At 61.9% G+C, this 57,232-nt stretch carries 54 protein-coding genes (2 of these 54 only partly in view); 23 read left to right on the forward strand and 31 right to left on the reverse strand.

Features of this window, described 5'->3' with window-relative positions; translation table 11 throughout:
• The 7 genes from Q0844_RS10580 to uraH all read right to left on the reverse strand — a co-directional run.
• A protein-coding gene (locus Q0844_RS10580) for an adenylate/guanylate cyclase domain-containing protein (RefSeq protein ID WP_299044565.1) crosses the window boundary here: on the reverse strand, positions 1-830 show its 5' portion. It extends 445 nt beyond the left edge of the window; only the first 830 of its 1,275 coding nucleotides appear in the window; the start codon lies at positions 828-830; its stop codon lies beyond the left edge, outside the window.
• Positions 827-2,065: a DNA recombination protein RmuC gene (gene rmuC, locus Q0844_RS10585; protein ID WP_299044567.1), complete on the reverse strand. Its 1,239-nt coding sequence runs from the start codon at positions 2,063-2,065 to the stop codon at positions 827-829. Before rmuC ends, Q0844_RS10580 begins: the two co-directional genes overlap by 4 nt.
• Entirely contained in the window at positions 2,062-3,867 is a 1,806-nt protein-coding gene (gene mutL / locus Q0844_RS10590) for a DNA mismatch repair endonuclease MutL (RefSeq protein WP_299044568.1), read from the reverse strand. Before mutL ends, rmuC begins: the two co-directional genes overlap by 4 nt.
• A gap of 66 nt (positions 3,868-3,933) precedes the next feature.
• On the reverse strand, positions 3,934-5,142 hold the full coding sequence (locus Q0844_RS10595) for a urate hydroxylase PuuD (protein WP_299044570.1): 1,209 nt from the start codon (positions 5,140-5,142) through the stop codon (positions 3,934-3,936).
• Positions 5,143-5,261: 119 nt separating this feature from the next.
• The gene (locus tag Q0844_RS10600) at positions 5,262-6,272 is read right to left on the reverse strand and encodes a cytochrome d ubiquinol oxidase subunit II (RefSeq protein WP_299044572.1); all 1,011 of its coding nucleotides are present in this window, start codon (positions 6,270-6,272) and stop codon (positions 5,262-5,264) included.
• 5 nt (positions 6,273-6,277) lie between these two features.
• On the reverse strand, positions 6,278-7,666 hold the full coding sequence (locus Q0844_RS10605) for a cytochrome ubiquinol oxidase subunit I (RefSeq protein WP_299044574.1): 1,389 nt from the start codon (positions 7,664-7,666) through the stop codon (positions 6,278-6,280).
• A gap of 321 nt (positions 7,667-7,987) precedes the next feature.
• Positions 7,988-8,347: a hydroxyisourate hydrolase gene (gene uraH / locus Q0844_RS10610; protein WP_299044575.1), complete on the reverse strand. Its 360-nt coding sequence runs from the start codon at positions 8,345-8,347 to the stop codon at positions 7,988-7,990.
• A 62-nt stretch (positions 8,348-8,409) separates the two neighbouring features.
• Between uraH and puuE the strand changes: the two genes are divergently transcribed.
• From puuE to Q0844_RS10625, 3 genes are read left to right on the forward strand one after another with little or no spacing between them, the layout of a single operon-like run.
• Positions 8,410-9,831 (forward strand): allantoinase PuuE, encoded by a 1,422-nt coding sequence (gene puuE, locus Q0844_RS10615; protein WP_299044577.1) that lies wholly within the window; start codon positions 8,410-8,412, stop codon positions 9,829-9,831.
• Positions 9,828-10,637 carry a bifunctional allantoicase/(S)-ureidoglycine aminohydrolase gene (locus Q0844_RS10620; protein WP_299044579.1) on the forward strand — a complete coding sequence of 270 codons (810 nt, stop codon included), beginning with the start codon at positions 9,828-9,830 and terminating at the stop codon, positions 10,635-10,637. The genes puuE and Q0844_RS10620 overlap by 4 nt, the downstream gene beginning before the upstream one ends.
• Entirely contained in the window at positions 10,624-11,115 is a 492-nt protein-coding gene (locus Q0844_RS10625; protein WP_299044581.1) for an ureidoglycolate lyase, read from the forward strand. The genes Q0844_RS10620 and Q0844_RS10625 overlap by 14 nt, the downstream gene beginning before the upstream one ends.
• A gap of 75 nt (positions 11,116-11,190) precedes the next feature.
• Here Q0844_RS10625 and Q0844_RS10630 read toward each other — a convergent pair whose 3' ends face one another.
• Genes Q0844_RS10630 through Q0844_RS10640 form a run of 3 tightly spaced genes read right to left on the reverse strand, consistent with a single transcriptional unit; the run spans position 11,191 to position 13,768 of the window.
• Positions 11,191-11,952, reverse strand: coding sequence for an ABC transporter permease (locus Q0844_RS10630; protein ID WP_299044583.1), 762 nt, complete (start codon positions 11,950-11,952; stop codon positions 11,191-11,193).
• Complete coding sequence (locus tag Q0844_RS10635) at positions 11,949-12,731, reverse strand: ABC transporter ATP-binding protein (protein WP_299044584.1); 783 nt, start codon at positions 12,729-12,731, stop codon at positions 11,949-11,951. The genes Q0844_RS10630 and Q0844_RS10635 overlap by 4 nt, the downstream gene beginning before the upstream one ends.
• A gap of 29 nt (positions 12,732-12,760) precedes the next feature.
• Positions 12,761-13,768: an ABC transporter substrate-binding protein gene (locus tag Q0844_RS10640; protein WP_299044586.1), complete on the reverse strand. Its 1,008-nt coding sequence runs from the start codon at positions 13,766-13,768 to the stop codon at positions 12,761-12,763.
• Between the two features lie 184 nt (positions 13,769-13,952).
• On the opposite strand from Q0844_RS10640, the gene Q0844_RS10645 reads away from it, so the two are divergent.
• Together Q0844_RS10645 and Q0844_RS10650 are read left to right on the forward strand one after the other, a co-directional pair.
• On the forward strand, positions 13,953-15,302 hold the full coding sequence (locus tag Q0844_RS10645) for an aminotransferase class III-fold pyridoxal phosphate-dependent enzyme (protein ID WP_299044588.1): 1,350 nt from the start codon (positions 13,953-13,955) through the stop codon (positions 15,300-15,302).
• Positions 15,303-15,572: 270 nt separating this feature from the next.
• Positions 15,573-16,286 (forward strand): DNA helicase, encoded by a 714-nt coding sequence (locus Q0844_RS10650; RefSeq protein ID WP_299044589.1) that lies wholly within the window; start codon positions 15,573-15,575, stop codon positions 16,284-16,286.
• Between the two features lie 239 nt (positions 16,287-16,525).
• Here the strand turns inward: Q0844_RS10650 and Q0844_RS10655 are convergent, their stop codons facing one another.
• The 4 genes from Q0844_RS10655 to Q0844_RS10670 are packed head-to-tail and all read right to left on the reverse strand — an operon-like array spanning position 16,526 to position 20,411.
• A complete protein-coding gene (locus Q0844_RS10655; RefSeq protein WP_299044591.1) occupies positions 16,526-17,440 on the reverse strand; it encodes a metal ABC transporter permease in 915 nt (304 codons plus the stop codon).
• Positions 17,437-18,639 carry a metal ABC transporter permease gene (locus Q0844_RS10660; protein WP_299044592.1) on the reverse strand — a complete coding sequence of 401 codons (1,203 nt, stop codon included), beginning with the start codon at positions 18,637-18,639 and terminating at the stop codon, positions 17,437-17,439. Before Q0844_RS10660 ends, Q0844_RS10655 begins: the two co-directional genes overlap by 4 nt.
• Before the next feature lie 3 nt (positions 18,640-18,642).
• Positions 18,643-19,440, reverse strand: a complete 798-nt coding sequence (locus tag Q0844_RS10665; RefSeq protein WP_299044594.1) for a metal ABC transporter ATP-binding protein — start codon at positions 19,438-19,440, stop codon at positions 18,643-18,645.
• Positions 19,437-20,411, reverse strand: a complete 975-nt coding sequence (locus tag Q0844_RS10670) for a zinc ABC transporter substrate-binding protein (protein ID WP_299044596.1) — start codon at positions 20,409-20,411, stop codon at positions 19,437-19,439. Before Q0844_RS10670 ends, Q0844_RS10665 begins: the two co-directional genes overlap by 4 nt.
• A gap of 235 nt (positions 20,412-20,646) precedes the next feature.
• Between Q0844_RS10670 and deoC the strand changes: the two genes are divergently transcribed.
• Positions 20,647-21,645, forward strand: coding sequence for a deoxyribose-phosphate aldolase (deoC, locus tag Q0844_RS10675; protein WP_299044598.1), 999 nt, complete (start codon positions 20,647-20,649; stop codon positions 21,643-21,645).
• A gap of 64 nt (positions 21,646-21,709) precedes the next feature.
• The gene (locus Q0844_RS10680) at positions 21,710-24,052 is read left to right on the forward strand and encodes an aldehyde dehydrogenase family protein (RefSeq protein WP_299044599.1); all 2,343 of its coding nucleotides are present in this window, start codon (positions 21,710-21,712) and stop codon (positions 24,050-24,052) included.
• A gap of 90 nt (positions 24,053-24,142) precedes the next feature.
• On the opposite strand, the gene Q0844_RS10685 is transcribed toward Q0844_RS10680, so the two are convergent.
• The 7 genes from Q0844_RS10685 to Q0844_RS10715 all read right to left on the reverse strand — a co-directional run bounded on the left by Q0844_RS10685 (position 24,143) and on the right by Q0844_RS10715 (position 32,649).
• Positions 24,143-25,462, reverse strand: a complete 1,320-nt coding sequence (locus Q0844_RS10685) for a pitrilysin family protein (RefSeq protein WP_299044601.1) — start codon at positions 25,460-25,462, stop codon at positions 24,143-24,145.
• Positions 25,462-26,811: a pitrilysin family protein gene (locus Q0844_RS10690; protein WP_299044602.1), complete on the reverse strand. Its 1,350-nt coding sequence runs from the start codon at positions 26,809-26,811 to the stop codon at positions 25,462-25,464. The genes Q0844_RS10685 and Q0844_RS10690 overlap by 1 nt, the downstream gene beginning before the upstream one ends.
• A gap of 94 nt (positions 26,812-26,905) precedes the next feature.
• Complete coding sequence (locus tag Q0844_RS10695; RefSeq protein WP_299044604.1) at positions 26,906-27,427, reverse strand: DUF3035 domain-containing protein; 522 nt, start codon at positions 27,425-27,427, stop codon at positions 26,906-26,908.
• A gap of 49 nt (positions 27,428-27,476) precedes the next feature.
• Positions 27,477-27,953, reverse strand: coding sequence for a signal peptidase II (gene lspA / locus Q0844_RS10700; RefSeq protein ID WP_299044606.1), 477 nt, complete (start codon positions 27,951-27,953; stop codon positions 27,477-27,479).
• A gap of 6 nt (positions 27,954-27,959) precedes the next feature.
• Complete coding sequence (gene purH, locus Q0844_RS10705) at positions 27,960-29,543, reverse strand: bifunctional phosphoribosylaminoimidazolecarboxamide formyltransferase/IMP cyclohydrolase (RefSeq protein ID WP_299044608.1); 1,584 nt, start codon at positions 29,541-29,543, stop codon at positions 27,960-27,962.
• A gap of 15 nt (positions 29,544-29,558) precedes the next feature.
• Positions 29,559-31,304: a heparinase II/III family protein gene (locus Q0844_RS10710; protein WP_299044610.1), complete on the reverse strand. Its 1,746-nt coding sequence runs from the start codon at positions 31,302-31,304 to the stop codon at positions 29,559-29,561.
• Between the two features lie 73 nt (positions 31,305-31,377).
• Positions 31,378-32,649, reverse strand: coding sequence for an RsmB/NOP family class I SAM-dependent RNA methyltransferase (locus Q0844_RS10715; RefSeq protein ID WP_299044611.1), 1,272 nt, complete (start codon positions 32,647-32,649; stop codon positions 31,378-31,380).
• An 86-nt stretch (positions 32,650-32,735) separates the two neighbouring features.
• On the opposite strand from Q0844_RS10715, the gene Q0844_RS10720 reads away from it, so the two are divergent.
• Entirely contained in the window at positions 32,736-32,915 is a 180-nt protein-coding gene (locus Q0844_RS10720) for a DUF1674 domain-containing protein (RefSeq protein WP_299044613.1), read from the forward strand.
• A 3-nt stretch (positions 32,916-32,918) separates the two neighbouring features.
• Here Q0844_RS10720 and Q0844_RS10725 read toward each other — a convergent pair whose 3' ends face one another.
• The gene (locus Q0844_RS10725; protein ID WP_299044615.1) at positions 32,919-33,272 is read right to left on the reverse strand and encodes a dihydrodipicolinate reductase; all 354 of its coding nucleotides are present in this window, start codon (positions 33,270-33,272) and stop codon (positions 32,919-32,921) included.
• A gap of 101 nt (positions 33,273-33,373) precedes the next feature.
• Positions 33,374-34,189, reverse strand: coding sequence for a 4-hydroxy-tetrahydrodipicolinate reductase (gene dapB / locus Q0844_RS10730; protein ID WP_299044617.1), 816 nt, complete (start codon positions 34,187-34,189; stop codon positions 33,374-33,376).
• Positions 34,190-34,276: 87 nt separating this feature from the next.
• Between dapB and rbfA the strand changes: the two genes are divergently transcribed.
• From rbfA to rpsO, 8 genes are all read left to right on the forward strand, one after another.
• On the forward strand, positions 34,277-34,672 hold the full coding sequence (rbfA, locus tag Q0844_RS10735; RefSeq protein ID WP_299044618.1) for a 30S ribosome-binding factor RbfA: 396 nt from the start codon (positions 34,277-34,279) through the stop codon (positions 34,670-34,672).
• On the forward strand, positions 34,669-35,409 hold the full coding sequence (locus Q0844_RS10740; RefSeq protein WP_299044619.1) for a phosphodiester glycosidase family protein: 741 nt from the start codon (positions 34,669-34,671) through the stop codon (positions 35,407-35,409). The genes rbfA and Q0844_RS10740 overlap by 4 nt, the downstream gene beginning before the upstream one ends.
• Positions 35,410-35,450: 41 nt before the next feature.
• Positions 35,451-36,842, forward strand: coding sequence for an MATE family efflux transporter (locus Q0844_RS10745; RefSeq protein WP_299044621.1), 1,392 nt, complete (start codon positions 35,451-35,453; stop codon positions 36,840-36,842).
• Between the two features lie 55 nt (positions 36,843-36,897).
• Complete coding sequence (gene truB / locus Q0844_RS10750; RefSeq protein WP_299044623.1) at positions 36,898-37,803, forward strand: tRNA pseudouridine(55) synthase TruB; 906 nt, start codon at positions 36,898-36,900, stop codon at positions 37,801-37,803.
• 176 nt (positions 37,804-37,979) lie between these two features.
• The gene (locus tag Q0844_RS10755; RefSeq protein WP_299044625.1) at positions 37,980-38,483 is read left to right on the forward strand and encodes a hypothetical protein; all 504 of its coding nucleotides are present in this window, start codon (positions 37,980-37,982) and stop codon (positions 38,481-38,483) included.
• A gap of 54 nt (positions 38,484-38,537) precedes the next feature.
• Entirely contained in the window at positions 38,538-39,068 is a 531-nt protein-coding gene (locus Q0844_RS10760) for a DUF1643 domain-containing protein (RefSeq protein ID WP_299044626.1), read from the forward strand.
• Between the two features lie 86 nt (positions 39,069-39,154).
• The gene (locus Q0844_RS10765; protein WP_299044628.1) at positions 39,155-40,111 is read left to right on the forward strand and encodes a calcium-binding protein; all 957 of its coding nucleotides are present in this window, start codon (positions 39,155-39,157) and stop codon (positions 40,109-40,111) included.
• A 148-nt stretch (positions 40,112-40,259) separates the two neighbouring features.
• Entirely contained in the window at positions 40,260-40,529 is a 270-nt protein-coding gene (rpsO, locus tag Q0844_RS10770) for a 30S ribosomal protein S15 (RefSeq protein ID WP_039685405.1), read from the forward strand.
• 161 nt (positions 40,530-40,690) lie between these two features.
• On the opposite strand, the gene Q0844_RS10775 is transcribed toward rpsO, so the two are convergent.
• Positions 40,691-41,236, reverse strand: a complete 546-nt coding sequence (locus Q0844_RS10775; RefSeq protein WP_299044630.1) for a hypothetical protein — start codon at positions 41,234-41,236, stop codon at positions 40,691-40,693.
• Here Q0844_RS10775 and Q0844_RS10780 point away from each other — a divergent pair.
• From Q0844_RS10780 to Q0844_RS10795, 4 genes are all read left to right on the forward strand, one after another.
• Positions 41,235-41,756 (forward strand): hypothetical protein, encoded by a 522-nt coding sequence (locus Q0844_RS10780; RefSeq protein ID WP_299044631.1) that lies wholly within the window; start codon positions 41,235-41,237, stop codon positions 41,754-41,756. The genes Q0844_RS10775 and Q0844_RS10780 overlap by 2 nt on opposite strands.
• A 101-nt stretch (positions 41,757-41,857) precedes the next feature.
• On the forward strand, positions 41,858-42,667 hold the full coding sequence (locus Q0844_RS10785; RefSeq protein ID WP_299044633.1) for a PHB depolymerase family esterase: 810 nt from the start codon (positions 41,858-41,860) through the stop codon (positions 42,665-42,667).
• Between the two features lie 168 nt (positions 42,668-42,835).
• Positions 42,836-44,971, forward strand: a complete 2,136-nt coding sequence (gene pnp, locus Q0844_RS10790; RefSeq protein ID WP_299044634.1) for a polyribonucleotide nucleotidyltransferase — start codon at positions 42,836-42,838, stop codon at positions 44,969-44,971.
• A gap of 163 nt (positions 44,972-45,134) precedes the next feature.
• The gene (locus Q0844_RS10795; protein ID WP_299044637.1) at positions 45,135-46,391 is read left to right on the forward strand and encodes a glycosyltransferase family 1 protein; all 1,257 of its coding nucleotides are present in this window, start codon (positions 45,135-45,137) and stop codon (positions 46,389-46,391) included.
• Positions 46,392-46,448: 57 nt separating this feature from the next.
• Here the strand turns inward: Q0844_RS10795 and Q0844_RS10800 are convergent, their stop codons facing one another.
• Positions 46,449-47,099, reverse strand: a complete 651-nt coding sequence (locus tag Q0844_RS10800; RefSeq protein WP_299044639.1) for a peroxiredoxin — start codon at positions 47,097-47,099, stop codon at positions 46,449-46,451.
• 124 nt (positions 47,100-47,223) lie between these two features.
• Here Q0844_RS10800 and Q0844_RS10805 point away from each other — a divergent pair, with 124 nt between their 5' ends.
• Positions 47,224-48,663, forward strand: coding sequence for an aldehyde dehydrogenase family protein (locus Q0844_RS10805; RefSeq protein ID WP_299044640.1), 1,440 nt, complete (start codon positions 47,224-47,226; stop codon positions 48,661-48,663).
• Positions 48,664-48,750: 87 nt separating this feature from the next.
• Here the strand turns inward: Q0844_RS10805 and Q0844_RS10810 are convergent, their stop codons facing one another.
• Complete coding sequence (locus tag Q0844_RS10810) at positions 48,751-49,089, reverse strand: GFA family protein (protein ID WP_299044642.1); 339 nt, start codon at positions 49,087-49,089, stop codon at positions 48,751-48,753.
• Between the two features lie 128 nt (positions 49,090-49,217).
• Between Q0844_RS10810 and Q0844_RS10815 the strand changes: the two genes are divergently transcribed.
• Positions 49,218-49,913, forward strand: a complete 696-nt coding sequence (locus Q0844_RS10815) for a YafY family protein (RefSeq protein WP_299044644.1) — start codon at positions 49,218-49,220, stop codon at positions 49,911-49,913.
• 230 nt (positions 49,914-50,143) lie between these two features.
• Here Q0844_RS10815 and Q0844_RS10820 read toward each other — a convergent pair whose 3' ends face one another.
• Positions 50,144-50,791 (reverse strand): pseudouridine synthase, encoded by a 648-nt coding sequence (locus Q0844_RS10820; RefSeq protein ID WP_299044645.1) that lies wholly within the window; start codon positions 50,789-50,791, stop codon positions 50,144-50,146.
• A 106-nt stretch (positions 50,792-50,897) separates the two neighbouring features.
• Between Q0844_RS10820 and Q0844_RS10825 the strand changes: the two genes are divergently transcribed.
• Positions 50,898-51,695 (forward strand): alpha/beta fold hydrolase, encoded by a 798-nt coding sequence (locus tag Q0844_RS10825; RefSeq protein ID WP_299044647.1) that lies wholly within the window; start codon positions 50,898-50,900, stop codon positions 51,693-51,695.
• On the opposite strand, the gene rarD is transcribed toward Q0844_RS10825, so the two are convergent.
• The 4 genes from rarD to Q0844_RS10845 form a co-directional block, all read right to left on the reverse strand.
• A complete protein-coding gene (rarD, locus tag Q0844_RS10830; protein ID WP_299044648.1) occupies positions 51,692-52,582 on the reverse strand; it encodes an EamA family transporter RarD in 891 nt (296 codons plus the stop codon). The genes Q0844_RS10825 and rarD overlap by 4 nt on opposite strands.
• A 46-nt stretch (positions 52,583-52,628) precedes the next feature.
• Positions 52,629-55,076, reverse strand: coding sequence for an FAD-dependent oxidoreductase (locus tag Q0844_RS10835; protein WP_299044650.1), 2,448 nt, complete (start codon positions 55,074-55,076; stop codon positions 52,629-52,631).
• Positions 55,077-55,085: 9 nt separating this feature from the next.
• Positions 55,086-55,982 carry a homocysteine S-methyltransferase family protein gene (locus Q0844_RS10840; protein WP_299044652.1) on the reverse strand — a complete coding sequence of 299 codons (897 nt, stop codon included), beginning with the start codon at positions 55,980-55,982 and terminating at the stop codon, positions 55,086-55,088.
• A 66-nt stretch (positions 55,983-56,048) separates the two neighbouring features.
• Positions 56,049-57,232, reverse strand: the end of a protein-coding gene (locus Q0844_RS10845) for an FAD-dependent oxidoreductase (RefSeq protein ID WP_299044654.1). The gene runs 1,261 nt beyond the window's last position; the window shows 1,184 of its 2,445 coding nt (coding positions 1,262-2,445); its start codon lies off the right edge, out of view; it ends in the stop codon at positions 56,049-56,051.

Consider the following 57,232-nt stretch of genomic DNA (forward strand, 5'->3'; position numbering starts at 1 on the left):
CAGCCCCGGTACCGGGCCAGGAAGGCCGACAGGTCCGGGACGGCCATCGTTTCCGCCAGCGCGGTAAAGCCCCGAATGTCCACGAACAGAACGGCCATGCGCTGCTGCCGCCCCGCGCGCATCGCATCAATCCCACGTGCGGAAAGCTGGTCATCCAGTTCAGACGGCAAGAACCGGGTCAACTGGCCCCGCGCCTCCGCCTCGTCAATCGATCGACGCAAAAGGGCACGGATACGCGTGGACGCGGCAACCAGTACAACCGCAGCCAACGCAATCATCACGATCCGCACGATGTTGGGCGGCCAACCGAAAAGGAAAACCAACCCCGCGCGCGCCTCGGCTTCGGACGCGATGAAGGGAATGGTCAGGATCGCCGCAAAACCGGCAATCAACACAAGCGACATGCAGGCTAAAAGCGCGGGGTTGAACCGCAGCGCACCGCAGGCCAGCACCACCGGGATCAGCCAGATCGTGGGAAAGGCGGAAATGAACTGACCGGACAGACCCATGTTCGACAGGCTCAGCCACGATCCCAACAGGATGAACACGCAGTCGATAAGCGCCGAGGGCCAGGCCATCCACGCCTGAAAACGTCTGGCCCGGATCAGAAGGATGATGCCCAGCCCCAGCACGAAATAGCTGCCCATGGTCATCGCGGCATAGATCAGTTGCAGTTCCAGAACGGCCGAGTCCGGCAAGCCCGTCAACGAGACCGTCACAAACAGAACAACAGCCAGCGATGACGAGATAATCAGACGCAGGACGCCGATGAACCACTCGGCCTGTGCTTCGGCCTCGAAAAAGATGCGTTGCGCCTGCGGCGTCGTCATTCCGCCGCCGGGGGTCGGCTGTTCAGGGCAAGGGTTGCCTCATCCTCAATTTCTTCGAAGTCGAAGTTATCAAGCCTGTTTGCGCGTTTGCCTGCCTTCTCTGCGCTGATCTTGATGTCTTCGATATCCTTGGACGCCTGGCTGAAATGTCGGTCCAGATTGCCCACACGGGTGCCCAAGCGATCCACATCTGCGACCAGCATCGACAATTCCTTGCGAATGGCCCCCGCCTGTTCGCGCATGCGCGCATCCTTGAGGATCGCGCGCATCGTATTCAGCGTCGCCATGCAGGTGGTGGGCGACACGATCCACACCCGCTTGTCGAACCCTTCGCGTACCAGATCGGGAAAGTTGGCGTGCAATTCGGCATACACGGCCTCGGACGGCAGGAACATCAATGCGCCATCTGCCGTCTCGCCCTCGATGATGTACTTGTCCGAGATGTCGGCGATATGTTTCTTCACCGCCGTTTTCATCGCGGCCACGGCCAGTTTCAAATCGTGGTCCGTGTCGGCCTGTCGCAGCGCTTCGTAGGCTTCCAGCGGAAACTTGGAATCGATGACAATCGGACCCGGCGGGTTTGGCAGATGTACCATGCAGTCCGCCCGCTTGCCGTTCGACAAGGTTGGCTGCCAGGCATAACTGTCCCTGGGCAGCGCCTTGCCCACGATATCACGCAACTGGATCTCGCCGAACGCGCCACGGGTCTGCTTGTTGGACAGGATATCCTGAAGGCTCAGGACATCGCCCGACAGCTTGGTGATGTTGTCCTGTGCCTTGTCGATGGCGGCCAGCCGCTCTTGCAACTGCGTCAAGCTGGTCGTGGTCTGCTTGGATGACCCGTGCAGGGTCTCTTTCATGCGTTCCTGCATCTCGGTCAGGCTGCGCTGGGACCGCATCGCGTTGTCGGCCAGCCGGTCCTGCATCTGCTGCTGGACCGAAGCCAGGCGCATCTCGACCGTTTGGGCCAGTTGGGCTTGGCCGTTGGTGGCGGTGTCGGACACCGTCTGGATCGACGCGCGCAGCCCTTCCTGACCTTGTGCCAGACCTTGAACATGCTGGCCCAGATATCCCAGTTGCTGGGCCAGCGGCTCTGCCGCGCGTGCCGACCGGCCCGCAGCCCGCAGGGCAAAGATCAACAGGACAACGATCAAAAGCAAAACGCCGGCGGCGATAAGCGCCGCCAAAACCAGCGGATCGCTGGTGTCCAAGGTGGTGTCGCCAATCTGGATCATGTGCGCCCGAACAGCCGTTCGATATCGGCCAGTTTAAGTTCAACGTAGGTTGGTCGCCCGTGGTTGCATTGACCGGAATGGGGCGTCGCCTCCATCTCGCGCAGGAGCGCGTTCATTTCTTCGGCCCGCATCCACCGACCCGAACGGATCGACCCATGGCAGGCCACACGGGACAGGATGGCCTCGACCCGCGCCTGTACGGAGTGCGAGGACCCGAGATCGGCCAGTTCATCCAGAATGTCATGGATCATCGCCTTGGCATCGACCTCGCCCAAGATGGCCGGGGTTTCACGCACGGCGATGGCATCGCCGCCAAAGGCTTCGATCCCAAGGCCGAACCGCGCCAGATCATCGGCGATCTCAAGCAAACGCGCGCAATCGCCCGAAGACAGGCTGACAATCTCGGGGATCAAAAGCGCCTGCGCGGCCACGCCATTCTCGGCCATCTGGCGCTTCAGCTTTTCATAGACCAGCCGCTCGTGCGCCGCGTGCTGATCCACGATGACCATCCCCGTGGCCGTTTGCGCAACGATGTAATTCTCGTGCACCTGCCCGCGCGCCACACCCAGTGGCAGGTCCCGAGGGTCTTCGACAACCGCAGGCGTTTCGACAACCTGCGCGCTGAAATCCTGGGCCATCTCTGCAAAACCGGACGCTACGGGATCACGCGGCCCAAGGCTGGGCCGGTCCATCTGGTACACCCGCGGCGCCGTCGGTTCGGGCCGCATGGCATCCAGTGTCGCGCCTGCCACCGTGGTAGAGGCGCGGTGCCCCGCGTCGGCCAAGGCGTGGCGCAGGCCTGATACGATCAGGCCACGGGCGATCGCCGGGTCACGGAACCGCACCTCGGATTTGGCAGGATGCACGTTCACATCGACAAGCTGCGGATCGCAATCGATGAAAAGGGCGGCCACCGGATGGCGGTCACGGCTCAGAAAGTCGAAATAGGCGGCGCGCAAGGCACCGGTCAGCACCTTGTCCTTGACCGGGCGACCATTCACATACAGGAACTGCGCCACCGCAGCCCCCCGGGAATAGGTCGGCAACGCGGCAAAGCCTGTCAGGTGCAGACCGTCCCGTTCGGCATCAATGGCAATGGCGTTGTCGGTAAAATCCTGTCCCAGAACATCCCGCAAGCGCCCCTTGAGCGCGGACAGGATGTCGCCGCTCTGGGCTTCAACCTTGAAGACGGTCCGCGGGTCGTTTGACACCTCGCGCAGTTCGAACCGGATAAACGGCTCTGCCATGGCAAGACGCTTGATCACATCCGTGATCGCCTGGGCTTCGGCCCGGTCGGTGCGCAGGAACTTCAGGCGGGCCGGCGTGGCGTAGAAGAGGTCGCGCAGCGTGATGACCGTCCCGCCGTTCAACGCGGCGGGTTTGACCGTACTGACTGTGCCGCCCGACACGCTGATTTCAGCGGCGGTTTGGCCGCTGACGCGGCTGCTGATCGTCAGTCGCCCAACGGCCCCAAGGCTTGGCAGTGCCTCGCCCCGGAAACCGAAGGTATGAATGTTCAACAGGTCCGTGCCGTCGATCTTGGACGTGGCGTGGCGCGCGAGGGCCAACGGCAAATCATCCGGTGCGATGCCACAGCCATCATCTGTGACCCGGATCAGGGTCTTGCCCCCGTCAGCCACATCAATCGCGACGCGCGTGGCACCTGCATCAATCGCGTTCTCGACCAGTTCCTTGACGGCCGATGCGGGCCGTTCGACCACCTCGCCCGCCGCGATGCGGTTGATCGCAGCCTCGTCCAACTGCCGAATGACAGGACGTATGTTGGGGGCATGGGAGTTCATGCCACAACACTTAGCATGGACACCTGCGATTCGACCATGCCGGTTTTGGCGGACGACACGTCCGACCTACGATTTGGTCGCCGCCCGATACCACGCGATGATCGCAGCCCGTTCATCATCTTCCATGTAGCTGAGATTGGCCGGAGGCATGGCGTGGCTGACCCCTGATTGCAGGTACACGGCGCGGGCCTGTCGGGTCAGATCGGCCTTTGTTTCCAGCACGACCCCTTTTGGCGCCCAGTGCAGCCCGGGCCAGACCGGTTCAACCGCATGGCACATGCTGCACCGACCCAGCACGATGTCATGGACGCGGTTGAATCCATCGGCTTGGGCGAACCGGGTTGCCACCGCCGCCTCGCGATCCGTGGACGGCGCGGTACTGAGCCAGGCAATCAGGATGAAGAGGATCACCGTCACCCCCCATGTCCAATGCGGGTTGCCCTTGCGCGCATGATGCGTGTTGAACCAGTGCCGGATCGTGACCCCCATCAGAAAGACAAGGGACGCGATGACCCAGTTCCAGTCGCTCGCAAACGCCAGCGGATAATGGTTGCTGAGCATCAAGAAGATCACAGGCAAGGTCAGGTAGTTGTTATGTGTCGACCGTTGTTTCGCGATCTTGCCATAGAGTGCATCAGGCGCACGTCCCGCCATCAGGTCTGCCACCACGATCTTCTGGTTCGGAATGATGATGAAGAACACGTTGCCGGACATCAGTGTCGCCGTGAACGCCCCCAGATGCAGAAGCGCGGCGCGGCCTGTAAACAGTTGCGCATAAAACCACGCCATAGCGACCAGGATCGCAAAAAGCGCCACCATCAACACGGTCTGGTCCGCCTCGACGAACAGCTTGCACAGCGTGTTGTAGATCACCCACCCTGCCGCCAGCGACAGCACCGAAATGCCAACTGCCTGCCACACGGCAAGGTCCATCACATTGGGATCAATCAGATAGAATTCGGCGCCCAGATAATAGACCAGAACCAGCAGGATAAACCCGCTGATCCAGGTCCAATAGCTTTGCCATTTGTGCCAGATCAGCCCGTCGGGCATCCCCGCAGGCGCCACCAGGTACTTCTGGATGTGATAGAACCCGCCGCCATGGACCTGCCATTCTTCTCCGTCCGCGCCGCTTTTCAGGTTGCGGTCCCGGTGCAGACCCAGGTCAAGCGCAATGAAGTAAAACGACGACCCGATCCATGCGATGGCCGTGATCACATGCAGCCAGCGCACCGCGAATTCCAGCCACGCGCCCATGACGGCAAGGTCGTACATATCGGCTTCCTTTCGTTCCCGCGCGCCACGTTAGATGCGGCACGCGGGATGCGAAAGGGGTTTGGGGCGCTGCCCCCGGCCTGCGGCCTCCCCCGTCGTATTTTCAGTCGGAAGAAGCCCTAGTCGTAGCGCAATTCAGCGGCCTTGCCCTTGAACACCCAGTAGGCCAGCGCGGTGTAGCCGCCAATCATCGGGATAACCACGACTGCCCCCACAAGGATGATCATCAGGCTCTCTGGCGCACTGGCCGCCTCGTAGATGGTCAGCTTTTCCGGCACCACATAGGGGTAGAAGGAGTAGGCAAGCCCGCCAAAGGCCAGAATGAAGAGCACAATGGCAAAGGAGAACGGCCCGCGCGCACCCGCATCTGTCGGATTGGGCAACCGTTGCAGCGACCGCCACAGCAACAGCACCATCACGCCCGACAGGATCGGCAACGGTGCCAGATAGATGATTTCGGGAAAGGTGAACCACTTGTCAAAGATGCGGGGGCTGACCAGAGGCGTCGCAAGTGACACCGCCCCGAGCCCCAGCACCAAGCCCCAGATGCCACCCTTGGCCCATCTGACAGCCTTGAACTGCAACTGTTCCTCGGTCTTGAGGATCAGCCAGCACGCCCCGATCATCGAATAGGCCACGGTCAGGAAGACGGCCGTGATCATGGCAAAGGCCCAGGTCCCCAGCGTGCTTTCCAGCCCCATCACGTATTTCCCCAGCATGAACCCCTGGCTGAGCGAGGTCATGAGCGAGCCCGCGAAAAACAGCCAGTTCCATGTGGCCTTGTGCGGAGTGGGCGCCTTGACCCGAAACTCGAACGCGACGCCGCGCAGGATCAGACCGATCAGCATGATGGCGACCGGCAGGTACAGCGCTGTCAGGATCGTGCCATGGGCCGACGGGAAGGCCACCAGCAACAAGCCAATGGCCAGCACCAGCCAGGTCTCGTTCGCATCCCAGAACGGGCCGATGGACGCGACCATCGTGTCCTTTTCCGCGTCTGTGGCGAAAGGGAACAGAACCCCCACGCCCAGGTCAAATCCATCAAGAACGACATAGACCAGGATCGACACGCCCATCAGCGCCGCGAAGGTGAAGGGCAGCCATTGTGCCGGATCGCCAAACAAGTCCATTCACTTCACTCCGCCGGCACTTCGCGTGCGATGGCCTGGCCCGAAAGCGGTGTGCGGGGCCGCGGCACATCACCATCTACCGCCTTGCGTGCGAGGAAAAAGAGCACACCGATATAGGCGGCCAGCAGCAGGACGTAAATCGACAGATACGCGCCCAAGGTTGTGCCCACAAATGGCGCGGGCACATCGGCCACCGCCTGTTTCGTGGTCAGCACACCCTGCACAAGCCACGGCTGGCGCCCGATCTCGGTCGTGTACCATCCAGCCAGCGTTGCAACCCAGCCCGAGAAGGCCATTGGCACCATGGCGTAGTACATGACGGTCGGGATGCCTTCGGGCCCACGCGTCTTGCGCAGCATCAGGATCGCGCCCGCCCAGCTCAGGAACAGCATAGCAAAGCCCGTGCCGACCATGATGCGGAAGGACCAGAAAACGGGGGCAACGGGCGGGTGCAGCACCTCGCCATCTTCGGTCACGAAGTCATTCAGCCCCGGCACCACACCGTCAGCTTTGTGCTTGAGGATGATCGATGCCATGTTCGGAATGCCCACTTCCATCCGGTTCTCGCGCGCCGCTTCATCCGGGATCGCAAACAACAGCAACGGCACGTTGGATTGCGTTTCCCAGTTGCCTTCCATCGCCGCGACTTTCTGCGGCTGGTATTCCAGCGTGTTCAGGCCGTGCAAATCCCCCATCAGGATCTGCACGGGGATCAGCATCGCCCCCATGAACACACCAGTTTTCAGCGTAACGCGCACCCCTTGGCTGCGGTCCCCCAGCAGCCAGCGGAACGCGCTGAGGCCCGCAATCAGGAAGGCCACCGTCAGGCCCGACGCCAACATCATGTGGGCAAAGCGGTAGGGCATGGACGGGTTGAATATGATTTCGAACCAGCTTGTGGCAAACGCCACGCCTTCACGCATCTCGAACCCTTGGGGCGTGTGCATCCAGCTGTTCAGAACGATGATCCAGAAGGCCGACATGGTCGTGCCAAAGGCCACAAGAAACGTGGCAAGCGTGTGCAACCAACCGGGAACACGGGAAAACCCGAACAACATGATGCCAAGGAACACCGCCTCAAGGAAGAAGGCTGTCATGATCTCGTAAGCCAGCAAGGGGCCCGCGATATTGCCGACCGTCTCCATGAACCCGGGCCAGTTTGTGCCGAATTGGAAGGACATCGTGATGCCCGACACAACGCCCATGGCGAAGGACAGGGCAAACACCTTCACCCAGAAGCGGTATGCATCCATCCAGCGCACATTGCCTGTCGCGTTGAAACGCAGCTTGAAGAACAGCAGCACCCAGCCCAAGGCGATCGTGATCGTCGGAAACAGGATGTGAAACGATATGTTGGCCCCGAACTGGATACGGGACAGCATGAGGGTGTCCATAAAAGGTCTCCGCCCAAGAAATATGTTACGTGGCGTGTCTTGCGATCGATATAGAACTTGGTCAGCCCGGATCAGCAGGGGTGCGACAGGGTGCACATGCGCGTTTTGTCACAGAAGGTTGCGCGGAAATTCAGAGCCGACGACGCGCCAGGTGCAGTGCGATCAAATGAGTTGGCACATGCGGACGATGTTGGCTGTGAGGGACGATTGAACCGCTCACCGCAGCAGTGTCGATGGCCGCCATAAACCAGAAGTCGACGCGGCCTGTTCCAACACTGTGCTCGATCGCCTCAAAGACAATCCGATCACGGGCCGTTCCAATCAACTCCCCCGATATGTCGAATACCCATAGGGCGAGAGCAGCAAAGGCACGTGGTAATGCGCCTCTTCGTCGGTGATGCCGAAACGGATCGGAACCTGGTCGAGGAACTTGACCTCGTCCGTCGTCAGCTTGTGCCGGTCCAGATATTCCCCACAGAAAAAGATCAACTCGTACTGCCCCTGCTTCATCTTGCCTTCCGGCAAAATCGGCGCGTCGGTGCGGCCATCGACGTTCGTTTCGGCCTCGGCGATCTTTGAGTGGCTGTTGCCTGAGACGCGGTAGAGCGCAATTCTGATCCCGGCCGCCGGCACCCCGCGCGCGGTGTCGAGAACGTGGGTCGTGAGGTATCCGGCTGCCATTGCATCCCACCTTGTTTGGTCGCAGATTGGCGGCATCTCACCTTGATTGTCTGGGGAAGTCCATGGCCGAGTTGCCACCACGGTATCCGCGCGATTTTTACGGGCACGGCCCGGACCGGCCCGATGCGGCGTGGCCGGGCGGCGCGCGCGTGGCCGTGTCCTTTGTTCTGAACTACGAGGAAGGGGGCGAGAATTGCCTCTTGCATGGCGATGCGGCGTCAGAGGCGTTCCTGTCCGAGATCGTGGGCGCAGCACCGTGGCCCGGGCAGCGGCACTGGAACATGGAAAGCATCTATGACTACGGCGCGCGCGCCGGGTTCTGGCGGCTGCACCGGCTCTTCACCGATGCCGGCATTCCCGTGACGGTCTATGGCGTGGCGACGGCCCTCGCCCGGTCGCCCGCGCAGGTCGAGGCGATGCAGAGCGCCAAGTGGGAGATCGCGTCGCACGGGCTGAAATGGATCGACTACAAGGATCACTCAGAGGCGGATGAAGCGGCAGATATGGATGCGGCCATTGCCTTGCACACAGAAGTGACCGGAGAGGCACCGCGCGGCTGGTATACGGGGCGCTGTTCTGTGAACACCGTGCGTTTGGCGGCGGCGCGCGGTTTTGACTGGATCAGTGACACCTACGACGATGACCTGCCCTATTGGGCGCGCCTTGGTGACCGCGATCAGCTGATCTTGCCCTATACGCTGGATTGCAACGACATGCGCTTTGCCACGCCGCAGGGGTTCAACGCGGGCGATCAGTTCTTTGCCTATCTGCGCGACACCTTCGATGCGCTGTATGCCGAAGGCGCGGCGGGGCGGCCCGCGATGATGTCCGTGGGCCTGCACTGTCGGCTGATCGGGCGGCCCGGCCGGGTGCAGGCGCTGCGCCGGTTCATCGACTACGTACAGGGGTTCGAGGGCGTGTGGTGCGCGCGTCGGCAGGACATTGCGGCGCATTGGGCTGAAACGCATCCGCCGGTTCCGGCGCGCGGGTGGCACATGTTGGATCGCGCGGCTTTTGTCGAAACCTTTGGCGGTATCTTTGAACACTCGCCGTGGATTGCAGAAGGCGCGCACGCACTGGAACTGGGCCCGGCCCACGACACGGCCCAGGGTTTGCACAACGCCCTGTGTCGGGTGTTCCGCGCGGCGTCTGACGAACAGCGGTTGGATGTTTTGCGCGCCCACCCGGACCTCGCGGGCAAGCTCGCCGCAGCCAGGCGATTGACGGCTGAAAGCACGGAAGAACAGGCAAGCGCCGGTCTCGATGCCTTGACAGACGAAGAGCGCCACCAGTTCGATGTGATGAACAGCACCTACGTGGCCAAGCACGGCTTTCCCTTCATCATCGCCGTCAAGGATCACGACAAGGCGGGCATTCTCCGCGCATTCGAGCGGCGCATCGGCAATGACAGCCAGACCGAGATGGCAGAGGCCTGTCGTCAGGTCGAGCGTATTGCAAGGCTGCGGCTGGAGGCACTGCAATGACCTATGCCTTCCCCCCCGGCGGGCTGCCAAGCCAGAATGAACACCCCGAAAGCACAGCGGTGTTCACCGAAAGCTATGCCGTCATCCCCGCATCCGTGCAGCGCGACATCGTGACATCCTTCCTGCCCGGATGGGACGGCACACGCGCATGGATCCTGGCCCGCCCAATGAGCGGCTTTGCCGAAACCTTCGCCCAATACGCGGTCGAACTTGCGCCCGAAGGGGGCAGCAACGACCCGGAACCGGATATTGATGCGCAGGCGATCCTGTTTGTTGCACACGGCACGGCCCACCTGACGCTTGGGGCCGATCTGCATGAATTACAGGCTGGCAGCTTTGCCTACATTCCACCCGGCGCCCGCTGGACCCTTTGGAACCGGTCCGATCAATCCTGTGGCGTGCACTGGATCCGCAAGAAATACGTGCCCGGTCTGGGGCTAAGCCTGCCGGACGCGGTGGTGACCCACGATGCAGATGTCGCGCCAGCAGCGATGCCGGACTGCGGCAACCTGTGGGCGACACAACGGTTTCTGGACCCGCTGGACCTGCGCTATGATTGCCATGTGAACATCGTGAATTTCCAACCGGGCGGGCGCATCCCCTTTGCCGAAACGCATGTGATGGAACATGGGCTTTACGTGCTGGAGGGGACCGCCGAATACCTGCTGAACAAGGATTGGGTGACGGTGGGGCCGGGTGATTTCATGTGGCTGAGGGCCTTCTGCCCACAGGCCTGCATCGCAACGGGCGACGGGCCTTTCCGCTACCTGCTCTACAAGGATGTGAACCGGCATGTCGCGCTTTGACATCACCGCGCAACCTTTGACGGCCCACGCTTTTGCGCCCTTTGGCGATGTGCTCGATTGCGCGGGCGATCCCGACAAGATCATCAATGCCGGCCTGTGCGGGCGATACCATGACCGGGCCCGGCTGGATTTCAGCGATGGACGGGCCGGGATAAGCCTGTTCAAGGCACAGCCACGCAGCCTGCCCTACACGCTGGATCTGCTGGAACGACACCCGGACGGATCACAGTGCTTTGTCCCCATGTCGGAACATCCGTTCCTGATCACGGTGGCCCCGGATCAGAACGGCAAACCGGGGCACCCGCAGGCATTCCTCACCGCCCCGGGCCAAGCGGTCAATATCCACCGCAATACGTGGCATGGCGTGCTGACGCCGCTGCACGCGCCGGGTCTGTTCGCCGTGATCGACCGCATCGGCGATGGCGCAAACCTCGAAGAGGCCCACCTCGATACATCTTTTGCCGTTTCTCTTGGCTAGAAATATCCCGGGGGAGTCCGAAGGACGGGGGCAGAGCCCCCTAAAACATGTCGTGCGCGTATGCGCTCCGCAGGATTAACCGGGATTGCGTTCGGCCCAGCCCGCGAACGCCTTCTCCAGCGCCACGACGACATAATACAAAACAATCCCCATCAACGCCAAGGCGATCAGCACCGCGAACATCAGCGGGTAATCCGCGCTGATCTTGCCGCTGTCAAAAAGATGCCCCAGACCGCGCCCATGCGGCTCGACAATCTCCATCAGGTTGGTGCCGATGAAGGCCAAGGTCACGGCCACTTTCAGGGCGCCAAAGAATTCGGGCAACGTCTTGGGCAGCGCGATCTTCCAGAAAATCGTGAACTTCGACGCACCAAGCGAGGCGAGGATGTCGCGGTACTCCGGCTCAAGCGTCGACAGGCCAATACTGACGGACACGGCAATCGGGAAGAAACTGATCAGAAAGGCGATCAGGATCGTGTTCATGTCGTGCTGTCCCACGAACATCAATGCGATGATCGGCACCACGGTGGCCTTGGGAATGGCGTTGAACCCCACCAGCAGCGGATACAGCGCGTCGCGCATTGTCTTCGACAGGCCCATGACCATGCCAAGGAAGACGCCGAACACGACGGACAGCAAAAGCCCCACGACCGTGCGCCACAACGTGTCCCATCCATATTCAAAAAACAGGCCGCGGAACTTCCAGAAGGCGGGCCAGATATCGCTGGGGGACGCCATCTTGTAATTCGGCCAGCCATTGACCCAGACAAGCCATTCCCAGAACACGCCAAAGATAACGAGGGCGGCGAGCGGTACGCCGACTTGGCGAAGCGTCATGCGGCGTCCCTTCCCTGGGCGATGCGGATCTGCTGGCGCAGCACGTTCAGCGCCTCCGCGCTTTCGGGGGTGTAGAGCATTTCGATGTCGCGGGGCCCTTCAAGGTGCACATCCATCACGTATTGCGTGCGCGCCGGCCGGCCCGACAGCACGATGACCTGGTCGGCCAGGAAGATCGACTCGCGCAGGTCGTGGGTGATCAGCACGCCGGTAAAGGGTTCCTCGGCCTTGACCTTGTGCATGGTCTGCCAGAGGTCTTCCCGCGTGAAGGCATCAAGCGCGCCGAAGGGTTCGTCGAGGATCAGCACCTCGGGCTTGTGCACAATGGAGCGGCAGAGCGAGGCGCGTTGGCGCATGCCGCCGGACAGTTCCGAAGGGCGTTTGTCCTCGAAGCCGCTGAGGCCCACGAGGTCGAGCAGGTGCCGTGCGCGCTCTTCCTGTTCACGCTTGCTCATGCCCGTCGACACGATTTCGAGCGGCAGCATGACGTTTTGCAGGATCGTCCGCCATTCAAGCAGCACCGGGTTCTGAAACGCCATGCCGACGGTGGACTTGGGGCCCTTGACCAGATCGCCATGCAGCCAGACTTCGCCCGCGTCCGGTTTCATCAGGCCCGCCACAAGGCGTGTGAGCGTGGACTTGCCGCACCCCGAAGGGCCGACAACAGCGGCGAACCCGCCTTCGGGCACGGACAGCTCCAGCCCGTCCAGAACAGGCAGCGGGCCCGAGGGGGTCTTGTAGGCGTGGCGCACGCCCTTGATGTCGATGAGATTGCTCATGTTCGTCCTTGGGGCGTGCGCGTTTTTGATTACTTCAACTTCCGCGCGTCTGCGGCGGGCAGGTACGCGTCGGTGAAGTACAGGCTCGCGTCCGGCGCGTTCTGGAACTCGTAGGTTTCCGCCAGTTGCCCGAGGGCGGTTTCCATGCGCGCGGCATCCACGCCGCCCATGCCGTTGGCGGCGACATTTTCGGTCAGCACGTTGGCATCGATGGCCAGTTGCAGGCGGCGCTGTTCCAGCGCGGCGTCAGCCGCCGGGTTCCGCTCGATCAGGCTGGCGATGGCGGCCTCGGGGTTCGCAATGGCGTCTTTCCACCCTGCCGCGATGGCGGTCAGGAAACCCGTGACGATCTCCGGGTTTGCTTCGGCGAAATCGGTGTTGACGATGATCGCGTTGCCATAGAGCTCAAGCCCGTGATCGGCCATCAGGATGGTCGAGATGTCGTCCTCCGGCACGCCCAGACGCACGAGGTTCAGAAAGGACGAGAACGAAAAGCCGGTGACAGCGGCCACGTTGCCTTCGGCCAGCATCGGCTCGCGCGTTGGGAAGCCCACGGGTTCCACCGTGATCTTGTCCACGTCAAGGTTGTTTGCGGTCGCGAAGGCCGGGAATTGCGCCCATGCGCCATCCGGGGGCGGGGCGCCCAGAACGCGGCCCTCAAGGTCCTTGGGCTCGGACACGCCAAGCGACTTGCGGCCCACAATGGCAAAGGGTGGCTTGTCATAGACCATCATCACCGCCGTCACGGGTGCACCGGGGTTCTGGTCAAGGAATTTCACAAGGCTGTTGATGTCGGCAAATCCCATGGGGAACGCGCCCGAGGCCACCTTCGGGATCGCGTCGAGCGAGCCCTGGCCCGCAGAGATTTCCACGTTGAGGTCGGCGGCACCAAAATGGCCGTTGTCGATGGCGGTGAAATAGGGGGCCGCGGGTCCTTCGAATTTCCAGTCGAGTGCAAAGGGCACATCGGTTTCCGCCATGGCTGCCGAGGCAAGCGTGGCAGTGGCCGCAAAGGCGGCGAGGGTGCGTTTGAGCATTGGTGTCTCCCGGTTTTTATCTGCGCGACGTTAGTGTGCCGTTCGCGTGGACGGAACGGGTCGCGTCGTTTTCTCTGGGCGGGGACTGTGCGGTGTGCTGAAAAATTATGCAATCGCTTTCAATGTGGATTGTGTGAGGGCCGTGTTCGTGGCCTTGTTGCAAGACAGCCGAGGGAGTCCCGAGATGAAAGACGACAATTTCCTGCGCGCCAACAACGCCCGCCACATGTGGCATCCGATGGGCCACCCCGGCGAGGCGATGGCCCATGCCCCGACCATCATCACCGGGGCCGAAGGGTCCGTGATCGAGGACATCGACGGGCACAAGACCGTGGATGCCGTCGGTGGCCTGTGGTGCGTGAACCTTGGCTATTCGAACAACGCGGTAAAGGACGCGATCGCCAAGCAGCTTTATGATCTGCCCTACTACTCGGCCTTTTTCGGCACGTCCAACCCGACGGCGATCGAGGCGTCCTATGCCGTGCGCGCGTTCTTTGAGGCCGATGGCATGGCGCGGGTGTTCTTTACGTCCGGCGGCTCGGATTCGGTCGAAACATGTCTGCGACTGGCCCGGCAATATCACCGCATCAAGGGCGCGCCGGGGCGCACCAAGTTCCTGTCGCTGAAAAAGGGCTATCACGGGACCCATTTTGGCGGCGCATCCGTGAACGGCAACAACCGCTTCCGCATCGCCTATGAGCCGCTGATGCCCGGCTGTTTTCACCTGCCGTCGCCCTACCCCTATCGCAATCCGTTCCATGAAACAGACCCGGCGGTGCTGGCCCAGAACATCGCCGCCGCCATGGAAGATGAGATCCAGTTTCAGGGACCCGGCAGCATTGCCGCCTTCATCATGGAACCCATTCAGGGGGCAGGCGGGGTGATTGTCCCGCACGAGACCTTCATGCCGCTGATGCGCGAGATCTGTGACCGGCATGGGATCCTGATGATCGCGGATGAGGTGATCACGGGGTTTGGCCGGACCGGCGACTGGTCGGGGTCTCGGCACTGGGGCGTGCAACCCGACATGATGAGCTGTGCCAAGGGCATCACCTCGGGCTATTTTCCTGTGGGTGCGGCGCTGATGAGCGAGGCGGTGGCCGACGTGTTCGAGAAGGCGGACGCCGATGGCGCGATTTTCCATGGCTACACCTATTCCGCCCATCCCGTGGGCGCGGCGGCGGTGACGGCCTGTCTGGACGAAACCTTGCGGCTGGACACCAGGGCCAATGCGGGGCCGCGCGGCGCGCAGCTTTATGACGGGTGCGTGGCGCTGATGGAGAAACACAGCGTTGTGGGCGATGTGCGGGGTGGGCATGGGTTGATGACCGGGGTGGAACTGGTCGCGGACCGGGCGACCAAGACGCCGCTGGATGCCGAGACGCTCAAGCGCATTCACAAGGCGACGTACGAAGCGGGCGCGATGGTGCGGATCGGGGGCAACAACATCATGATGTCGCCGCCGCTGGTCGTGACCGAGGACGAGATCGCGCAGGTTGTGCGCGCCTTGGATGCCGGGTTGGCAGCAATTTGAGCGACGGATGGTTCAAGCTGGGGCAGTTCGCCGCGCGGTGAATGGCTGGTTTCGAGGCCAACTTGAGCATTCGTCAGTGTGCAGCGAATGACCGAAATCCAATTGAGTATTCCCAACGATCCGGGTAGAGTTTACAGGTGGCCTTGCTCGGGCCTCCTCCCTCCACTGGGGCAGCATTTGACATGCGGAGCGACACCATTTCGAACCTATCCTGTTCGAGCACGCGCATAAGGAGGGATTGCGGAGACCGCTCGCAAACGGAGGTTCAAGATGAGACTATCTTCGCCAATTTACACACTTAAGCGTCAAGCAAAACTGCTGGCACGCGACAATGAAATCAAGCTCCACGAGGCACTCAACCAGCTTGCAACCAAAGAGGGCTTCAGGGATTGGAGCCACTTGGCGTCCAGCTATTCCAAAGCAACTCCAGCCAAAGAAATCATGAGCCAGCTCAAATCAGGCGATATGGTGCTGATCGGTGCGCGCCCTGGTCATGGCAAAACCCTTCTTGGGCTGGAGTTGGTTGCATTGGCCAAAAAAAGCAATCGGACAGGTTATGTTTTCTCTTTGGACTACAATGATACGGATGTGTGGGATCGGTTTGAAAAACTAGGTTTCGACCCAAAGCAACAAGACGGTCCAATCGTCGTTGATACCTCGGATGATATCTGCGCTGATCATATCATTGAACGCCTCGGCGATACGTCGGGTGATGCATTCGTTGTCGTCGATTACTTGCAGCTTTTGGATCAACGGCGCAGCATTCCACCGCTCGAAGAACAGGTGCGTGCGCTTAAGGAATCTGCCGTCGAATTTGGAGCGATTGTTGTAATGATCTCACAGATCGATCGCTCTTTTGAGCTGTCAACTAGTGACATGCCGAGCATTGAGGACATTCGATTGCCAAATCCAGTCGACTTGGCGCTTTTTGATAGAACGTGCTTCTTACATGACGGCCAAATACAGATAGAGTTGGCAGCATAACCTCACTCAAATTTGCTTTGCGGACGTTCGTGGAAGGTCCGCAAAGTCCCGCACAGCCGGCCAACAACACTTCCTTAACGAATAGGGCCGTACGCGCCGTTAACCCGCTGAATTCCCCTAATCGTATGCCGCGCTGTGCACAGGGTGTGCACAGGGGGTGTACGGGTTGTGACCAGGCCCAAAGCCAACAAACAAAAGGGTTAACGCGCGGTCAGGCGACGTCGCGTCCTCTTGGTTGGTTAACCGTTGCGCGTACGGTGCGGTCCCGCCAGTGCCGCAACACCCAGGATGACGCCCGAAACGGTCGCGATCATCCCCGCCGCGCTGACAGAGGCCGACGCCCCGATCCACAATGGTCCATAGCCCGCCAGCACATATCCCGACACCGCCGCCAGCGCCGCGAACACAACCGACCACGCCACCTGATGGCCCAGCCGGTTCGTCATCATCCGCGCCGCAGCCGGGGGGCAGATGAACATCGCAATCACAATGATGGACCCCACCGCGTCAAAGGCCGCAACCGCTGCGATCGCGGACATGATCACCAATGCAAGACCCAAGGGCCCGGTGCGAATACCCACGCCACGGGCAAACCCCTCGTCAAAGGTGGACAGGGCCAGTGGGCGCCAGAAAAGCCCTAAAAACAATACGATGACCACCAGCGCAAGCGCCATCCTCGGCAGTTCGACCGGCAGTCCCGACAGCGAGACGGGGTCCAGCAACGACGCCCAGCCTGTCGCGTCCAACCAGATCAGGCTCTCCAGATTTCCGTAAAGCGCATGTTCCACATCCAGATGAACCGACGAGGTGTCCGACTGCTCCAAGAGCAGCACACCGCCTGCAAACATCGCGGTGAAGATCACCCCCATCGCGGCCCCGGCCTCGATCCTGCCCAGGCGTCGCACGGCCTCAATCGCGACCACTGCAAGCACCGCAGCCCCCGCGGCCCCCAGCAGCATCGGGCCCGTCGCCACCAGCCCCGTCAGCAGGAAGGCGACAACGATCCCCGGCAACACCACATGGCTGATTGCATCCCCAATCAACGCTTGCCCCCGCAGCAGCAAGAAATTCCCCGGCAGCGCGCATGCGACGGCAACCAGCACGCCAATGACGATGGGCGGCAATGACAGGGAGACGAATTCGGCGGTCATCACGCAACCACCTGCGGAGCTGCAATTTTCCCATCAATTTCCGACAGTTGATCGGGCGTCAGAACGTCCTCGATCGGCGTCAGGCCGTCATAGCGCATGGCGGCCAAAGCATAGGCCTGATCCCCCCGCACAATCGCCCAGCGCGTCTCGTCCAACAGCGCCTTCGACGCGGCCGCCTGCCCCTCTGCCGTGGGTACGCCATCGGGCAGGATCAGTCCCGAACGCGCCAGCAAGCGCCGCGTTAGGGCCTCGTAGATCGGCTGACCGTTGGCAAGCGCCAACAGGCCCTGCCGAACGTGCACGCGGCGCTGGTACCGAAGATGCACCAGCACCGATGCCAGCACCCCTCGGCGCGGGGAAAAGAGCAGCGAAACCAGAAAGATGGCAAAGCCCACCAGCACAACAATCGGTCCTGTCGGAAGGGCAGGTGCCACAGCGGATACCGCCGCACCGACATATCCGGAAACACCGCCGACACCGCCCGCGATAACCACCACATGGTCGGCCCGTTCCGTCCAGAACCGCGCCGTCACCGCAGGCACGATCAGCAACGCGACGATCAGGATGAGCCCCACGACCTTTAGGCCCACCACGGTGACCACCAGAACGATCCCCATCATCGCCAGATCGATCCGCGGCAGCGACCACCCCGTCGCCTCGGCATAGCCTGGATCAAACGCTGCCAGGCCCAGGGGGCGCCGCAGGATCAGCACCAGCACCAGCACCAACGCCGCAGAGACGGCCAGCAGAATTGCGTCGCTACGCAGCATCCCGGCGGTCGAGCCCAGCAAGAAACCTTCCAACCCCGCCTGGCGGCCCGCATTCATCGCCTGAATCACTGTCAGCACAACAATCCCAAAGCCAAAGAATACAGACAGAACTGCACCAATCGCTGCGTCTTCGCCCAGGCGCGTTCGTTGGCTCAGCCACTGGACACAAAGCAGGCCAAGGGCCGCCGACCCGCCCGCGCCCAACAGCAACCCGACAAGCGACCGACCCTCACCGCCCAGTGCGACCATGACGACAAAGGCAAGGCCGATACCTGGCAAGGTGGCATGGGAAATCGCGTCACTCACCAACGCCCGCTTGCGCAAGAACAGGAAGGTCCCGGCCACGCCGGCAGCAATGCCCAGCAGGGCCGCGCCAAGGGTCACAAGGGTTGCGTTATACCCCAGCTGCAACAGCAGCGCATCGGCCAGCACGGCCTAGCCCGCCACGCTTTCCGGATCGACACGCGCGGTTGCCAGACGACCACCATAGGCGGCTTGCAGGTTCTCCTCGGTGAACACGTCCGCAACCGGTCCAGCGGCAACAACCTGCGTGTTCAACAGAACCACGTCATCAAAATACTCAGGCACGGTAGAAAGATCATGGTGCACAGCCAAAACCGTCTTTCCCTCGCTTCGAAGGCCCTGAAGCACGGCTATGATCGCCTTTTCGGTGGCCGCATCCACACCGGCAAAGGGTTCGTCCAAAACGTAGATATCCGCCTGTTGTGCCAGCGCACGGGCAAGAAACACACGCTGCTGCTGCCCACCCGAGAGTTGCCCGATTTGACGCTGCGCGAAATCCGCCATCCCGACACGGGTCAGACAGTCCTGTGCCAACGCCTTGTGCCGGCCCCGCACGCGGCCCAACAGGCCAAGCTTGCGGTACATCCCCATCATGACCACGTCGATGACACGCACCGGAAAATCCCAGTCTACACTGGCACGCTGCGGCACATATGCAATCTGGTCCCGCATCCGCGCCATGGTCTGACCAAACACCGTGACTGATCCGGCCAGCGGCGTGATGACGCCAAGCGCGGCCTTGAGCAGCGTGGACTTGCCTGCCCCGTTTGGTCCGACAATCGCGGTCATGGTGCCCTGGCGCAGGGTCAAATCAACAGAGAAGATGGCGGGCGTTTGCCCATAGGACACTGTCATGCCGCGCACGGCCATTGGGCTGGCCGCCCGTGTGGCTTGATCCGTGTCCCGAGATGAAACGAGTGATATGGTCATGCTGCCGCTTTCAATCTGCCCAGACGCCCACCCACGGGTGTATCTGCACCCAAGGCGCGGGCAATGGTCGTGACGTTGTGATCGATCATGCCCAACCACGTGCCCTCATAGGTCCCGTCGGGCCCCATCGCGTCGCTGAACAGCGATCCGCCGATGCGCACCTGGTGACCTTGCGCAGCCGCACCTTCGATCAACGCACGGATGTTGCGATCAGAGACCGAGGTTTCCACAAACACTGCAGGCAACTGACGTTCGACCAGAAAATCGACAAGCGTGCCGATACGGTTCAGGCCTGCTTCGCTTTCGGTCGAAATTCCCTGGATGCCCATCACGTCGAACCCATAGGCTGTGCCGAAATAGCCGAAAGCATCATGCGCCGTCAGCAAGATACGCCGTTCCGCCGGGACCCCGGCCAGCACATCCTGGGCGTAGGCGGACAGCGCTTTGGCCTCCGCGACAAAAGTTGATCCATTGGTCGCAAATACGTCATGCGCCTCGGGCCGCAAGTTGGTCAACGCGTCCACGACCGCGGGCACGCAGTCAATCCAGAGGTCCGGGGCCATCCACACATGCGGGTCAAAACGGCCATCATAATCCTCGTGCGCAACCAGCCTGGCCGGATCAAGCGTGTCCGCCACGGCAAGCACGGGACGTTTGCGGGCCAGATCAAGAAGGAAATCCTCCATCTGTGCTTCGAGGTACAGACCGTGCCACATCACGGCATCGGCACGGGTCATGGCGACAATATCGCTGCGGGTCTGGCGGTATGCATGCGGATCAACCCCTGCGCCCATCAGGCCTGCAACGGCGACCTGGTCACCGCCGACGGACCGCACCAGATCGGTAATCATACCTGTCGTTGCGACAATGTTCAGGCGTGCGCGGGCCGCAAAGGACGGCGATGCCGCCAGCGCACCCAGCCCAGCAAGCAACGCCCGGCGGGAAAGTCGGATTGATGTGTTAGGTGTCATGCAATTGAATATGAGAACCATTCGCAAGAAGTCAATGGAATGAGAATGACTCGCAATAACATTTGCGTGGATTCGGTATCAAACAGGCAAACAGTGATGAAAATCTGGTCGTTTCGGCACCTGCAAACGGCCCCGGGCCGCATCACGCGCGCAGGACGACCCGGCGGCAATGGTTGCCAAAGCCGGAGCATCATGCCAGTTCGGGACTCTGTCGCAATCCGGTAGGATCACGAACATGCAAACCACGACCACAGCCGCCACATCGACGCAAACCCAACTGCCGCAGGTAACAGAGCCGCGCAATCCGGGCACCAAACTGGACCTCGATTGGGTCGCGCGCGTCCAGGCCAACACGTCCGCAATCGAGCGGCGGTGCGCCACTTTACCCGGTCGCCGATCCATCAAGAAGGATCATCAGGCAGCTTGGTTGCTGAAAGCCATCAGTTGTATCGACCTGACAACCCTGTCGGGCGACGACACGGAACGCCGCGTGCACCGGTTGTGTGCAAAGGCACGGCAACCCGTGCGGGCCGAGATGCTGGACGCGTTAGGCATGCCCGGCCTGACAACCGGAGCAGTCTGCGTCTACCACGAGATGATCCCGGCCGCAGTCAAAGCCCTGGAAGGGTCCGGCATACCTGTCGCAGCGGTCTCGACCGGGTTTCCAGCCGGCCTGTCCCCGTTCCACCTGCGCATCCAGGAAATCCGCGAAAGCGTGGCCGCCGGGGCCGAAGAAATTGATATCGTCATTTCGCGCCGCCACGTGCTCGAGGGCAACTGGCAAGCGCTGTATGACGAAATGGCAGAGATGCGCGAAGCCTGTGGCGATGCCCACGTCAAAGCGATCCTTGCAACCGGTGAACTGGGCAGCCTGCGCAACGTCGCACGCGCATCTCTGATCTGCATGATGGCGGGTGCGGATTTCATCAAGACGTCAACCGGCAAGGAAAGCGTGAACGCGACCCTGCCCGTAACGCTTGTGATGATCCGGGCCATCCGCGACTACTTCGACCACACCGGCTACCGTGTCGGCTACAAGCCCGCAGGCGGTATATCCAAGGCGAAGGATGCCCTTGTCTACCTGTCACTGATCAAGGAAGAACTGGGCAACCGGTGGCTGCAACCGGACCTGTTCCGCTTTGGTGCCTCATCGCTTTTGGGCGACATCGAGCGGCAGTTGGAACACCACCTGACCGGCGCCTATTCGGCGGGACACCGCCATGCGATCGGGTGAGGTTACCCATGGGTAACCACCTGATCGAAAACATTAAAATACGGTTAACAAAAGGGCAAAGCCAATGACCGTCAAGGAGATTTTCGAAACCATGGACTACGGCCCCGCCCCCGAAGCGGCGGGCGATGCGCTGGCATGGATCGTCGACCAGGGCGCGCGCTTCGGCCATTTCATCAACGGCCAATTCACCGATCATGCAGACGGCTTCGACAGCAGGAACCCCGCCACGGGCGAAGTGCTTGCCACCCTGTCCCAGGCCACGCAGGCAGACGTCGATGCCGCGGTCAAAGCGGCCCGCGCCGCCCAGCCCAAATGGGCCAAGTCCGGCGGCCACGCCCGCGCCCGCGTGCTCTATGCCATTGCCCGGCTCCTGCAGAAACACAACCGCCTCTTTGCCGTGCTCGAAACCCTCGATAACGGCAAACCCATCCGCGAAAGCCGCGACATCGACATCCCCCTTGCCCAAAGGCACTTCTACTACCACGCGGGCATGGCCCAGTTGATGGAGGCCGAACTGCCCGACCGCGAAGCGCTTGGCGTATGCGGTCAGATCATCCCGTGGAATTTTCCGCTGTTGATGCTGGCCTGGAAAATCGCGCCAGCGATTGCGATGGGCAACACGGTGGTGCTGAAACCGGCGGAATACACATCTTTGACGGCGCTGCTTTTTGCCGACATTTGCCGTCAGGCGGGCGTGCCCAAGGGTGTGGTCAACATCGTCACCGGGGACGGGGCCGTGGGCGAGATGATTGTCAATGCGGACGTCGACAAGATCGCCTTCACAGGCTCCACCGCGGTGGGTCGCCGCATCCGAGAAGCGACAGCAGGCACGGGCAAGGCGCTCACACTCGAACTGGGCGGCAAGTCCCCCTACATCGTCTTTGACGACGCGGACCTCGATTCAGCCGTCGAAGGACTGGTCGACGCCATCTGGTTCAATCAGGGACAGGTCTGTTGCGCCGGATCACGCCTGCTCGTCCACGAACCGGTGGCCGACGCATTCTACGCCAAACTGCGCGCCCGCATGGACAAGCTGCGCATCGGGGACCCACTGGACAAATCCATTGATGTGGGCGCGGTCGTGGACCCGGTCCAGCTGGACACAATCACGAAAATGGTCAGCGACAACACAGCTGGCGAAGTCTACCAGACCCAAACCGCCCTGCCCGCGCAGAGCTGCTACTATCCCCCCACCCTGATCACAGGATTGCACACGGCCGACCCGCTGATGCAGGAAGAGATCTTTGGTCCCGTCCTCGTCTCGACCACTTTCCGCACCCCATCCGAAGCAGTCGAACTGGCCAACAATACGCGGTACGGCCTGGCCGCAACGCTGTGGACGGAAAACGTGAACCTTGCCCTTGATGTCGCGCCCAAGCTGGCTGCCGGTGTCGTTTGGGTGAATGCCACGAACCTGTTCGATGCGGCCGCCGGGTTCGGCGGTGTACGCGAAAGCGGGTTCGGACGCGAGGGCGGATGGGAAGGGCTGCGCGCCTACACTAAGTCCAAAGGCGCCACGAAACCCGCCAAGTCCATTGCCGCCCACACGGGCGACGACACGCCGACCGATCCGCTGGATCGCACGGCCAAACTCTATATCGGCGGCAAACAGGCCCGCCCGGACGGCGGCTATTCACGGAACGTCTACGGCAAGAACGGCGCGCTTCTGGGCCAGGCCAGCCTTGCCAACCGCAAGGACGTGCGCAATGCCGTCGAAGCCGCCGCATCGGCCAAAGGCTGGGCCAAGACAACGGGTCATCTGCGCGCGCAAATCCTGTATTACATCGCTGAAAACCTTGCCGCGCGCGCGGACGAGGTCGCCGCGCGCCTGAACGCACTACAAGGTGGCCGGTCCGGTGAAAAAGAGGTCGAAGCGACGATCCGGCGCCTGTTCACCTATGCCGCGTGGGCCGACAAGCTGGACGGCGCCGCCAAAGGTGTGCCCCTGCGCGGCGTCGCGCTTGCCATGAACGAACCCACCGGGATCATCGCGGCGCTTTGCCCGGACGAGGTGCCGCTTCTCGGTCTTGTGTCTTGCATGGCCCCGGCCATTGCCATGGGCAACCGCGTGGTGCTGGCGGCCTCGCAGCCCTTTCCATTGGCCGCAACGGATTTCTACCAGATTCTGGAAACGTCGGACGTGCCTGCAGGTGTCGTGAACATCCTGACGGGCGACCACACTGACCTGGCCCCTCACATGGCCAAACACCTCAATGTGGACGCAGTCTGGTCCTTCTCCGGCTCCGACCTGTCAGCCACCATCGAATATGCCGCGGCAGGCAACCTGAAACGCACCTGGGTCAACCATGGCATCGCGCGCGACTGGATGGGCACCGAAGGCGAAGGCAAGGCATTCCTGCACGCCGCAACCGAAGTCAAAACCATCTGGGTGCCCTACGGCGAATAGCCCTTCTTCTGGCTGCAAATACTTTTGGGGGAGCGCGAGGGGGCAGACAGCCCCCTCGTCAACAAGGATAAGTCGCGTGTGCGCCAGCACTCAATTTGCGACAGTCGTATCCAGGCCGTCCGGCTGACCGACGACCACAAAATGCAAACCATCAGGGTCCAGCAATTCACCCGCCACGCGCTTGACATCCTCAAGGGTCACCGCTTCGACCTTTTCGTTGCGGGTGGCGATGTAGTCGATGGGCAGGCCCAGCATCTGCATGCCAACCATGATCCGCGCGATGGGCGCATTGCCATCGAACCGCAGGGGGTAAGCGCCCGTCACAAAGAGCTTCGCGGCATCCAGTTCTTCCTGGGTGACACCTTCGGCTGCAGCACGTTCCCACTCATCCCGGATCACAGACACAGCTTCTGCCACACGATCATTGGCCGAAGCCACTTGCCCCTGATATGTCGCGGCAAGATCCTGTGGCACGAGGAATGAATAGACCCCATAGGTCAACCCGCGCTTCACCCTTACCTCGGTGGTCAGACGGCTCTCGAAACCGCCTGCGCCAATGACCTGGTTCAGCAGGCGGGCCGCAAAAAAGTCGGGGTCGTCCTGCTCGATCCCCGCCTGACCGAAGATCGCCACCGATTGCGGCGTGTCAAACGGGACAACCGTAGTGCCGCCTTCGATCAGGATGTCCGCCGGGCCCGGTTGCGGCGCACCAGCATCGGGCAAACCCCCCAACAAGGTGTCCAGCAGGGGCCCGAGTTCTTCCGGTGTGATGTCACCCGCCACACCGACATACAGCCGGTCCTTGGCAAACACGGCGGCATGGGCGTTGACGATGTCCTCGCGGGTCAGCGCCGTGACGCTTTCAATCGTTCCGCGATGATTTGAACCGTAGGGGTGGTCGCCATAAGCCATCTTGTCGAACGCGGCGCGCGCAATCTCGTCCGGGTCGGTCGCATCCGACCGCAAACCGATCAGCACCTGCCCCCGCACGCGGTCCAACGCATCCTGCGCGAAGGTTGGTTCAATGATGGACTTGCGCAGCAACTCCACTGCCGCGTCGCGGTTCTCGGTCAGAAAACGGGCCGACACGGACAGCGCATCGTCGCCAACGTCATAGCCGAAGGACGCGGCCAACGCCTCCTGCGCGCGGGCAAAGGCGCGCGCATCCAGATCGGCGGCCCCTTCCTCGAGCAAGCCGGACATCAGATTGATGGCCCCGCGTTTTTTCGGATCATCCAAGGACGCACCGCCGCGGAACCGCAGCTCGAGCGCCAGGAACGGGATCGACGGTTCCTGCACCAGCCAGGCCGTGATGCCGCCCGGGCTCGTGACTTCGGTGATGTTAACCTCGGCCCGCGCAGGCAGGCTGGCAAACAGGACAACGGTCAGGACAGCAAGGAAACGGATCATCAGTTCACCTCCTCGGCCAGCGGACGGGTCAGCCAGCCGGTCACCGATGCGTTGCGATTCAGAACCATGCGGGCTGCCTCCATAATATCTTCTTCGGTCACGGCCTGCAGGATGTCCGGCCAGGCCTGCACGTCTTCGACGGTCAGGCCAACGGACAGCGCCGCGCCATAGCGACGGGCAATGCCGTCCACATTGTCACGTTGATAGATCTGGCTGGCGCGCAACTGATACTTGATCCGTTCCAACTGTTCGGGATCAACGCCGTCTTCAAGGAACTGGGCCAGGGTCACATCCACGGCCTCTTCGGCCTCTTCCAGACTGACGCCAGGCACCGGCACGATCACCACGTCAAAGGTGGCGTCATCCAAGGACGTCCCGCGATAGAACGCACCCGTGAACACCGCCTTTTGCTGCTCGAATTGCAGCTTTTCTGTCAGGTAACTGGTCTGACCACCCCCCAGCACTTCGGCCAGCAGCGTCAGAGCCGCCGCATCTGCCTGATCGCCCGGATCGCGTTCCGGTGCGATGTAGGATCGGCTGACATATTCCTGCGCCACCCGCGCATCCCGGAAAATCAGGCGCCGCTCTGCATTCTGGGGCGGTTCCTCGACGCGCACCCGCGCTTCCAGATCAGGCTTGGCCGGTATGACACCATAGTAGGTTTCCGCCAGCGTCCGCACCTCGTCGGGTGTCACATCGCCGGACACGACCAGGATGGCGTTGTTGGGGTGATAATAGGCGTCGTAGAAGCTCCGCAGGTCCTCCATGCTCAACTCTTCCATCTCGTGCCGCCACCCGATGATCGGAATGCCGTAGCGGTGGTTGAGAAACTGGGCCGCGTTCATCTGTTCGGACAACAACGCGCGCGGATTGCTGTCAGTGCGCTGGTTGCGTTCTTCCAGGATGACACCCCGTTCGGTGCGCACATTGTCTTCGGTGAACCGGATATTGCGCATCCGGTCCGCTTCCATGCGCATCATGAGTTCCAGGCGATCCGCCGCGACACGCTGGAAATAGGCGGTGTAATCAAAGCTGGTGAAGGCATTGTCGCGCCCACCGTTTGCAGACACCACCGAGGAAAACTCGCCCTCGGCCAATGTATCGGTCGCTTTGAACATCAGGTGTTCCAGGAAATGCGCGACACCGCTGGCACCCGCAGGTTCGTCTGCGGATCCCGCCTTGTACCAGACCATATGCTGCAGCACGGGCGCGCGGTGGTCTTCGACGACAACCACCTGCATGCCGTTATCGAGCGTGAAGGTGGTAACCGCCTCTTCGTCCGCTGCGTGCAGGGCAAGGGGTGAAACGCTTAGGGCAAGACCGGCAAGTGCGGCGCGCAATCGAAACATCGGCAGTAACCTCGGACAGTCCATGTTGTGCAAGACATACGGCCCCGGGGGCCCGGATCAAGCAGTGTTGGCGGGTTTGTGAGCGATGTGACGCTTAGCGACGACCGCGACGCACCACGCGTGGCGGTGCCAAAGGCGTCGGAACGCCCGCACGCTGGAACTGGCGCGCCGTCTGGACGGGGTCCAGTGACTGACGGCGATAGGCCTGATTGTAGATGTCTTCGCGCACGATACGGATTTGCGTCAAACGCGACTGACGGCGACGGAACTCTGCGTCGGCGGCGGCCAGCGTGGCCCGAATGTTGGCGTCGCGCCCGAAACGGCTGGCGTGGTTCACCAGGGCCCCGTCCGACCCGGGGATCGGGGCGTTGGGGGACGAGCGTTGTCCACCAAGCGCGCCGACGCTGTCCTCGAGCGGTCGTTGGTCCGTCCGATTGAACCCACCCGGCGTGGGTTGCGGCAGTGCCGAGAAGCTTTCCGGTTGTTCCAGGGGGCGCGCGGGCACGACGATAAACTCGTCCGGCCCATCGCCGCGCGACGTGATCTGGCGCAGGCCCTGGTTCTCGCACGCGGCAAGCAGGGTTACGGCAATCATGGCACATGCGATCAGTCGCATCGGAACTCTCCCTTGTTCGGGCTGCATTATCGCAGCTTGGCCGCCCTTGTCACGCGCCCTTTTTCCGGCTCGCACCCTCTTGACCAAAGAACACAAGACCAATGGCCCCGGCAAAGATAAAGATGTCCGCCACGTTGAAGACAAATGGATTGGCGATGCCGCAGCAGGACATGTTCAGGAAATCAAGGACAAAGCCATAGAGCACCCGATCCAGCACATTGGCGAGCGCCCCGCCGATCAGCAAGCCTGCGCTGGCGCAGGCAAGGCGGCCCTGCGGGTGCTTCCACACCCACCACAGCACACCCGCGCAGATGACCAGCGCAACGGCAATCAACGCCCAAACGCTGGCACCGTCGCCAAACAGGCCAAAATTGATGCCCCGATTTTCACCATACCGAAAGTTCAAAAGCGGTGGGAACACATTGATCGGATTGAATTGCGACACGCCCATCACGTGAATCACCACATATTTCGACGCTTGGTCGAGCACGAAGGCGATGGCCGCAGAGATCCAGAGAAGTTTCATCGCGCCCTAATGCCGGAAATGCCGCATGCCCGTAAAGACCATGGCGAGCCCTGCCGCGTCCGCTGCTGCGATCACCTCGTCATCGCGCATCGACCCGCCGGGTTGGATCAGCGCTGTGGCGCCGGCCTCGGCTGCTGTGATCAGACCATCTGCGAAGGGGAAGAACGCGTCGGACGCCACAACTGACCCTTGGGTCAACGGCGCAAGCAGGCCCATTGCCTCTGCCATGTCCTGTGCTTTGCGCGCCGCGATGCGGGTGCTGTCCACGCGGCTCATCTGGCCCGCCCCGACGCCGACTGTCGCGCCGTCTTTGACGTATATGATGGCATTGGATTTGACGTGCTTGGCCACCGTCCAGGCAAAAAGCATGTCGTTCAATTCCTGTTCGGACGGCTGGCGTTTGGTGACGACCCGCAGATCGTCGCGGCTGATCCGGCCCACATCCTTGTCCTGCACCAGGAACCCGCCCGATACCTGCTTGATGGCCAGCGCCGCAGCGGCGGCATCGGCCAGCCCGTCCGTCGTCAGCAGACGCAGGTTCTTTTTGGCGGAAAACACGTTGCGTGCTTCGTCCGTTGCGCCCGGCGCAATCACAACTTCGGTGAAGATGCCGGTGATCTCCCGCGCTGTGTCCGCGTCCAGCTCCTGGTTCAGCGCGATGATGCCCCCGAACGCTGAGGTGCGGTCGCAATCGAACGCGCGGACATATGCGTCTTTCAGTGTAGCACCGGTTGCCACGCCGCAAGGGTTGGCATGTTTGATGATGGCGCAGGCGGGGCCCTGGCCCGCGAACTCGCTCACCAGTTCAAACGCCGCATCGGTGTCGTTGATGTTGTTGTAGGACAACGCCTTGCCCTGATGCTGGGTCGCGGTCGCGACACCCGGACGGGCCGCGCCATCGGTATAGAACGCCGCCGTCTGATGCGGGTTCTCGCCATAGCGCAGCGTCTGCGCCAATTGCCCGCCAAAGGTGCGGCGGCGCGGCGTTTGCCCCACCTGGTCGGCCATCCATGTGCTGACGGCAGTGTCATAGGCCGCGGTACGGGCATAGGCGGTTTGCGCCAGACGTTGCCGCAGTTGATAGGTCGTCTGCCCGTCCTGCGCGGCCATCTCGGCCAGCACCACGTCGTAATCATCGACATCCACCACGATGTTGACAAAGCCATGGTTCTTGGCCGCCGACCGGATCATGGCCGGGCCGCCGATATCGATGTTCTCGATCACCTCGGCATAATCAGCGCCTTTGGCGACGGTTTCTTCGAACGGGTACAGATTGACCACAACCAGGTCGATGGCACCGATGCCATGTTCGTCCATGGCTGCGACATGTTCATCGTTGTCGCGCAGCGCCAGCAGCCCGCCATGCACCACGGGGTGCAATGTCTTGACCCGGCCATCCATCATCTCGGGAAAGCTGGTCACCTCGCTTACGTCCTTGACCGCAAGCCCGGCCTCGCGCAGCGCACGCGCCGTGCCGCCCGTGCTCAGCAATTCAACCCCGTGACCCGCAAGTGCCGTGGCAAAATCGACCAATCCGGTTTTGTCAGACACAGAAATCAAAGCGCGGCGAACTGGGTAGAGGTCGGTCATGTGGGCAGCATTCCTTTAGTCGTATACCTCGGCGGGATCATCCCGGTTCAGGTCGCGGATGCCCATGGCAGTTTCCTGCGCCTTCGACAAGGACCAGCGCACGCGGGTGGCATAGGTCATGGCACGGCCCGACAGGACAATCTGCTGCGTCGCGCGCGGCTTCAACCGTCCCTTTTCCAGGTACACGCTGGGTTGCAAAGTCAGGTTCTGCGTGCCGTCATGGCGAAACACCCAAAGCTCTCCGCTCTTGAGGGCGATGGACACCGCAGAGCCGCCCATGTCCAGTTCGGCATTCACCTCCGGATGCAGATGAAACCGGATGTCGAAGGGAATGCCCGACAGCATCTTGGCATCCATCACCTTGTCGAATAACCGTTTTTCACCATCTTCCATTGCCAGCAGCATGTCTTCGCCCGCCATGCCACGCCCATCGAATGTCAATTCCAACTGCCGCGCATGGGTCAGCCCGTGGGTCCGAACATAGCCGTTGTGCCCGCCCTGAAATCGCAGCCCGTCCGGCGCGTGGTTGATCTCGATCGGTACATGGGTCGGGGCATCAATCAGCGTTTCGCGGGCGGTGGCCCGGTCCGCATCACCCAGCCGCGCGCTGGAATACCCATCAAGCGACAGGGCCGAATGCGACGGTGTGGCGCGCCCCGCCCGGCGCCAATCCGCTCCGAAACTTGCCCCCGATCCGCAATTCACGATCAAGGGGCGACGCCCCGACGTGACTTCGAACGCGAGGGTAGAGGCGTGGGCATTGTGCCCGGCCTCGGGTTTCGGCGGCGTTGAGGCATCAATGATCACACTTGTCCGCCCGGAACTCAGGCGCGCATATCCCATCGACAGCCCGTCCGCCTGCCGGGTCTTGACCTCGCATGCGGCCAGCGCGTGATCCAGCCACCCTTCCTGACCACGGCCACCGCCGTGAAACCGGGCAAGGCCCCCATCGGAGTGGCGCAGGGTGCGCAACGTGGGTGCAATGCGCGCAATTGCGTCGCTGTGCGCGTCCGGCACCGCTTTGTCCGCATCTTCCAATGCCGCCGCAGCCCATGTCAGCAAGGTAAAGACGTCCAGCAATTCTTCGGGATTGCGGGTGGGCAGACCGCCCTGGTCATTGATCTGCTCGTCGCATTCGCGCGCCAATGCCGCCACCGCCGGCGGCGACAGGTCCTCCATCCCTTCCAGCGCAGAGCCGGCATAGATCAGGCCAGTCAACGCCTCGAACCGCGGCAGCCCGGGGGCTGCCGCATGCCAACGCTTGGACAGGAACCGGGTCTGCTGTGCGAGGCTTTGGAAAAAGGCATCCGGCGCAGGTGCATCCAGACCGCGCAGCAGAAACAGGGCATGGTTGATCCATCGGATCAACCGCCGCCCGGTCAGGTCCGGCGTCCATCCCGGCCCACTGCCCCGGCCATAGCGGTCAATCCATCCCCAAAGCCAGGTTTGCCCCAGTTCCCGGGTCGACAGATCGCCCACAGCGGCCAGATCGTCCAGCCAGGCAAAGCCGTGAATTTCATTCAGATATGAAGCATCCGGCGCCGTGACATCCCAGATCGGCATGTCCCTTGCTTCGATCAGGGCACCGGCAAACAGATAGTTGCCTGCCACCAATTGCCGACCCTTCGCGAAACTGCCGATGGTTCGAGGTTCCGGCGATGACACAAAGGCCGTCGCGGCCTTGGCGCTGGTTGCACGACGCGCGTGCCAACGGTTCAGGAACCGTGCTTTTCGTGCGGTGAACCCGGTCAGGGTGGACATGCTCTCTGCCTCGACGCGTCTACGGCGCTTTGCGTTGCACAATAGCGGCTGCGCACGCGCGAGTCACGCAGTCTCAGCCGCTTTTGCGCAGGCACGCCACATAGAAGCCGTCCATCCCGCCACGGTCTGGCCAGTGATCCGGGCGCAGGCGCAATCCGCCTTCTTCCGTGACCCAAACCGGATCGACGCCAGGGCGGTTCAGGGCCGCGCGATCAACCGACAGATTCGGATGTCGTGCAAGTGCGTCTTCGACCTGCACTTCGCCCTCGTCCGGCAACAGCGAACAGGTGCAGAACACCATGCGCCCACCCGGTTTCAGCAGGGTGACCGCGTGATCCAGCATACGCGCCTGCATGTCGATCAATGCGCCAAATTCGGACCCGTCCTTGGCAAAGGGCAAATCCGGGTGGCGACGGATCGTGCCCGTGGCGGAACAGGGTGCATCAAGAAGGATCGCATCGAACTGACCCGTCACGTCAAAGGCATCCTCGACCCGCGTGTCGGCGTTCAATCTGGTGCGGACCAGGTTCTGCTTGACCCGTTCCATCCGTCCTTCGGAAATGTCGACGGCTGTCACAGTTGCCCCCGCAGCGGCCAGTTGCAGGGTCTTGCCGCCGGGTGCGGCACAGAGGTCCAGAACCGTTTCGCCCGGCTGGGCGTCCAGGACACGGGCAGGAATGGCGGCGGCGGCATCCTGCACCCACCATCTCCCTTCGGTAAAGCCCGGAAGCCCAGACACCTGAACCGAAGCGGCCACACGCACCGACCCCGTCGGCAGCACATGGCCGTCAACGGCAGCGGCGACTTCTTCGGGCGCGGCTTTCACGCTCAGATCCAGCGCAGCGCCCTCAAAGTGCGCTTTTTCCATTTCAAGGACCGCTTCGCCGCCCCATGCATCGACAAGCGGGCCACGCAACCATTTGGGCAAGCGCGGAATGCGCAGCGTGGGCCACTGCTCCGCACCTTTGTCCGCCACCTTGCGCAGCACGGCATTCGTCAGCCCCTTGAGATGCCCATAGCGTTTATGGCGCGACACAATGTTGACCATCGAGTTCACGACGCCATGCGCCGCCTCACCTGCGCACAGCTCGATCGTTCCGACGCGCAGCGCATTGCGAACGGTGAGCGGCGGGTACTTCTGCAGGTGCTTTTGCAGGATACGGTCCGCCCGCTCCATGCCGCGCAGGGTCTCGGTGGCCAGACGCTGTGCCCGGGCACGATCGGCAGGTTCCAGTCGATCCAATGCGCCCGCCCCGATCAGCTCGGGCATCAACTTGCCCTCGCCAAGGATCTGATCCAGCAGGTAGATCGCGCTGCGCCGCGCGGGCAGTCCCGTATCGCTCATGTCCGTCCCCGGTTATTGCTGTCGCACCCGCTTGCCGGGGCGAAGGTCGGGCGTATATCAAGGGCATGACCCAAGAGGAACCCACCATGTCAGACGACCAGCCCACCGATCTGCCGCCCGCTGCAGTGCGCGCCCTGGCCGAGGCCGAGGACCGGCGCAAGGCTGCCAAGAAGCTGGACTTGCCGACCGAACTGGGCGGACGTGACGGACCGGAACCGGTCCGCTACGGGGATTGGGAGAAAAAGGGGATTGCGATCGATTTCTGATCGTTACCGCAAGCGGAACATCGCGCTGTCCCCGGCACCACGGTCGGATGTAAACTTGATCCGACCATCGTCACTGGCCTGAACTTCCTGACAGTTATAGCCCAGCGGGTCACCGCCCCAGAACAGATCGCGGCAGAAGTACCCGTTTTGCCAGGACCACGTGCCTTCGACGTCCCAGCGCGCGCCACGGCCCTCGATCTGACCATCTGGCCTCACATTCAGCTTCACAAACGGGCGGGTCAGCGTCTTGCCGTTCACCAGTTGCACGAATTTCTGCTGATTGTCGACCTTCACGAGGTCGGCCAGGGCGGGCCCGGCTGCAACAGCGGCCACAGCCGCAAGCTTTATCACACGCATATCACAATTACCTTCACGCGATGGCATCCTTCGCCAACATGTACGCTTGATCACGGAAATTGGTTCACTCTGACGGTGAAAACATGGTGCGCGGGCGGCGTTTATCCACGCATTCCCAATACATCCAGCATGTCATACTGCCCGGGGGCCTTGTCCTGGGCCCAGAGGGCGGCCCGCAACGCGCCCTTTGCAAAAAGCGCCCTGTCGGTCGCCATGTGCTTGAGGACAATGCGTTCGCCCGCCCCGGCAAACAGGACCTCGTGCTCGCCCACGATATCGCCGCCCCGAATGACCGAAAAACCGATATCGCCGCGCTTGCGGGCACCGGTTATGCCGTCCCGGGCTGCATCGCGCACCTTGTCCAGATCAACGCCGCGCCCTTCGGCTGCGGCCTCACCCAGCATCAGGGCGGTGCCTGACGGTGCATCCACCTTGTGGTGATGGTGCCCCTCGATCACCTCGATATCAAAATCCTCGTCCAGCGCGGCAGCGACCTGTCTGACCAGCTGGGTCAAAAGGTTCACCCCCAGGCTCATGTTGCCTGCCCGCACGATGGCGCAATGGCGCGCGGCCGGTTCCAATTGGGCGATCTGTTCATCGCTCATGCCGGTTGTGCCTATGATATGCGCCGCGCGCGCCTGTGCCGCGATCTTCGACAAGGCGAGTGTTGCCTCGGGTGCGGTGAAATCGATCACGGCCTGCGCCTGCGCCATCGGTTCCAGCGCATCGTCAAAGACACGGGCGCCGACGGCCTTGCCCCCCATGGCTTCGCCCACGTCCTGCCCGATCCAATCGTGCCCGGGTCGCTCAAGCGCACCGACCAGACGCATCCTGTCGCTGTCCAGAACCGACCGGATCAGCATCTGACCCATCCGGCCCGATGCACCTGCAATCACGATCCCCGGCAAATCTGACATGTCCCTCATCCCTTTTGGCGGTTTCCCGCTTCCCTAGCCTGCCCGCCGCCGCTTGGCAAAGGTCAGCGCCTGACTTAGATGGGACAAATGGCAAAGAACAAGTTTCACGATGGCCCCGGCCCCTCGCAACGGCAGTTGCGCGTTGGCGAACTGATCCGCCGCACCCTGTCCGAGGTGCTGGCGCGCGGCGACGTGCATGACCCCGATCTGAACCGCATGTCCATCACCGTGGGCGAGGTGCGCACATCTCCCGACCTCAGGATCGCGACGGCCTATGTTTTGCCGCTGGGCGGGCAGGGGCAAGAGGATGTCCTCAAGCTGTTGGCCCGCAACAAGGGCGAATTGCGACGTGCGGTGTCCAAGAAGCTGGCGCTCAAGTTCGCGCCCGACCTGCGGTTTCAGCTGGACGAGACGTTTGACCGGATGGACGACACACGGCGCATGCTGAACCAGGACGCCGTGCGGCGGGACACCAAGGCATGATGCGAGCAGCAGCGGCGCTGGTGCTGCTGGTCTGGACCTTGCCGGTCTGGGCCGTCACCTGCGACACCATCCGGTACGAGGGCAACCGCTATACCGCCTGCACCGTCGATCCCGCAAGAGACGAGCTGCGCCTCTTCCTTTATGACACCGACGGCGCGCCTTATGGGCAATTCAGCGCCGTGGATCAGGCGCTGACGGCCGAAGGCAAGGCCCTGACCTTTGCCATGAACGCCGGCATGTATCACGAAGACCGCGCGCCCGTCGGGCATTATGTGGAAAACGGGAAAGAGATCATGCGCGTGATCGCAAATCCCGGTCCCGGCAATTTCGGGCTGTTGCCCAATGGCATCCTGTGCCTGCGCCCGGGCCGGGCCGACGTGTTCGAAACGCTCGATTTTGTGGACCGGTCACCCGACTGCAAATTTGCGACGCAATCCGGGCCGATGTTGGTCATCGACGGGCAACTGCATCCCCGGTTTCTGCCCGACAGCACGTCCCGCTTTGTCCGCAACGGTGTCGGGACCAGCGCCGATGGGCGCAAGGCCGTATTTGTCATTTCGAACAACGCTGTCACCTTCCACGAATTCGGCAGCCTGTTCAAAGACGGGTTGGGCCTGCCCAACGCGCTGTTCTTCGATGGCAACATCTCGCGCCTTTATGCGCCGCAGGTGAACAGGGATGACTTTGGCTTTGCCCTTGGGCCCATTATCGGAACGGTTGCGCCCGCCGCGCGTTAGCCCGCTGTGCAGGGCGATCCTGCGACCACGTGGGACGCTCGATGCCAACATCTGCAAATCTGAATGATCACCCCATAGGCTGGGCACTCTTTCGCGTGTCTGCCCCGATGAGTATCGGCATTTTCGGAGTGCTTATGGTCGGGCTCGCCGACGCTTTCTTTCTGGCACGATACGGGGATTTTGCGCTGACGGCCGTCGGCTTCATCTATCCGGTCACCATGACCCTGACCTCACTGTCCATCGGGTTGAGTGCCGGAACCAGCACCGTTGTCAGCCAGGCCCTCGGGCGGGGAGAAGACGAGGAAAAACAGCGCACCACCATGCACGCGATGCTGATGGGGCTTGGGCTTGCATCGGTCGCCACGCTTGCCTTTTACCTGGCGGCTCCTTGGCTCTTTGGCCTCATGGGCGCGTCGGGACAGGTGCTTGATGCTGTCATGGCCTATATCCCTTGGTGGTGCCTCAGTTTTCCGCTTCTGGTCATGGCACAGCTTCTGAATTCGGTCTTTCGTGCGGCAGGGCGTTCCGAAATTGCGGCGATCACCATGTTCGGCCAGGCAACCCTGAACATCGCCCTGACCCCGCTTCTGATCTTTGGTTGGGGACCGGTGCCTGAACTTGGTGTCGCGGGTGCCGGGCTCGCGACCTTCCTCGCGCGCGCCCTTGGGTTTTTCGGTATCCTTATCTACGCCTGGTGGACATCCGAACTGTGTTTCGATGTGAACCCGCTCAAGGGCCTGCTGGCGTCGATCCGCAAGATTGGGCGGGTCGCGGCCCCCGCTTCGCTTTCCAATGCGATCAATCCGGGCGGCATGGCCGCTGTGACCGCAGCCGTTGCGATTGTCGGCGATGCAGCCGTCGCGGGGTTTGGCGCCGCAACACGCGTTCAATCGCTGTTGTTTGTGCCCATGCTGGCCCTGTCGGCGGGCATTGGCCCTGTGGTGGGGCAGGCCTGGGGCGCCGAAGACCGGCAGCGCGCGCAGAAGGCCGTACGCCTGACAATCCTGACCTGTCTCGCCTATGGCGCGGGTCTGAGCGCGGTCCTGCTGCTGTTTGCCCAGCCGATTGCCGCACTGGTGGCCGACAACAAGGAGGCGGCCACCTACGGCGCGCAATACCTCCGCTTCGTCGGGTTGTCCTTCTTTGGATATGGCATTCTGATTACCGCGAACGCCGCGATGAACGCACGGGATCGCGCGCTGTGGTCAATGGGACTGAGTGCTGCGCGGATTACGCTGATCTATATCCCCTTTGCCTGGGCGGGTGTCCTGATCTTCGGCTTCAGTGGTGTTCTTTGGGCCGCAATACTTGCAAACACGCTGGGCGCGTGGGGCGCAGTGATTGCATGCCGCGCCGTCGGACTGCTGGACACGGATATGCCCGGGATCGGCGGTCCCGCCCGGGCGGCGCGATCCTTGGTGTCGCCTGATTGACAACAGCCGCAACGCTGGGATAGGCGGCAGCCCTTATTCGACAAACGGGGGCGACATGGGCCGTTCACGCAAAGGGCGCGACATTTCCGGGTGGTTGGTGGTGGACAAGCCCGCAGGCCTGACCTCAACCGCCGTGGTGAACAAGGTGCGTTGGGCGCTGCAGGCCAAAAAGGCCGGGCACGCAGGCACCCTCGATCCCGAGGCAACCGGCGTGTTGGCCGTCGCCCTGGGCGAGGCAACCAAGACAGTCCCCTACATCACCGATGCGCTCAAGGCCTACCGCTTCACGGTGCGATGGGGCCAGGCCACCAATACCGACGATGCCGAGGGCGAGGTGGTCGCGACATCGGATATCCGGCCCACGGATGACCAGATCAAGGATGCACTGGGACAGTTCATCGGCGACATCATGCAGGTCCCGCCCAAATTTTCAGCCGTCAAGGTCGACGGGCAACGCGCCTACAAACTGGCCCGCGATGGCGAAGACATTGAACTCGCCGCCCGCCCGCTTTGGGTCGAGGAACTGGTGCTGACCGACCGGCCCGACACAGACCACGCAGAGCTTGAGATGGTGTGCGGCAAAGGCGGCTATGTGCGGTCCATTGCCCGCGATCTGGGCCAGGCACTGGGCTGCTACGGCCATGTGCGGTACCTGCGACGGATCTGGTCCGGCCCCTTCGACGCCGAAGACGGCCTGACCTTTGAGCAGATCGAAGAAATGGCGCAGACGCCCGACCTGGATGACCACCTGCGCCCGACCGCCGAAGGACTGGCCGACCTGCCCGAACTGCGCGCGACGCCGGAAGGGGCCGCGCGCCTGCGCAACGGCAACCCGGGCATGGTCCTTGCGTCGGACATTGAATACGGGACCGAGTGTTGGGCATCCCTGGACGGCGTGCCAATCGCCGTTGGCCGGTACAAGGCAGGCGAATTGCACCCGGCGCGTGTGTTCAACCTGTAACATTCCGCCCCCATTCACGGACCCGCATCACGATCCGGGCCGGTTCCGCCCTCTCATTTGTTACAGTTCGCAAGCTTTCGATAAGCGATGCGTGAGGCGCCTTTCCAAAAGGAACTGAACGGTCCACATCTATCCCATCAACAGCAGACACGACGTCCATTTATGGGAAACATGACATGACAAACGTAACACTCCGCACCGTTGGCACCGTCCTGACCGCAGGGGCATTCGCCACCATCGCATTCGACGCTTTCGGGCAGGCGCTCAGCCCGCTCCTTGGCTACGCAAAACTGGCACCCGTCGGCCTGGCCGGCGCATCGCTAAAGGCCATCTTCGGCGCAAACCCCTCCGGCGCGGCACACCTGTTGCACGCTTTGACGGGCCTGATCTTCTACGCCGTGGGTTACTTTGCAATCGCGCGCCCCATTCAGCTGGCCGTGATGCCGCGCCTGCACTGGTCGATGACGGCCATCGCTTACGGCATCGCGCTGTGGGTCTTTGCCCTCTATGTCATGGCGCACCTCGTCACCGGCAACAAACCGTTCCTGGGCTGGACCGGAATCACCTGGGTCGCGCTGTGGGGCCACATCGTCTACGCCGTGGTTGCCGCCGCCATCATGGAAGCCAAGGGCGCCGTGCTGGACCTGCGCCGCGAACCGATGGCCATCCCCGCCGAATAAAGGCGCTTGCATAAACACATTGATGGGGCGGTCTGCGGCTGGCAGAACCGCCCCATGATCGTTCGAACACACACCAAGGGCGACGCGCCCTCGACCGCTGTATATTCAGAGTGCGAAAGCTATCGGTACAGCCTGACGCGCATCTGGGACGAGACGGGGCGGCGTGTGAACTTTGTGATGCTGAACCCTTCGACGGCAACCGAAGTGCAAAACGACCCGACGGTAGAGCGCTGTGAAAGGCGGGCCCGGGCGCTGGGATATGGCAGCTTTGCAGTGACCAATATCTTTGCCTGGCGCGATACCGACCCAAAGGCGATGCGGGCCGCGGCCGATCCCATCGGCCCCGCAAATGACGACGCCATTGCAGAGCGGGCGCAATGGGCGCAGGACGTGATCGCGGCGTGGGGGACGCATGGGGCGCACCTGGACCGCGGCGCCGACGTGGCAACGCTTCTTCACAACGCGAACAGACCGCTGTTCCACCTTGGCTTGTCCAAGGCCGGCCACCCGAAACATCCACTGTATCTGCCATACACCCAGCAGCCGGAGCCGTGGACATCGTCGCCCATCTTTAACAGGCATTAACCACCTTTCCGGATATCCTTTGTCTCGATCCCGGACTTCGGCTACTGGAAATCTGGGCTTTTCCGTTTCCTGGTTGGATGTCGTTCATGTTGTGGCTTGCTGGATTGATGGGACTTATGGCGGTCGGCGCGGTTGGCGTCATCGACATGACGTCACCCGATGAAACGCAGGACGACGACACCGCAAACCGCGCGTCATCGACCACGCCCACGGGGGACGGCACCGCGCCCGGCAGCGACATCGGCGGGGAACAGGTCGGCGACACTGGCGGTGACACGCTGACCCTTGGCTCTGACGGCGACGACGTGCTGGACGGAACCGACGGGGATGACACCCTGTATGGTGAAGACGGCGATGACACCATCGCGGGCGGCACCGGCGATGATACCCTGCATGGAGAAGATGGCGCAGACCTCATTGCTGGCGGCGGCGATGATGACGACATCTATGGCCACAATGACGACGACACCCTGGATGGCGATGCGGGCGACGATACACTGCATGGCGGGATGGGTGCCGACCAGCTGTCCGGGGGCGACGGTGACGACGCGGTGCATGGCGGCCTCGACGATGACACACTCAATGGCGGCGACGGTGCCGATACGCTGTTTGGCGGCTGGGGCAATGACGTTCTGAACGGTGTTCAGGATGATCCCGAGACCGCCGTTCTGGACGACACCGACGACGGCGACTTCCTGAACGGCGGCGGTGGCGACGATGTAATTGTTGCGGGCCAGGACGACACCGTGACCGCGGGCGATGGCGCCGACACGATCGTGACCGGCAGCTGGGTTGCCGATGGCCCAGCCGTGACAATCATGGATTTCAGCGCCCAGGACGACAACATCCTCCTGGTTTACGAGGATGAGGACGCAGAACCCGCAATCACACTGCGGATCGATCCAGAAAACCCGACAATCACACATGTCATGATGAACGGCGTCACGGTGGCCAACGTCTTGGATGACGCCGGTATAACGATCGAGGATATCGCGCTGATGCCGCTCAGCCTGGCGCAAAGCACCGGCATGGTGTCGGCCTGAGCCTGCCACGCAGGGCACGAACATCGTTGCCATGCCCGCGAATCTCTCCTATATGCGCGCATCTCCGGAGATATCCGGATACCTTGGCCCCGTGCTGGACGACATCCCGGCCGGCGGCGTCTCACTCGAACCTGAAAAGGAGATCCCGATGTCGATCACAGCCGAAGACAAAGCACGCGTGATGAAAGAATACGGCACCAAGGACGGCGACACCGGTTCGCCCGAAGTCCAGGTTGCCATCCTGTCGTCCCGCATCGCCACGCTGACCGAGCATTTCAAGACGCACAAGAAAGACAACCATGGCCGCCGCGGCCTGCTGAAAATGGTTGCCCAGCGCCGCAAGCTGCTCGATTACCTCAAGGGCAAGGACGAGGCGCGGTACACCGACCTCATCAAACGCCTGGGGCTGCGCCGCTAACCAGCGCTAGGCGCTACGACATTCAATCGCACCCCCCGGGGTGCGATTTGCGTTTCAGGCCGCGGAAAAGACGAAGCGTACAGGCCGAGCAAGGTGGGTGATCGACCACAATCGGGCAAGTATCAAAAATGTTTTTCGGATACCCAGCGCGTCTGCAATGACTAGACGCACTCGACGGTCACATCGTAGCTTGGGAAATAAGTTCGACCACCGCCAGAAACTTGAACTCTGAAATCACCATTGTGCTCCACACGCGTTACGCGGAAAGTCTGAAATCCGTCCTGTGTACACCAATCCTCGAACAAACGTTCGGTAAATCCGGCAATCTCAGGCTTCGGTAGTTTTGACACAGGAATTTGCCGAACAGTTTCATCTGTATACCCTAGAAGAATATTGTCACGACGCGGGACGCGATCACCAAAAAGCACGCGTTCATACGTGGATTTACCCGCCGCATTCGTTCCAACAAAGTGCCTATTTTTAAATTCCGCGTTCTGACGCGCAAGGTCTTCTGGTGAATTGCACGCGGTCACTGCAGCCACAAAACCAAAAAGCACCCAAAACTTCATTCCAGCCGCCATGTTCAATCCTCTCCAGACCAATAAAGCAACCCATAGCTTCAATCGAGGGTTGTGCAAGCCATTGACAGCGCCCGATACTGAGAGTTTTGAATGCAAGCCAAGGGAAGCAAACGATATCCAGTTCATGCACAACCTGCCCCGCCTTGCCCTCTCTGTCCGCCAACCCTCTGCCTGGGCCATTATCGCAGGCCACAAACCGATCGAGAACCGCAGCATGGGCTCGATCCGCGCGGGCCGCATGGGGCCGGGGCGCATTGCGCTCCATGCCGCTGCGGGTCTGAAAGAGGAAGAGTTTCGCTACCTCTACTGGCGGCTTGAGAAACACGGCGTGCAATGCCCGCACCCGCTGGACCTGCCGCGCGGCGCCATCATCGGCTCGGTCGAAGTCACGGGCATCATCACCCAGTCAGACAGCGAATGGTTCGGTGGCGCCGCAGGCCTGACCCTCAAGAATCCCGAACCCTGCGATCCAATCCCCGCCCCCGGCGCGCTGGGTTACTTCGAATGGGCCCCCGGCGGCACCCTTGCCCCACCCACACGCTGGATGCGGAAATGGGGCACCGCCACCCCCGACGGTCGGACCGATGACCTCTTTCCGGATGCGCCCATCGCATTTGCCAATCCACCAAAGAAACCATGGTCCTGATCGCAGGGTCGGCGGGCGGGCGCCTTTGCGCAAGCAAACAGACCGTTGCCGTCCCGCCATCGTGATTTGCACCACTGCCCCCCACCGGACAGAGTGCACGCATGCTCCGCGCCCTCCTGCTTCTTTGCTTTGCCCTCATCTGCACAGGCCCCGCCCTGGCGTGCGGCCCCGAAACGCAATGCCGCATCGGCGACCGGCACTATTACATCGCGTTCCCGCCGGGTTATGACAGCACCACGCCGATCCCGGCCGCGCTCTTCGCGCACGGGCTACAAGGCTCCGCTCTCGGCATCATCCGCAACCCACGCCTTCTGGCGGTCGCGGCAGAGCAGAACGTCGCTCTGATCGCCGTCAAATCCAAAACAGACGACTGGTCAATCCCGGGAAGCCCCGAAGAGCGCGCTGACCGCGGGACAGAGGAACTGGCCTATATCGACGCGGTGCTGGCCGATGCCACCAGGCGTTTCAACATTGATCCCAAACGCATCGTGATGTCGGGCGCATCCGTCGGCGGTATGTTCACATGGTACCTTGCCTGCACGCGCTCGGATGTCTTTGCCGCCTTTGTGCCAATGTCTGGCACGTTCTGGGATCCGCTTCCACGCAGATGCGACAAACCGGTCGCGAACATCATGCACTTCCACGGTGACAATGACCGCACCGTGCCCCTGCAGGGCCGCGTCGCCCGTGGCAAGCAGCAAGGCAGTGTGACGGACGCCTTCGCGCTCTACTCCAGGCACGGGCGTTTCCAGGAACCGCGCCAAACCCGGATCGGCGACATGACCTGCAACATCGCACAAAACCGGTCCGGCAAGCTGCTCAGCTTCTGTCTCTACCCCGGCAGGCACGCGTTCCGCTCGGGCAATCTCGGCATCGCCTTGCGCATGCTCAAGGACGCAGGCCACCTCTGATCAACCCGCGTCAATGGCGCTGCTTTCCAACACGCTCCATCTCGTGTATGGCGCTGGAATCTGAAAGCCTGGCGCCCGGACCTCAGCGCCTGACAAAAGAAGATACCGAGGTCAGGGGGAATACGCCCCCTACGCAAATGGCCAACCGGCCAACTTAGGAAACACTTGATGTTCAACGAGACGAAAAAATCCATGCAGTGGGGCGAAGAAACGCTTACACTCGAAACCGGCAAAGTCGCCCGTCAAGCCGACGGTTCCGTGATTGCCACGCTGGGCGAAACCAGCGTCATGGCCAACGTGACCTTCGCGAAAAAGCCAAAACCGGGCCAGGACTTCTTTCCCCTGACCGTCCACTACCAGGAAAAATACTATGCCGCGGGCAAGATCCCCGGCGGTTTCTTCAAGCGTGAGGCACGCCCCACCGAGAAGGAAACCCTGACCGCCCGCCTGATCGACCGTCCGATCCGGCCCTTGTTTGTCTCCGGCTTCAAGCACGAAGTGCTGGTGATGTGCACCGTGCTCAGCCACGATCTGGTCAACGACCCCGACATCGTCGCGATGATCGCGGCCTCGGCTGCCCTGACCATCTCGGGCGCACCGTTCATGGGCCCCATCGCGGGCTGCCGCGTGGGTTACGAGGATGGCGAATACATCCTGAACCCCACCGTCGACGACATGCAGGACCTGCGCCTGAACCCCGACCAGCGCCTTGATCTGGTTGTCGCGGGCACCAAAGACGCCGTGATGATGGTGGAATCCGAAGCCTACGAGCTGTCGGAAGCGGAAATGCTGGGTGCGGTCAACTTCGCACACCAGCAAATCCAGCCTGTGATCGACCTGATCATCGCACTGGCCGAAGACGCCGCGAAAGAGCCCTTCGACTTCCAGGCCCCCGACTATTCGGAGCTGTCCGCCGCCGTCAAAGCAGCAGGCGAAGAGCAGATGCGCGCCGCGTTCGCAATCAGCGACAAGCAGGAACGCACCAATGCCGTGTCCGACGCCCGCGCCGCGATCCTTGAGGCTCTGACAGAAGAGCAGCAGGAAGACCCGAACCTCGGCTCCGCGATGAAGGGTCTTGAGGCGTCCATCCTGCGCGGTGACGTGGTCAAAACCGGGACCCGGATCGACGGTCGTAAAACCGACGAAATCCGTGACATCGTCTGTCAGACGGGTCTGCTGCCCCGCACGCACGGCTCTGCCCTGTTCACCCGTGGTGAGACTCAAGGTCTGGTTGTCACCACACTGGGCACCGGCGATGACGAACAGTTCATCGACGCGCTGCATGGCAACTTCAAATCCAACTTCCTGCTGCACTACAACTTCCCGCCCTACTCGGTCGGCGAAGCGGGTCGCGTGGGCCCTCCCGGCCGCCGCGAGATCGGTCACGGCAAATTGGCATGGCGCGCATTGCAAGCTGTCCTGCCTGCCAGCACCGACTTCCCCTACACCGTGCGTCTGGTGTCGGAAATCACCGAATCCAACGGCTCCTCCTCCATGGCGTCCGTCTGTGGCGGTTCGCTGTCGATGATGGACGCGGGTGTGCCGCTGAAATCGGCTGTGGCCGGTGTGGCCATGGGCCTGATCCTCGAAGAGGACGGCAGCTACGCCATCCTGTCCGACATCCTCGGTGACGAAGACCACCTGGGCGACATGGACTTCAAAGTGGCAGGCACCGAAAACGGCATCACCTCGCTGCAGATGGACATCAAGATCGCAGGCATCACGCCCGAGATCATGGAAAAAGCCCTCGCACAGGCCAAGGACGGCCGGATGCACATCCTGGGCGAGATGGGCAAAGCCATCACCGGCGCGCAGGAATTCTCGGTCCACGCACCGCGCATCGAAACCATGCAGGTGCCCACCGACAAGATCCGCGAAGTGATCGGCTCGGGCGGTAAAGTGATCCGCGAAATTGTCGAAGTGTCGGGCGCCAAGGTCGACATCAACGACGACGGCATCATCAAGATCGCGTCGCCCAACGGCGAAGCCATCAAGAAGGCCTACGACATGATCCACTCGATCGTGGCCGAACCGGAAGAGGGTGCGGTCTATACCGGCACCGTCGTGAAGATCGTCGATTTCGGCGCGTTCGTGAACTTCTTCGGCAAGCGCGACGGCCTCGTGCACGTCAGCCAGATCGAAAACCGCCGCCTGAACCACCCCTCGGACGTCCTGAAGGAAGGCCAAGAGGTCAAGGTCAAGCTCTTGGGCTTCGATGATCGTGGCAAGGTGCGCCTGTCGATGAAAGTTGTCGATCAGGAAACCGGCGAAGAAGTTAAAAAAGAAGAAGCGGCAGAAGAGTAATCCGCCGCTGCCAAATGAACATCCCGCCCTGCCGCCAAAACCGGCGGGGCGGGATTGTCACACACGAGTCTTCGCCGATGTGATGCCGGCCCCCTTGCATCACGCGTGCATCCAGTTTTTTTACCCGCTCGAACGCGTTGTCGCCTACGGATACCCATCGCACATGACCAAGATTGCCTACGACCTCTCCGAAGTTTTTTCGCAATCCACCGGTAAGGACCAGTTTTACGGCATCGCGCGTGTGGTTGCCGAAATCGCCTATGGCCTGTTTCGGTCCGAACATGATGTGACCTTTGTTCTGTATTCCCCCGGGCACGCGAAATTTTTCGAGATCGTGCCGACCTGGGACGAAAAATCCTATGCCGGCATCAACCTGAATGTACCGACATCCGCCAAGCCGATGAAATTCCGGAACATCTACAAACGGGGCAACCTGCTGCGCGATCTGCTGTCCCCGGCCATCGGTGCCGTCATCCGTTTCAAGAACCGCGAACGGTGGCGCAAATCCGGGATCGAGCTGAAGGAAGTCAAACTGGACGGTTACAGTTTCTTTTCCGCCGGTCGCCCCAAACTGATCATCGACATGGTCCACACCATCCGCACCCGGGGCTGGAATACCAAAAGCTATGTGCTGCTGCACGACTTCTTTCCGTTTCACGACGTCGACGAACGGCACCAGTCCCGCTTTGCGGCCAGCTTTCACCATGACAACAGCTTCCTGATCCCGCGCACCGACGTGATCGTGCCCAACTCCTACTTCACCGCAAATGACCTTGAACATTTCGCGGGCAACGGGACGTTGCCAAAGCCAAAGGACGTCAAGGTCCTGCAACTGGCCCAGCACAGCATCCACAGCGGCGAACACGAGGAAATCTTCCTGCCGGACCGCCCGTATTTCATGTGTGTGGGCACGCTTTTGGGCCGCAAGAACCTCGACATCGTGTTGGACGCCATGATGCATCTGCACGAGACCGGCCGAGAGGTTCCATTGCTGATCCTGGCAGGTCAAAAGCGGTCCAGCGTTGTGCGGCACCTCGACAAACCCGAATTGGAAAAGATCCGCAAACAGATCCGGTTTGTCGTGCACCCGAACCAGACGGACCTGAACCGCCTGTATCAGAACGCCATCGCCACCATCATTCCCAGCAAGATGGAAGGCTGGGGCCTGCCCGCGGGCGAGGCCCTGCACCTTGGGTGCCCGGTCATCAGCTCGACGGCGGATGCGCTGGTTGAATGTTGCGGTGATCTGGGCGTGTTCTTTGATCCTGATGACAAGGAACAGCTGGCCGACCTGATGGAAAAGTTTGCAACCGATCAGGAGTACCGGGATTCGGTGCGCGACAAGATCGTTGCGGGCAAAGACAGCTTGCGCAGCTGGGACACCGTCGCGGCTGAACTTATAGAGATCATGGAGGCGTAACGCCGCGATCCATTGCGCGGCCCGCACGGCAAGGCGCGGGCCATCGCAGGGCTCAGATCACTCCGGCGCCTTTGTCTTGCGCAGATACGGCAACACGGTCTCGAACTCACCGAACTTCGCCTTGGCGTCCTCATTCGACACGGTTGGCGGAATGATCACATCCTCGCCCGGCATCCAGTTCGCTGGCGTCGCCACGCCCTTCGCGGACATCTGCAACCCGTCCAGCGCCCGCACCACCTCGGCAAAGTTCCGGCCCACCGTCATCGGATAGGTCATCGACAGTTTCAACTGCTTGTCGGGCCCGATGATGAACACCGACCGCACGGTTGCACTGTCCGCAGGCGTCCGGCCATCGGGCAGATACGCTTCGGCAGGCAGCATGTCGAACGCCTTGGACACCGCCAGCCCATCATCGGCAATGATCGGAAACCCGGCCTTGGCTCCGGCGACTTTCTCGATATCACCCTTCCATTTCTTGTGGTCCTCAACCCCGTCCACGGACACGCCAATCACCTTGGTGCCGCGCTTTTCCCACTCGTCCGCCAACTGGGCCACAGCGCCGAATTCGGTCGTGCACACCGGCGTAAAGTCCTTTGGGTGCGAAAACAGGATGGCCCAGCTGTCGCCAATCCATTCATGCAAGGAAAGCGTGCCGTGGTCCGTTTCAACCGTCAAATCCGGGATCGTGTCGTTGATGCGCAAACCCATAATGTCCTCCGTCGGGATAGTAATGACAGGGGCAACCTATGTGATCCGGTCCATCTTTACATCCCCTGACTTGCAGGCGCCCCGCGCGGGTGCCACAGTCCGCCCAAATCTCAGGGAGATACCGATGCTCGAAAAACGCAACTTCTACATCAACGGCGAATGGGTCGCCCCGCAGGACGGCACCGACCACCATGTCATCGACCCCTCGACAGAAGAGCCGGCAGCCGTCATCTCGCTCGGCGGCACAGCGGATGCCGAAGCCGCCATTGCAGCCGCCAGGGCGGCCTTCCCCGCCTGGATGGCCACCCCGGTCGAGGACCGTATCGCCCTCGTTGAAAAGCTGATCGACATCTACAATGCGCGGGCCGAGGACCTTGCCCAGGCCATGTCTGCCGAAATGGGCGCGCCGCTCGACATGGCACGCAGCCAGCAAGTGGGCGCAGGCACCTGGCACCTCAAGAACTTCGTCCGCGCCGCCCGCGCATTCGACTTCAACCGCCCGCTCAGCGACCGCGCTCCGAACGACCGGATCATCTACGAAGCCGTTGGCGTCGCGGCCCTGATCACCCCGTGGAACTGGCCCATGAACCAGGTCACGCTCAAGGTGGGCGCGGCCGCCATCGCAGGCTGCACCATGATCCTGAAACCCTCCGAGGAATCACCCCTCAACGCCATGATCTTTGCCGAGATGATGCACGAGGCGGGGTTCCCCCCCGGCGTCTTCAACCTGATCAACGGCGATGGCCCCGGCGTGGGTACGGTCCTGTCGGGCCACCCGGACGTGGACATGGTCAGCTTCACGGGCTCGTCCCGCGCCGGGCGGCTCATCTCGAAAAACGCCGCTGACACGCTGAAACGCGTGCATCTCGAACTGGGGGGCAAGGGGGCCAACGTGATCTTCGATGATGCGGATGAAAAGGCGGTCAAACGCGGCGTCCTGCACATGATGAACAACACCGGCCAATCCTGCAACGCGCCGTCGCGCATGCTCGTGCAGCGCGGCAAATACGACGCCGCCGTGGAAGAGGCCGCCGCCGTCGCCGCCAAGGTCACGGTTGGCCCCGCGTCGGGCGAAGGCCGCCATATCGGCCCCGTCGTGAACGCGGTCCAGTGGACCAAGATCCAGGACCTGATCCAGAAGGGCATCGATGAAGGGGCCAGGCTGGTCGCGGGCGGCACAGGCCGCCCCGACGGTTTCAACAAGGGCTACTACGTGCGCCCCACGGTCTTTGCCGATGTCACCAACGACATGACAATCGCCCGCGAGGAAATCTTTGGCCCCGTCCTGTCGATCATTCCCTTCGACACCGAAGAGGACGCCGTGCAAATCGCCAATGACACCCCCTACGGCCTCACGAACTACGTCCAGACGCAGGACGGCGCGCGTCTCAACCGCATGGCGCAGGCGCTCCGCTCCGGCATGGTCGAAATGAACGGGACGTCCCGCGCCGCGGGATCGCCCTTCGGCGGCATGAAACAATCCGGCAACGGACGCGAGGGTGGCATCTGGGGTATCGAAGACTTCCTCGAAGTCAAAGCCGTCTCGGGGTGGGCGGCCGAATAGACCAGGATCCAACTTCACTTGGCCAGGTAAACTCCGGGGGGAGGCGCAGCCGGGGGGCTGGCCCCCCCTCGACCCGCGCCAACCGCCTCACCCGCCCGCCCAGACCGGGCGGTCCACCTCATGCTCGTGAAACGCGTTGCGCACCGCCGGATCGTCATCCAGGCACTGCGCATTGATCGGAAAGGACGCGTCGGGCGACAAAGGCTCCCCCAATGACGTTCCACAGCAGCGGCAGAACGACCGGCGATACGTGAACGGCGCGTCCGGCACGACCGTCTCGATCCGGTCCTGTCCCGCCTCCAGCGTGAACTGATCCCGCTCCACGAACACGGTGGTGGATGTGCCCAACTTGCGGCAGCGCGAACAATGGCATGTTCCCATCACCTTTGGTGGCCCCTTGATCACGAACCGTACGGCGCCGCACATGCAACTCCCCTTGATGTCCATCCGATGTCTCCCGGCCTTGCGTGATTGCACGACAGGGCTAACACGCCCATGCTGACAGCATGGTGTCAGCATGGAGACACCGGGCTTGCACCAAGGGGAAACACAGTATGCGACGCGGCGATCGCCTGTTTGAAATCATCGAAATCCTGCGGCGCGCGTCGGGGCCCATCTCTGCGGACTCCATCGGCGCAAAGCTTGAAGTGACCAAGCGCACGGTTTACCGCGACATCGCCGCGCTGATGGCCCAACGCGTGCCCATCCGCGGAGAGGCGGGCGTGGGTTACGTCCTGGACCCGGGATTTCACATGCCACCCCTGATGCTGACAGCGGACGAGATCGAGGCCGCCGTCCTGGGCGCCCAATGGGTCGGGACACGGGGCGAGGCGGACCTCGCACAGGCCGCCGCCAGCCTGATCGCCAAGATCGCCGCTGTCGTCCCGGACGATGCTCGGGGCATCTTTGTCGAACCCGCCACCAGTGTCGCACCGGTCGGCTCACCGCCAGAGGTCCTGAGCGCCGCTGACATCCGCGTTGCCATCCGCCAGCGGCACAAGATCGCGCTCACCTATCAAGGCAGCACAGGCAGCCAGACAAGGCGCACCATCTGGCCCATCCTGATCGGTTACCGCGACGCGGGTCGCATCATCGCTGCATGGTGCGAATTGCGGCACGGCTTCCGCTACTTCCGCACCGACCGCATCGCCCGGGCCCAGGTATTGCCCGACATGATCCCGCGTCGCATGGACCTGCTGCGCAGCGAATGGCGTGCCGCAATGGATGCGGAACGCAAACGCCATGCGTAAGGCGGATCAAACATCCGCCCAACCCCGCGTCAACGCATCGTTAACCTTTCAGCACCGTGCGCTGCGTTAACCCTGCGAATTCATGAAGAATATGCCGGATCGGTGTACAGGGTGTGCACAGCAAGTGCACAGGTTGTGTATCGGCCATCGCCCTTGTTTTCATGGTGTTAACGCGAGTCGGGAAACGTCGCGTCAATAGACGCGGCGCACACCCCACCGAACGTTGCACCTCAAAATGGCGCGGCACTCCGAAACCGCATCATTTTGCCACTGTCCGGATGCTTGATCCGCAGCTCTTCTGAATGCAGCATCAAACGCTCAAAGTTCCGCGCAGGCCCCTCTGCATAAAACGGATCGCCCAATATCGCGTGCCCCAGTTCCGCCATATGCACACGCAACTGATGGCTGCGCCCGGTCTGCGGCATCAGCCGCACCCGGCTCTCTGTTTCGGTGTCGCGCAACACCCGCCAATCGGTCACCGCGGGCTTGCCGTTCTCATGATCCACATGCTGTTTCGGGCGGTTCGGCCAGTCCACGATCAGGGGTAGGTCAACCCGCCCCGTCTTGGGCGTCATCCGCCCCCAAACCCTTGCCACATATGTCTTTTTCGCAGCCCGCAGCTCGAATTGCTTGCCCAGGAACCGCTGCGCATGCGGCGTCAATCCAAACACCATCACCCCGCTGGTATCCCGGTCCAACCGATGCACCAACAACGCCTGCGGCCACACCGCCTGCACCCGCGCAATCAGGCAATCCGACAGGTGCGCCCCCTTGCCCGGCACACTCAGCAGGCCCGAGGGTTTCGACACCACCAACATCTCTGCGTCATCATGCAGGATGTCCAGGGGATCATTTGGCGGGGCGTAAATGTCATCCATGTTCGCCGCCTGACAAATGTGCCGGCCAATGACAACCCCCATCACGATTGAGAGAGGGGTCAATACAACAATTGCCTGAATCGGCCGCCCGTGTTCTGTCAGCAATATGAAATACTTAGCCGCACTTCTCTTGGCCCTCCCGACGGCTGTCCTTGCGCAATGCGGACCCGATGCGCCCTGTGAAATCGACGGCGGCAGCTACCACATGATCGACACCGATGACGGCAGGGAAGGCAAACCGGCGCTCGTCTTTTTCCACGGTCACAACGCTACGGGTCAGATGATTTTCCGGGGCGGCATCAAGTCTGATTTCGCCGACGCGGGCTATGTCGTCATAGCCCCCAACGGCACACCCATCGAGGGCCGCCAAACGCGCCGATGGGCCGGGCGTGACGGCAGCGGTCGGGATGATGTGGGCTTTGTTCTGGACGTGATCGAGGACGCAAAGTCCAAGGCGTCCATCGACCCCGATCGCATCTATGTCGCAGGTTTTTCCGCAGGTGGGTCAATGGCTTGGCTCATGGCCTGCAAAGAGGCGGAGCACTTCGCGGGCTACGCTTCGATCTCTGGCGCACTGCGCGAACCAAACGATACGACCGACTGCCCCGGGGCACCGGTCAACTTCCTGCAAATCCACGGGTTTGCCGACAACCAGGTCCCGTTCGAAGGCCGCGCGATCCGCGACTGGCACCAAGGCAGCCTCTGGGACAGCCTTGCCCTTGCCCGTGCCGCAAACCAGTGCCGCACGCATCCCGACACCATCAACATCGGCGACCGCTTTCGCTGCCGCGACTGGAACGCAAGCTGTTCAGAAGGCGCGATAAAATTCTGCGAACACGACGGCGGCCATGGGATGCCACGTGGCTGGACCACGCTTGCCCGTGACTGGTTTGAAGGATCCTAAGCCGCTCGCATCTGCCGAACCATCGACACCGAGTAGATCACCAGCGCGGCCCAGATCATCGGAAACGCGATCATCCGTGCCTGGCCGAAGGGTTCCTTGAACACCAGGACCGCGCAAAGAAAGATCATTGTCGGCGCGATGTATTGCAGGATCGCGATTGTCGTCAATCGCAGCCCCTTCGCGCCATTGGCGTACAAGATCAAGGGGATAGCGGTGACCGCCCCACAGCCAAGAAGCAACCAGTTCGTACCCGGGTCGCCCACCAAGAACAGCCCCCGCCCGGTCCAGCCAAGCCATGCGACATAGCCAAGCGCCGGCATCAGCAGGATGAGAACCTCAAGCAGAAACCCCTGGTTCGGGCCTATGGGCAGCTGCTTTTTCGCCAGGGCGTAAAATCCCCACGACACTGTCAACCCCAGTGCGGCCCACGGGACCACACGCGCCGAGAGTGTCAGCACCGCCACCGCACAGGTCGCCAGCCCGATTGCGACCAGTTGCGCGCCAGTCAACCGTTCGCGCAACAGGACCGCGCCCAAAGCCACCGAAAACAAAGGGTTGATGTAATAGCCAAGGGCGGCATCCAGCGTGTGCCCGCTGGTGATGGCCCATACGTAGATACCCCAGTTCACGGTAATCAGCGCCGCCGTCACACAGCCCATCGCCAGCATGCGCGGACTGCGCAGCGCCGCCATCAGGTCGCCGGTTCGTCGCAGCAGGATCAGCAGGATCGCGGCAATAGGCACCGACCAGATGATCCGATGCGCCACCACCTCGGCAGGACCGATATGGCTGAGCATTTTCATGTAGAGCGGCAGAAAACCCCAGAGAAAATATGCGGACAGGGCAAAGCCCAGCCCCTGGGGGGTGTCGCCGGATACGGGTTTCATGGGGTGGTCCTTTCTGACCCACCCCTAGCACCGGTTCAAAGACGCGTCACGCCTTCACGCGCTCGGATTTCGGGTCATACATCGGCTTCAATGACGCCTCTGCCCGCACCCGTGTGCCCGCCACGTCGATCTCGTAGGTCGAGGCCAGCACATCCGCCGCGCTTTCACCCTTGCACGGAACATAGCCCAGCCCCATCGCTGCGCCCAGATGGTGACCATACGCACCCGAACTCAAATATCCCACGATGTCTCCGTCCCGGACAATTGGTTCGTTGTGATAAAGCAGCGGCTCGGGATCCGTCAGCTTAAATTGCAACATCCGGTTCGACAGCCCTTCGTCCTGTTTGCGACGTATGGCATCGCGCCCGATAAACGATGCCTTGTCCTTTTTCACGGCAAAACCCAGCCCCGCCTCCATGACGTGGTCTTCGCAGGTGATGTCATGGCCAAAGTGGCGGAAGCCTTTTTCGATCCGGCAGGTGTCCATCATGTGCATCCCACACAGCTTGAGACCCATGTCCTGACCGGCCTCGTATAGTGTTTCGAACACATGACCCGCCATGTCGGATGATACATAGACCTCCCATCCCAACTCGCCCACATACGTGACCCGGTGAATACGGGCGAGGCCCATGCCAATCTCGATCTGCTGTGCTGTGCCAAACGGGTTCGTCTCATTCGACAGGTCGGCAGGTGACACTGCGTTCAGCAATTCACGCGACCGTGGCCCCATGACGGCCAGCACGCCTTCGCCCGGCGTGACATCCGTGATCACCACGTTGTAGTCACCCACGTGGCGTTCCAGCCACGTCTGGTCGGCAAGACGGGTCGCGGCTGGCGTAACCACCAGATAGGCGGTTTCGGTCAGCCGGGTAACCGTCACATCCGCCTCGATCCCGCCGCGATTGTTCAGGAACTGGGTATAGACGATCTTGCCATTCGGGACCGAATAGTTGCCACCACCCACGTAGTTCATGAACGCCTCGGCATCGCGCCCTTCGACCCGGATTTTGCCAAAGGACGACATGTCGTACATGCCGACGTTCTGGCGGATCGCCATATGTTCTTCGCGCACGTTGTCAAAGAAGTTCTGGCGGCTCCAGCTGTATTCATATTCCGGCGTTTGCCCGGCACGCGCGATCCAGTTGGCGCGTTCCCACCCGGCAAGTTCGCCCATGACCGCACCACGCTCTGTCAGATGACTGTGGAACGGCGATCGGCGGATGCCGCGGGCCGTCGCCTTTTGGCGAAAAGGAAAGTGATCGGCATAGAGCAGGCCCAGCGTTTCCGTTGACCGTTCGGCCAGATAGGTCCTGTTGCCCTGGAACGGCTGCATGCGGCTGATGTCGACATCGCCCAGATCGAAGGGCTTGTCGCCGTCTTCCATCCACTGCGCCAGCGCCATACCGGCACCACCCGCGGATTGGATGCCGATTGAGTTGAAGCCACACGCTACCCAGACATTGTCCATCTCGGGCGCAAGGCCGAGGTGATAGGCGTCATCCGGTGTAAAGGATTCCGGCCCGTTAAAGAACGTGTGGATGCCTGCCTCTGCCAGCATCGGCATGCGGTTCACCGCCGCTTCGAGAATGGGTTCAAAGTGGTCGAAATCTTCGGGCAACTGGTCGAACTCAAAGTCCTTGGGAATACCGCCCAGAGCCCAGGGCTTGGCGTTTGGTTCGAACGCCCCCAACAGGATCTTGCCCGCATCTTCCTTGTAATACGCGCATTCATCAGGGATTCGCAGGACGGGCAGTTGTTTCAGGTCCTTGATGGCTTCGGTCACGATATAGAAATGTTCGCAGGCTTGCAGCGGGACATTCACCCCCGCCATCCGACCCACCGCGTGCCCCCACATGCCCGCGCAGTTCACGATCATGTCGCAGGCAATGTGGCCATCGGATCCATCCTCGCCCTTCCAGTCAACACCGGTGACCTTGCGGCCGTCGCGGACGATGTTTGTGACGGCGACGCGTTCCTGCACCTTTGCCCCCCGCTGCCGCGCGCCCTTGGCCAATGCCAGGGCGATATTGGCCGGATCACCCTGCCCGTCCAGTGGCAGATACACGCCGCCCGTGACATCATCGATGTTCAGGTGTTCGTAGCGGTCCTTGACCTCGGTCGGCGAAATCTCCTCGACCTCAACGCCGAACGCGCGCGCCATGCCCGCCTGGCGGCGCAGCTCTTCCAACCGTTCATCGGTCAACGCGGCGGTGATCGACCCCACGCGCTTGAACCCGGTCGCCACGCCCGTTTCGGCCTCCAGATCGCCATACAGTTCCTGACTGTACCGGGCGAGTTTGGTCATGTTCGCAGTGGCACGCAGCTGGGCAATCAAACCTGCAGCGTGCCACGTCGTGCCGCTGGTCAGCTGCTTGCGTTCCAGCAAGACAACGTCTTTCCACCCCAGCTTGGTCAGGTGGTAGGCGACCGAACAGCCGATGACGCCGCCACCAATAATGACGACGCGGGCAGCGGAAGGAAGATCAGGCATAGCGTATCCTCAAACGATGGTATGACCCGCAGCACGCAGGCGGCGGGCGATTTCGGCGATATGGGTAGGGCTGACTTCGCAACACCCACCGACGATGGTGGCGCCCGCATCAATCCAGGTCATCACATGGTCGGCATACAATTCGGGCGTAAAGTCCCGGCGCAGCGTCAGGCTGTCGACCGTTGGTTTTTTGTCCAGAAACCCGTCCGAGATTTTTTCGAACCCGTTGGCGTAGGCGCCGAAGGGCAGCCTGGTGTGCTGCAAGCCTTGCAGCGCGGCAGGAATTGCCTCGGGCGTCGAGCAATTGATGAGGATCGCAGCGGCACGGCCGGCTTCTGCCACCGGGACCACGTCGGACACCGGTTCGCCAGATCGCAGGCGCGATCCGTCCTGATCATCCACCGTCAGGGCCAGCCAAACCGGCAGGCCGGTGGGCACGCTTGCCGCCAGGATATCGCGCGCATGAGCGACAGAGGCCACAGTCTCGCAAATTAGCAGATCACAGGCCGGAGCAAGCAGGTCTGCCACCTCGGACAACAGCGGCACGGCAACGTCCGATGCAGGGTGCAAATCGGGCCTGTAGCTGGCGCCAAGTGGCCCGATGGATCCGGCGACCCGGCCCGACCCGTGTTCACGCCGCGCGGTACGCGCTTCGTACAACGCACTTTGGTGCAATGCGGAAAACGCGCCTTCCACGGGCGTATCTTCCAACCTGTCATGATGGATCGCGTAGCTGTTGGTTGTCGCGATCGTCGCACCCGCCGCGAAAAAGTCGCGGTGGACGTCGGTGACCAGACCGGGATGGTCCAGCATGATCTGGGTGGACCAGAGCGGTGTGGGCTTATCTCCGGCGCGGTGCACCAGTTCCTGCCCCATGCCGCCGTCCAAAAGGGTGATCTCTGTCATCAGTATCTTCCGCAGTGATCCGGAAACCGACACGGTTTCCAGTCCGTTTTCTGTGCCGGAAAACGGCTACGCACGCAGCCGTTCGTTCTCCGGATCCCACAGGGGTTGGTCGGGTTGCACGGTTGCAGCGTAGCGCTTGCCATACATCTCGATCTCAAGCGTTGTACCGGGTTCGGACAGGTCCGTACGCACAACGCCCAAGGCCACCGATTTGTTGATCCGATACCCCCATGCGCCCGACGTGGTTTCGCCCACCACCGTATCACCGTTCCAGATCGTGGACATGTAAGGTGCGTCCTGATCCCCGGCCTCGACCGTCATGGTGACAAAGCGCTTCTTCGACCCTTGCTGCTTTTCGTTTTGCAGCGCGGCCTTGCCGGGGAAGTCCTGCGGTTTATCCAGCCGCACAAAGCGATCAAGACCACCCTCGAACATGGTGTAGTCGGTCGACAAGTCGCCCTTCCATGTGCGGTAGCCCTTTTCCACACGCATCGAATTCAGCGCATACATGCCAAACGGGGTGGCGCCGGCCGCGCGGATGGCGTCGTACACCTTGGCGGCCTGATCCGTCGGTGCATGAACCTCCCAGCCCAGTTCGCCCACGAATGACACCCGCGCCATGGATACAGGCACACCTGCAACCGTTGCGGATTGATGCGTCAGCCAGCCCAATGACAGGTCCGCGTCGGAGATGCCCGCAAACAGGTCACGTGATTTCGGCCCGGTCACCAGCATCGTGGTGACATCTTTTGACAGGTCCGTCACTTCCACACCCTCGGGTGCGCGATTGGCCAGAAGTTCAAAGTCATGCCATTGCGCAACTGCCGCGGTCATGATGGTGAAATCATCGTCATCGTGGCGGATCACCGACACTTCGGTCAGGATGCGGCCCCGGCTGTCTGCAAAATAGGACAGGTTCATCCGGCCCGCCTTGGGCAGCGCGCCGGTGATCTGCGTCCGCAGGAACTCGGCTGCGCCTGCACCCTTCAGGCCAAAACGCGAGAAACCGCACATGTCGATCACGCCCACGCCATCGCGCACGGCCTCGACCTCTTCCTTGATACGCTGTTCCCATGGGCCTTCACGGTCCCATGTCTGTGTCGCTTCTTCAGACGTGTCGTCGCCGTCCTTGGCGAACCAGTTTGCGCGTTCCCAGCCGTTGTAGGCGCCCATTTGCGCGCCATCTGCCAGTAGCCGTGCATGGTTTGGCGACAACCGTTTGTCGCGGCCAGCGGGCCATTCGTGATGTG

The sequence above is a fragment of the uncultured Tateyamaria sp. genome (assembly GCF_947503465.1).
Lineage (GTDB): Bacteria > Pseudomonadota > Alphaproteobacteria > Rhodobacterales > Rhodobacteraceae > Tateyamaria.

Bases quoted from the DNA above. Each gene is read 5' to 3' on its own strand.
- Q0844_RS10670 (WP_299044596.1), bottom strand. From the start codon at position 20,411: ATGACACCTAACACATCAATCCGACTTTCCCGCCGGGCGTTGCTTGCT.
- Q0844_RS10710 (WP_299044610.1), bottom strand. From the start codon at position 31,304: ATGTCCACCCTGACCGGGTTCACCGCACGAAAAGCACGGTTCCTGAAC.
- Q0844_RS10690 (WP_299044602.1), bottom strand. From the start codon at position 26,811: ATGTTTCGATTGCGCGCCGCACTTGCCGGTCTTGCCCTAAGCGTTTCA.
- Q0844_RS10745 (WP_299044621.1), top strand. From the start codon at position 35,451: ATGCCAACATCTGCAAATCTGAATGATCACCCCATAGGCTGGGCACTC.
- Q0844_RS10825 (WP_299044647.1), top strand. From the start codon at position 50,898: ATGAAATACTTAGCCGCACTTCTCTTGGCCCTCCCGACGGCTGTCCTT.
- Q0844_RS10815 (WP_299044644.1), top strand. From the start codon at position 49,218: ATGCGACGCGGCGATCGCCTGTTTGAAATCATCGAAATCCTGCGGCGC.
- Q0844_RS10680 (WP_299044599.1), top strand. From the start codon at position 21,710: ATGACCGTCAAGGAGATTTTCGAAACCATGGACTACGGCCCCGCCCCC.
- deoC (WP_299044598.1), top strand. From the start codon at position 20,647: ATGCAAACCACGACCACAGCCGCCACATCGACGCAAACCCAACTGCCG.
- puuE (WP_299044577.1), top strand. From the start codon at position 8,410: ATGGCCGAGTTGCCACCACGGTATCCGCGCGATTTTTACGGGCACGGC.
- rmuC (WP_299044567.1), bottom strand. From the start codon at position 2,065: ATGATCCAGATTGGCGACACCACCTTGGACACCAGCGATCCGCTGGTT.
- Q0844_RS10765 (WP_299044628.1), top strand. From the start codon at position 39,155: ATGTTGTGGCTTGCTGGATTGATGGGACTTATGGCGGTCGGCGCGGTT.
- Q0844_RS10835 (WP_299044650.1), bottom strand. From the start codon at position 55,076: ATGCCTGATCTTCCTTCCGCTGCCCGCGTCGTCATTATTGGTGGCGGC.
- Q0844_RS10630 (WP_299044583.1), bottom strand. From the start codon at position 11,952: ATGACGCTTCGCCAAGTCGGCGTACCGCTCGCCGCCCTCGTTATCTTT.
- Q0844_RS10820 (WP_299044645.1), bottom strand. From the start codon at position 50,791: ATGGATGACATTTACGCCCCGCCAAATGATCCCCTGGACATCCTGCAT.
- rbfA (WP_299044618.1), top strand. From the start codon at position 34,277: ATGGCAAAGAACAAGTTTCACGATGGCCCCGGCCCCTCGCAACGGCAG.
- uraH (WP_299044575.1), bottom strand. From the start codon at position 8,347: ATGGCAGCCGGATACCTCACGACCCACGTTCTCGACACCGCGCGCGGG.
- Q0844_RS10775 (WP_299044630.1), bottom strand. From the start codon at position 41,236: ATGAACTGGATATCGTTTGCTTCCCTTGGCTTGCATTCAAAACTCTCA.
- Q0844_RS10755 (WP_299044625.1), top strand. From the start codon at position 37,980: ATGACAAACGTAACACTCCGCACCGTTGGCACCGTCCTGACCGCAGGG.
- Q0844_RS10740 (WP_299044619.1), top strand. From the start codon at position 34,669: ATGATGCGAGCAGCAGCGGCGCTGGTGCTGCTGGTCTGGACCTTGCCG.
- Q0844_RS10715 (WP_299044611.1), bottom strand. From the start codon at position 32,649: ATGAGCGATACGGGACTGCCCGCGCGGCGCAGCGCGATCTACCTGCTG.
- Q0844_RS10645 (WP_299044588.1), top strand. From the start codon at position 13,953: ATGAAAGACGACAATTTCCTGCGCGCCAACAACGCCCGCCACATGTGG.
- Q0844_RS10760 (WP_299044626.1), top strand. From the start codon at position 38,538: ATGATCGTTCGAACACACACCAAGGGCGACGCGCCCTCGACCGCTGTA.
- Q0844_RS10665 (WP_299044594.1), bottom strand. From the start codon at position 19,440: ATGACCATATCACTCGTTTCATCTCGGGACACGGATCAAGCCACACGG.
- Q0844_RS10600 (WP_299044572.1), bottom strand. From the start codon at position 6,272: ATGGACTTGTTTGGCGATCCGGCACAATGGCTGCCCTTCACCTTCGCG.
- dapB (WP_299044617.1), bottom strand. From the start codon at position 34,189: ATGTCAGATTTGCCGGGGATCGTGATTGCAGGTGCATCGGGCCGGATG.
- Q0844_RS10785 (WP_299044633.1), top strand. From the start codon at position 41,858: ATGCTCCGCGCCCTCCTGCTTCTTTGCTTTGCCCTCATCTGCACAGGC.
- rarD (WP_299044648.1), bottom strand. From the start codon at position 52,582: ATGAAACCCGTATCCGGCGACACCCCCCAGGGGCTGGGCTTTGCCCTG.
- Q0844_RS10640 (WP_299044586.1), bottom strand. From the start codon at position 13,768: ATGCTCAAACGCACCCTCGCCGCCTTTGCGGCCACTGCCACGCTTGCC.
- Q0844_RS10720 (WP_299044613.1), top strand. From the start codon at position 32,736: ATGTCAGACGACCAGCCCACCGATCTGCCGCCCGCTGCAGTGCGCGCC.
- rpsO (WP_039685405.1), top strand. From the start codon at position 40,260: ATGTCGATCACAGCCGAAGACAAAGCACGCGTGATGAAAGAATACGGC.
- Q0844_RS10800 (WP_299044639.1), bottom strand. From the start codon at position 47,099: ATGGGTTTGCGCATCAACGACACGATCCCGGATTTGACGGTTGAAACG.
- Q0844_RS10810 (WP_299044642.1), bottom strand. From the start codon at position 49,089: ATGTGCGGCGCCGTACGGTTCGTGATCAAGGGGCCACCAAAGGTGATG.
- pnp (WP_299044634.1), top strand. From the start codon at position 42,836: ATGTTCAACGAGACGAAAAAATCCATGCAGTGGGGCGAAGAAACGCTT.
- Q0844_RS10595 (WP_299044570.1), bottom strand. From the start codon at position 5,142: ATGTACGACCTTGCCGTCATGGGCGCGTGGCTGGAATTCGCGGTGCGC.
- purH (WP_299044608.1), bottom strand. From the start codon at position 29,543: ATGACCGACCTCTACCCAGTTCGCCGCGCTTTGATTTCTGTGTCTGAC.
- Q0844_RS10805 (WP_299044640.1), top strand. From the start codon at position 47,224: ATGCTCGAAAAACGCAACTTCTACATCAACGGCGAATGGGTCGCCCCG.
- Q0844_RS10695 (WP_299044604.1), bottom strand. From the start codon at position 27,427: ATGCGACTGATCGCATGTGCCATGATTGCCGTAACCCTGCTTGCCGCG.
- Q0844_RS10625 (WP_299044581.1), top strand. From the start codon at position 10,624: ATGTCGCGCTTTGACATCACCGCGCAACCTTTGACGGCCCACGCTTTT.
- Q0844_RS10780 (WP_299044631.1), top strand. From the start codon at position 41,235: ATGCACAACCTGCCCCGCCTTGCCCTCTCTGTCCGCCAACCCTCTGCC.
- Q0844_RS10635 (WP_299044584.1), bottom strand. From the start codon at position 12,731: ATGAGCAATCTCATCGACATCAAGGGCGTGCGCCACGCCTACAAGACC.
- Q0844_RS10840 (WP_299044652.1), bottom strand. From the start codon at position 55,982: ATGACAGAGATCACCCTTTTGGACGGCGGCATGGGGCAGGAACTGGTG.
- lspA (WP_299044606.1), bottom strand. From the start codon at position 27,953: ATGAAACTTCTCTGGATCTCTGCGGCCATCGCCTTCGTGCTCGACCAA.
- truB (WP_299044623.1), top strand. From the start codon at position 36,898: ATGGGCCGTTCACGCAAAGGGCGCGACATTTCCGGGTGGTTGGTGGTG.
- mutL (WP_299044568.1), bottom strand. From the start codon at position 3,867: ATGAACTCCCATGCCCCCAACATACGTCCTGTCATTCGGCAGTTGGAC.
- Q0844_RS10605 (WP_299044574.1), bottom strand. From the start codon at position 7,666: ATGGACACCCTCATGCTGTCCCGTATCCAGTTCGGGGCCAACATATCG.
- Q0844_RS10725 (WP_299044615.1), bottom strand. From the start codon at position 33,272: ATGCGTGTGATAAAGCTTGCGGCTGTGGCCGCTGTTGCAGCCGGGCCC.
- Q0844_RS10795 (WP_299044637.1), top strand. From the start codon at position 45,135: ATGACCAAGATTGCCTACGACCTCTCCGAAGTTTTTTCGCAATCCACC.
- Q0844_RS10650 (WP_299044589.1), top strand. From the start codon at position 15,573: ATGAGACTATCTTCGCCAATTTACACACTTAAGCGTCAAGCAAAACTG.
- Q0844_RS10685 (WP_299044601.1), bottom strand. From the start codon at position 25,462: ATGATCCGTTTCCTTGCTGTCCTGACCGTTGTCCTGTTTGCCAGCCTG.
- Q0844_RS10620 (WP_299044579.1), top strand. From the start codon at position 9,828: ATGACCTATGCCTTCCCCCCCGGCGGGCTGCCAAGCCAGAATGAACAC.